We start from the raw sequence: 56,081 nt of genomic DNA on the forward strand, positions 1-56,081 counted from the left end.
TGGACAGCTCCAGGTTGTGCTTGGCCTGGTAGCGCTCCAGCAGCCGGTGCTTGATCGCCCAGTCGATCTCCCGGTCGATCTGGCCGAAGTCCTGGGCGTCCACCGCGTCCAGGGTGCGGCCCCACAGCTCGATCACCTTGTTCGCGGTCGGATCGGGCTGGCGCTGGGCCACGTGCTCCACCGCGCGCTGGTAGTACTCCCGCTGGATGTCCAGCGCGGATGCCTCGCGTCCGCCCGCCAGCCGCACCTGCCGCCGGCCGGTGAGGTCGTGGCTGATCTCGCGGATGGCCCTTATCGGGTTGTCCAGGGTGAAGTCGCGGAACTGCACGCCCGCCTCGATCATCTCCAGCACCAGGTTCGCGCTGCCCACCTTGAGCAGCGTGGTCACCTCGGACATGTTCGAGTCGCCGACGATCACGTGCAGCCTGCGGTAACGCTCGGCGTCGGCGTGCGGCTCGTCCCTGGTGTTGATGATCGGCCGGGACCGGGTGGTGGCGCTGGAGACGCCCTCCCAGATGTGCTCGGCGCGCTGGGACAGGCAGTACACCGCGCCGCGCGGGGTCTGCAGGACCTTGCCCGCGCCGCAGATCAGCTGCCGGGTGACCAGGAACGGGAGCAGCACATCGGCGATGCGGGAGAACTCCCCCGCCCGCGCGACCAGGTAGTTCTCGTGGCAACCGTAGGAGTTGCCCGCCGAGTCGGTGTTGTTCTTGAACAGGAAGATGTCGCCGCCGATGCCCTCATCGGCCAGCCTGCGCTCGGCGTCGACGAGCAGGTCCTCCAGGATCCGCTCGCCCGCCTTGTCGTGGGTCACCAGCTGGGTGAGGTCGTCGCACTCCGCGGTGGCGTACTCCGGGTGCGAGCCGACGTCCAGGTAGAGCCGGGAACCGTTGCGCAGGAACACGTTGGATGACCGGCCCCAGGACACCACGCGACGGAACAAGTACCGCGCCACCTCGTCAGGGGACAGGCGTCGCTGTCCGTGGAAGGTGCAGGTCACCCCGAATTCGGTCTCGATGCCGAAGATCCGCCGCTGCATGTGTCCACAGTAGGCGCTAGCGGCGCGTCTGACCGGACTCCATCCGGGCGCCAGTTAGCGTGTTGTTGTGTTCGAGTGGTTTCGCAGGGTGTTCGAAGGCGTCGACGAGACGGATCGTGACCTCGTTCGGCGTAGCGCCGACCTGCCCAGGAGTGCTGTTGACCCCACCTTGAAGGTGATCACCACGACCGCGAATCACAGCCTGCTGTGGTTTGGTGTGGCGGCGCTGCTGGCGAGTAAGAAGGGCCGGACCCGGCGGGCCGCGTTCCGTGGCGTGGTCGCCATCGCGGGCGCCAGCGCGACCGCGAACCTGATCGCCAAACCGCTGTTCCCGCGCCGCCGCCCGGCCGCGGAGCTGGTGCCGGCGCACCGGCGCATCCCCGATCCGCCGACCTCCTCCTCCTTCCCGTCCGGGCACGCCGCCTCGGCCGCCGCCTTCGCCACCGCGGTCACCATGGAGGCCCCGGTCGCCGCGGCCGTGGTCATCCCACTGGCCGCCACGGTCGCCTACTCCCGGGTGCACACCGGCGTGCACTGGCCCAGCGATGTGGCCGCGGGCGTGGTGCTGGGCGCGAGCATCGGCCTGGCCACCCGGCACTGGTGGCCGCTGCGCCGGGAGGCCCCGGCCGACACCCGGCACCCGGCCGAGGCCGCCGCGCTGCCCGAGGGCGAGGGCCTGCTGGTGGTGGTCAACCCGCATTCCGGCGACGACTCCTTCGACCAGAGCGAGGAGGTCGCCCGCAACTGGCCCAAGGCCGCGGTGATCGAACCGAGCAAGGACGAGGATCTGCTCGACCAGCTCCGCACCGCCCTGGATACGGCGGAGGAACCCATCCGGGCGCTGGGCGTGGCCGGTGGTGACGGCACGGTGGCCGCGGTCGCCTCGATCGCCGCCGAACGCCGCCTGCCCCTGGCCGTGCTGCCCGCGGGCACGCTCAACCACTTCGCCAGGGACGTCGGCGCGGAGGAGGCCGACAGCGTGGTTCGCGCGGTCGAGCGCGGCTCCGCGGTCGCGGTCGACCTCAGCTCGGTGCTGGTGGACGGAATGCCGCGGCGCTGGTTCGTCAACACCGCCAGCCTCGGCGGCTACCCCGACATGGTCCGGCTGCGGGAGAAGTGGCAGGGCCGCTGGGGCAAGTGGCCGGCCGCCGCGGCCGCGCTGGTCCGGGTGCTGCACGCCTCCCGCCCGCTCAAGGTCCGCATCGACGGCGAGACCCGCCAGGTCTGGCTGCTCTTCGTCGGCAACGGCTCCTACGAGCCCAAGGGCTTCGCCCCCACCAGCCGCCCGCGCCTGGACGACGGCCTCCTGGATGTGCGCTACGTGCGGGCTGATATGCGCTGGTCGCGGACCCGGTTCGTGCTGGCCGCGCTGACCGGGGCGCTGCACCGCAGCCGCACCTACTGCCAGCAGGACCGGGCCGAGGTGGACGTGGAGGTGCTCGGCAACAAGGTCGCCATCGCCACCGACGGCGAGGTCGGCCCGGACGGGCGCCGTTTCCGGTTCACCTCACACGTTGCGGCGCTGGGCGTGTACCGGGAGAGCGAAGGGGTCGCGCCCTGAGCCAAGGACTCGCCGACGTGAAAGTCTCGCCGGCGTGTTGGCCGTTGTCGTACCCAGTCTTGGCCGAACTGGTACCGCTTGGCCCAACTGGTACGTCCACTTGGGCCAAACTGGCGTACCAGTTTGGCCAACTCGCCGCCCACAACGGCCAACACTGTGGTGGGTGGGTTCAGTGGCTCAGCGCGGCGAGCAGGACCGGCAGGTAGGTCTGTTCCAGGTGCCCGGGGGCGAGGCGGTCCGGTTCGACCAGGCTTTGCGCCAGGCTGCCCTCGCGTAGCGCCACCACCAGGCGGGCCAGCTCGTCCAGGTCGACCGTGGCGGTCCGGCCGAGCCGGGCCAGGTGTCCGGCCAGGATCTCGGTGAGGGTGGCGCGCAGCCGGGCGTCGTGCTCGGCCAGTCTGCGCGCGGCCGCCGGATCGCGGATGGCGTGCAGGGTGAACTCGGTGGAGACCAGGTACCAGGTCACCTCGGCCTCGTCGACCGCCAGCAACGCCTCGAATCCCCCGGCCGCCAGGGATTCGCGCAGGCGGTCCAGCTGCTGATCGGCATGCCGGTCGAACAGCGCGAAGAACAACTCCTCCAGGCTGTCGAAGTTGGAGTAGAACGCGCCCCTGGTGTAGCCGGCCCGCTCGCAGACCTGGGCGATGGTGGCCCCGCGCAGTCCCTGTTCGGCGAAGACCCGCAACGCCGCGTCCAGCAGCCGGGTGATCGTCTCCGGCCTGCGCTTCGTTGACCCCTTCGGCATCCTCTGATAATACGTTGATGCATCCGATACATCCATGTATCCGTTTGGGGAGCCGTCATGGACGACGTCATGCGCGAGCTGTTCGGCCCGATGCCCGAGGGCGTCGCCCTGCCTGCCCCGCCGACCTTCGACACCGTCGAGGACGAGCGCCGCCACCGCAAAGAACAGCTGGCGGCCGGGTTCCGGCTGTTCGGCAAGTTCGGCTTCTCCGAGGGCGTCGCCGGGCACATCACCGTGCGCGACCCGGGCAGTCCGGACCGGTTCTGGGTCAACCCGTTCGGCATGAGCTTCCAGCAGATCAAGGCATCCGACCTGGTGCTGGTCGACCACACCGGCACGCTGGTGGAAGGCCGGCGGCCGGTCAACCGGGCTGCCTTCGTCATCCATTCCCAGGTGCACGCCGCCCGCCCGGACGCCGTGGCCGCCGCGCACTCGCACTCCCTGCACGGCAAGGCATTCGCCAGCCTCGGCATCCCCCTGGACCCGATCACCCAGGACGCCTGCGCCTTCTACCAGGACCACGCGATCTACCGGGACTACAACGGGATCGTCACCGCACTGGAAGAGGGCAAGAACATCGGCGCCGCGCTCGGCGACCACAAGGCGGTGATCCTGCAGAACCACGGACTGCTCACCGTCGGGCAGACGGTGGCCGAGGCGGTGTGGTGGTTCATCACCATGGAACGCTCCTGCCAGGCCCAGCTCCTCGCGATGGCCGCGGGCACACCCACCCTGATCGGCCGGGAGATCGCGCTGCAGACCCGCGACCAGCTCGGCTCGCCGCTGGCGGGCTGGTTCAACGCGCAGCCGCTGTTCGACCAGATCCAGGCCGAGCAGCCCGAGCTGTTCCAGTAACGCCTCGCTGGCGCAGTTGCGCCAGCTGCGCAGGTGCGCCAGGCAGAAGTGACCCGGGAACCGTTGCCCCACGGGAAGAATCAGCCTCGCCCGGGGGCCGTTCCCGGGTTCTTCCGCCACTTCCTGGGGGCACCGAACAATGTCCACGACGTCCAAGCTGACCCGGTTGGCGGTCACGCTGGTCACCGCCGCCGCGGTGGCCGGGCTGACCGCGCCCGCGGCCCTGGCCGACCCGCCCAAACACGCGGCCACCCAGGCCGCCATCGACACGCAGCGCAGTGCCAGGGCCGCCATCGGGGCTGGGGCCACCGTGCGCGACGGCGACACGATGTGGAGCGTGACCAGCGGGACCCGGATGCTGGGCCAGGCACTGCCGGTGGGGCCGGAGCACCGGGTGCGGGCGGGCAGCCTGACCAAGACCTTCACCGCGGCGATGATGTTGCAGCTGGCCGAGGAGGGCCTGGTCGACCTCAACGCGAGCGTGGAGACCTACCTGCCCGGCGTGGTGCAGGGCAACGGGTATGACGGGCGGAACATCACCGTCCGCCAGCTGCTCAACCACACCAGCGGCATCTTCGACTACGTCGACGTGGCGCTGCGCAACCCGCAGTTTCAGCTCCGCCAGTTCACCCTGGCCCAGGTCGCCGCGCTCGGACTGGCCAACCCGCCCTACTTCGCGCCCGGCCAGGGCTGGCGGTACTCCGGCACCAACTTCATCCTCGCTGGGATGATCATCGAGGCGGTGACCAAGCGCGGCTGGATCGAGGAGCTGACCACGCGGATCATCACCCCGCTCGGGCTGTCCACCACGATGGTGCCGGTGGGCACCAAGGCGCTGCCGCCCGGCCACGTCCGCGGCTACCTGGGCCGGGTGGTCTACCTCGACGTCACGCAGATGTTCGAGCCCAGCATCGGCGGGTCCAGCGGCGGCATCGTGACCAGCGGCCAGGACGCCACCAAGTTCCTGCAGGCCCTGCTCACCGGCAAGGTCCTCGCCCCGGCCCGGCTGGCCGAGATGCTCACCCCGTACACGGGGCCGGGCGCCCCGGAGATCGCCTACGGCCTGGGCATCAGCCGCTACCCGCTGCCCTGCGGCGGGGAAGCCTGGGGCCACAACGGACTCTGGCCCGGCTACGAGTCCAACGCGGTGGCCACCGCCGACGGCCGGGCCGCCTTCACCACGGTCAACGTGCTCGACCCCTTCGGCGGCGGCAGCGGCGGCAGTGCGCTGGCCAACGGCGGCGGCCCCGGCCTGCTGGCCAATGCCACCGTGACCGCGCTGTGCGACAAGAGCTGACCACCGCGTTCCGCGAAAGGACACCCCTGATGTCTCTGCTCACCCGTACCCGGCGCTGGGCCGTAGTGGCCACTGTCGCCGCCTCCGCCGCAGTGGCCGTGGCTCCCGGCGCGGTCGCCGCACCGCCCGCCTACGGCAAGGCGGCCGCGCAGGCCGCGGTCACCGCGCTGGTCTCCCAGCAGCGCGCGATGGGCTCCTCGGCCTTCCTCTTCGGCAGCGGCGCGGACTGGTCCGTGCACGCCGGCGCGGTCTCCGGGCAGGAGAACCGGCCGATCGGCGACCGGGACCACTTCCGGATCGGCAGCCTGACCAAGATGTACGTCTCCACCGTGGTGCTCCAGCTGGTCGGCGAGGGCAAACTCGCCCTGGACACCGGGTTCGGCGCCTACCTGCCCGGTCTGGCCACCGGCACCACCAACGACGACACGAAGATCACCGTGCGGCACCTGTTGCAGCACACCACCGGCATCGCCGAATACCTCAACGTGATGGTCGCGCTGCCCACCAACTGGTGGCGCACCTATGACGTGACCGCGCACGCCAAGTCCGGGCTCAGCCACGGCTCGCAGTTCGCGCCGGGCAGCAAGTACAGCTACTCCAACACCAACTACATCATCCTGGGCCTGATCATCGAGAAGCTCACCGGACGCCCGGTGGCCCAGGAGATCGCCGAACGGATCCTCATCCCGCACGGGCTGGCCGGCACCGGTCTGCAGAACGCGGGCCAGCAGCTGATGCCCGCGCCGTACGTGACCGGATACGTGGCGGTGCCGTTCGTGCCGGTGCGCATCGACTCCCGCTCGCAGGACCCGACCATGGCCTGGGCGGCCGGCGCGATGTACTCCACCGCCACCGACACGGCCAAGTTCCTGGACCTGCTGCTCGGCGGCAAACTGCTGCCGCCCGCGCTGCTGACCGAGATGAAGACGCCGCTGCCCGGCGGCTTCTACGGACTCGGGCTGTCCACCTACGAGCTGCCCTGCGGGGTGCGGGTGTACGGGCACAACGGGGCCATCCCTGGGTACCTGACCTTCGGGTTCCGCGCCGAGAACGGGCGCAAGGCGGTGGTGCTGACCAGCGTCACCCCGGCCGAGGAACCGCGGGTCAAACTGGCCTCGGACGCCGTGGCCGCGGTGGTGTGCAGCTGAACGATCCGCTGCGGCAGGCCCGTGGACCCCGGTCCGCGGGCCTGCCGCCCGCCCACCCCGGATTGACCGCCGGAGAGGCCGCCTCCTATGGTCGGGCGCGCAGGGCGAGCGCGCGGCGGGGGTGGATGGTGCTGGAGGCGCTGGACCCTGACACCGAGCACGGCCGGGTGTACCGGGCGCTGGTCTGCCTGCCCAGGGCCGGGGTGGCCGAACTGGCCGCGGAGACCGGGATCAAGCCCGACACGGTGCGACGCCTGTTGCACGAACTGGTCGAGCGCAACGTCGCGGTCGCCCTGGACGGCGGCGCCTGGGAGGCGCACTCCCCCGCCGAGATCACCGAATCGGCGCTGCGCCGGGACGCGGTGCGCCGGGCCGAGGCTCGCCAGTCCGGCAGCGAGCTGGAGCGGCTCTTCCGGTTCGTCCGGCGCGAGGAAGGGCACTACGGCGCCCTGGAGGTGCTCTCCGACACCGAGCGGATCCTGGCCACCATGCAGCGGATGCAGCGGGCGGCGAACCAGGAGATGCGGATCATCGACCGGCCGCCGTACTTCGCCCAGCCCTCCTACTACGCCAACCAGGAGACCCTCCAGTTCGACCGGATGGCGGCCGGGGTCGGCTACCGCACCATCTACTACGAGTCGGCGTACAACGACGGCACCGTCCCGGACATCCCGCGGATGATCGCCGCGGGCGAACAGGCCCGCACGCTCAAGGAACCACCGATGAAGCTGGTGATCGCCGACGACCAGCTGGCCGTGGTGACCTTGGAGGCCGAGGGCGGGCAGAGCGTGGTCGCGCTGCTGATCCGGCCATCGAGCCTGTTCACCGCGCTGTCCAACACCTTCGAGACGCTGTGGAAGCTCGCCGTGCCCATCTCCGCGGTCGGCGTGGACGCCCTGGACGACGAGCGGGACCGGGTCATCCTCACCCTGATGGCCAGCGGCGCCACCGACGAGGCCATCGCCCGGCGACTGGACCTGTCCCGGCGCACCGTGGTCCGCCGGGTGGCGATGCTGCTGGACCGCCTGGGCGCCACCACCCGGTTCCAGGCCGGGGTGCAGGCCGCCCGCCGCGGCTGGCTCTGAACACCCGCCGGGAAATGAACCCGGTTCGCCACGGCGGTAGCAGCACTCCATACATTTTCCGCTGGATAACGCACTGGTGTAGCCGAGTTCGGTAAGGGCCGTTCCGTTACCCGGCACGCCCTAGACTGCGGCCCGTGCACCGTGGACAGGTCATCGCGCAGCGCTATCAGCTCACCGATCAGATCGGGTCCGGCGGGATGGGGATCGTGTGGCGGGCCACCGACCTCGAACTGGGCCGGGTGGTCGCGCTCAAGCGGTCCCAGACCGGCGACAATGGGCAAATTCGCCGCGAGGCGCGAATTGGCGCCGGATTGCACCACCCGCACGTGGTGACCGTGTTCGACGTGGTGCTCGACGGCGAGCAGCGCTGGCTGGTCATGGAGTACCTGCCCTCCCGCAGCCTGGCCGCGATCGTGGCCGAGGACGGGCCGGTGGATCCCGTGACGGCGGCCCGCATCGGCGCGCAACTGGCCGGGGCTCTGGCCGTCATGCACCGGCACGGCATGGTGCACCGCGATGTCAAACCGGCCAACGTGCTGCTCACCGAGGACGGCACGGCCAAGCTCACCGACCTCGGCATCTCCCGGTGGTCCGAGGTCACCAGGACCAACAGCGAACAGGTCGGCGGCACCGTGGGCTACCTGGCCCCCGAGGTCGCCAACGGCGCGGAGGCCCTGGCGCCCTCGGACGTGTTCTCCCTCGGCGCCACGCTGTTCGCGGTGGTCGAGGGCATCGGCCCGTGGGGCGGCGACGAACTGGGGCCGTGGGCTCAGCTGCGACAGGCCGCCGCCGGGGACCTGCAACCGATCAGGCGCGCGGGGCCGCTGACCCCGGTGCTGACCGAACTACTCCAGACCGCGCCCGGCGAACGGCCCGCCGCCCAGCGCGCTCAGGAGCTGTGCGCGGCCGTGGTGGCCACCGCCGAGACCGGCGAGGCCGTGCTGGTGACGGCCGTCCCGTCGGCCGGCCGGAAACCCGCCTCGCGCCGGCGGCCGCTGCTGCTCGCGCTGCTCGCCCTGGTGGTCACCGCGGCCGTGGTGGTGGTTGCCACCCAATGGTCGGGTTTCTTCCCCGCGCCGGGCTCGCAGGCCACCACCGCGGCGGAGCGGTACGGGTGGGGAAACCCCAAGCAGCGCGCGGAGTTCAGCACCGGCCTGGACGACGGCTGGCAGGTCGCGGACGGCAGGCTGGGACGGGACGAGAAAGGGCGGCGGATGAAGGACCAGGTGACCGTGCGGGCGGACGCGCTCGTGCTCACCGGCCTGCCCAACGGCGACACCGGCTACCTCCGCGGCGGCCCCGGCCTGCTCAGGGGGCGGTGGGAGGCCCGGATCCGGCTGCCCAAGGGCTGCGCGTGCTATCGCGGCATTCTGACCCTGTGGCCCGCGGAGAATCCGGGCGTGGTCGGCGAAGAAATCGTCTTCATGGAAAACAAGAATGACGCGAATCGGCAGCACGTCCACTTTTTCCTCCAACCCCCTGGCGGAAAGGGACGCCTCGGCAGCGAACGCGATGTCGATCTCACCGAGTGGAACCACTTCGCGGTGGAGTGGTCGGAGTCCGGCGTCACCGGTTACCTCAACGGCGAACAGTGGTTCCACCACGACGACCAGGACAACATGCCGCGCAGGCCGATGGCGCCGACGATCAAACTGGACTTCGACCCCATCGCCACGCCCACGCCTGCCGAGGCGTCGATGGAGATCGACTGGATTCGCGAATACGGCCGGTAAGTCCGGGGCAGGATAGGCTTGCCTAAACCGCGCTCGAATTGCGGGCTCCTGATACCGGTGGCAGGGTCGAGTTCGCCGAACTGATTCCCACCACGGAACACAGGAGCGGATATGACCACGCTGGAGAACCCGGCCATGCCCGCGGTGCACTCGTGCACGGTGAGCGGCTGTTCCTACAACCATGACGGGTGCCACGCCTTCGCGATCACCGTGCGCGGCGACAACGGCGCCGCCGACTGCGGCACGTTCATCCCGTTGAGCACCAAGGGCGGCCTGGAGAAGGTCGTGGCCAAGGTGGGGGCGTGCTCCCGCGTCGACTGCATGCACAACACCTCGCTGGAGTGCTCCGCGCCGAGTGTCCGGATCGGGCCCGGCGTGGGTGAGCACGTGGCCAACTGCCTGACCTACCAGACGAGCTGAATAGGCCAACGCAAGTCTGGGCTCGTGCTGGCCGGTGCTCAGCCGGTCAGCACGAGCCGGAGCACGATCTCGTCCCCGTCGAGTTCGCCGGTGGGCTCGAAGCCCAGCCCCCGGTAGAACGGCCCCGGATTGCCCTCGCCCGGCTGGTGACTGGTCAGCAACTCGGTGCCGCCGTCCGCCCGCACCAGGTCGACGATCCGCGCGAGCACCGCCCGCCCGTAGCCGCGGCCCTGGTGTCCGGCGTCGATGAGCAGCCGCCACAGGAAGTACGGGCCGAGGATGCCGGGCCTGCCGGGCGGCACGTTCCAGCTCAGCATCACGAACCCGACCGGCTCATCGCCGGCGTAGACCGCCCGGTACCAGGGTTCCCCCTCAGGCGTGGCCGCGGCCTCCGCCAGCGAGGCGGCCACCGGGGCGACCAGGCGTTCCTGGGCGGGCAGCACGCGCAGGGCGCACACCGCGTCCCGGTTGTCCGCGGTGATCTCGACCAGGCGTACCCGGGCAGTCGTCATGGCGGCGCAGGCTAGCAGGACCGGGTGCGCCGCCGAAGGTAATAAGTGATCAGCAGCGCGATGCAGACCACCGAGACGCACCCGGCCGCGAGACTGGCGGCGAAGGGCACGCCGACCAGGAAGCCGAGAGAGTTGACCGCGGCGGTGAGCACGGCCAGCACCCACAGCAATGCGACGGAAACCGGGCTGCCCGGGCGGCGGATCTGGTTCACTTCGGTGTGGTCGCTCATGGGGATGAACCTACGAATTCCGGGCTCTCGGGCCGATCCCGCGCACTGCCGGATCCGGGGTGGAGCGGACTCCACCAAGACCAGCCGGTGCTGCGCGCCGCCGAACCAGGCGACCTGCCCGGCATCGCCACGCTCATGCGGACCTCGGTCCTCGACGTGTTCCCCCAGTTCCACGACCAGACCGAAACCGAGGCCGCGGCCCAGTACCTCACCGTGCCCGACCCGGTGCTGATCGAGGACGGGACCTACTTCGTGCACGAGGCCGCGGGCCAGGTCGTCGCCTGCGGCGGCTGGAGCAGGCGGGACAAGCTCTACACCGGCTCCGGCGCCGCCCCCACCGACGACCGCCTGCTGGACCCGGCCACCGAACCCGCCAGGGTGCGCGCCATGTTCGTGCACGGCGACTGGACCCGCCGGGGACTGGGCCGGGCGATCCTGGCCAGGTGCGTGACTGCGGCCCGGGAGGCGGGGTTCCGGGACCTGGTGCTGATGGCGACCCTGCCCGGGGAGCCGTTGTACCGGGCGTTCGGGTTTCGCGAGGTGGAGCGGACCCGGGTGCCGCTGCCCAACGGGGTGTTCCTGGGCGGGGTGTCGATGGCCTACCCGCTCTCCGGCTGACCTCAGATGCCGACCGGGACGGCGTCGATGGTGAAGGTCGTCTCGCGGAACCGGCCGTCGAGTTCACGCCGTCGCTGCTCGGCCTCCTCGCGGGTGAGGAACGCGCCGATGCTGTGCGGGTCGCCGGGCTCGTGGTCGAACCGCGCGATGAGGACGTAGAGGTAGCGGTAGCGAGTCCGGTCCTCGGCGGGCTGCTCGCCGGTGCGGACGGCGTGCAGCAGTTCCTCAACGGTGGCCAGCGGGGTGTCGAACCCGCCGTGCACGCCCTCGAGTTCGGTTCGCGCCCAGGGTGGCATCGGGGCGGGGTCGGCGAAGTGGCTGGGCTGACCGAGGTCCTGGTCCTCGTGCCAGCCCACGGCACCGGCCACGACGTGGTCGGCGATGCCCTCGGCTGCCAGCAGGAACCGCCGCCGGTCCGGGCCCTCGCACTCGGTGGCGCAGCGGATTCGCAGCCCGCCGACGTAGGCCGTACTCAGCCGCATCGAGCTGACCTCGGCGAACACCAGGTCGATGCGGGTCCGGTCGCCGTCGCCGGGGCTGCGCAACAGCAGCCGGCAGTGGCTGGCGGTGTAGTCCCACACCTGGAAGGTCCGGTCCGAACTGAACAGCTCGGCGCCGGGGGTCAGTTCGCGGTCGCGGTCGAGCCAGACGGTGGTGGGCACCGGCGGATCATCCGGCAGCGGCGGGCTCGCCGCGACCTGATTAGCGCTGTCCGCGCACCCCGGCCAGCGCCATCCGCCCCAGCCCCGCCAGCGCGGACCCCAGCAACGCCGCCTGGTCGTAGTAGTCCCGCCACAGCACAATCCGCCCGTCCCGCACCACGAACGTCCCGCACACCCAGAACCGCGCGCTCCAGTCGCCGCGGCGGATGACGTCGAAGCGTTCGGTCAGCACCACCTCGCCGTTGGTGGCGATGTTGGTGATCTCCACCTCGCACCCGGTGTACAGCCGGTGCAGCAGGCCGAACTGCCTGGCGACCGCCCGGGCGCCGCGGACGGTGGGCAGTGGCATGTTCTGGTAGCGGATGTCGGGGGCCAGGTGGCGCAGGATCTCCGCGACATCGCGGTGTTCGGTGGCCTTGAGCAGTGCGGTGACGACGTCGGCGGGGGCCTGCATGCGGGTCAGGTTATCCGGCGGGTTCAGCTGCCGGTGGCGCTGGGCAGCAGGGCCGGGCAGCCCGCGGTGACGTAATTCTGGTCGTACTCGAAGTGCCATTCCTCGTTCTGGTAGCGGCGGCACCAGCCCACGGCCCGGCCGTTGCGTTCCACCCAGGCGGCCGAGGCCAGTGGCTGGATGTCCACCGCGATTCCCTTGACGTGCATGGATTTCTCCGGGGTCAGCACGTACCGGCTGGCCAGCGCCGCGGTGCCGAAGCGGCGCACCGCCTCGGCGAACTCGCGTTCCTGCTGGCCCACGCTGCGCTTGCCGTCGTTGACGCACAGCTGCACCTTCGCCTCGGCCGCCTTGGCGCGCAGCCGCTGCCACGCCTGGGCCACGTCCTCGCGCAGGCCGGCGGGCGGCTCGTCCAGGTACCGCTTGTCCAGCGGGCAGGGCGGGCCGGTCTCCGGGCCGGGGATGCCCTCCACCAGCGCCAGGGGTTCGCCGGGGATGGGGTCGGGCACCAGGCGGGCCTGGCCGGTGGCGCCGAGTGTGCCCACCAGCGCGATGGCCAGCACCAGGGCCAGGAGCAGGCTGGTCAGGGTGCGGCGGCGGCCGGGTGCGGGTTCGGTGGACACCGGGTCGAAACTACCCATTCGGCGCAGCAGGCCACAGTTTTGGTGTCCTCAGCCACAGTTCGGCGGTGCGCTACCGTCCGGATGTGGTCGAGGATGCCAGGCAGATCGTCGCAGCGGGCTACGACGTGATCGCGCAGGAGTACCTGGACTGGAGCGCGCGCATCCAGGACGATCCGCGGTCGCGGTTCCTGGAGCTGTTGCTGGCGCGACTCTCCCCCGGTTCCGAGATCCTCGACCTCGGCTGCGGCGCGGGCACGGCGAGGCTGGCCGAGCGGCACCGGGTGTTCGGGGTGGACCTGTCGGCGAAGCAGGTCGAGCTGGCCCGGCTGGCCGTGCCCGGCGCCCGGTTCGCCCAGGCCGACATGACCGACCTGGACGTCCCACCCGCCAGCCTGGACGCGGTGACCGCGTTCTACTCGATCCTGCACGTGCCCAGGGCCGAGCAGCCCGCGCTGTTCGCCCGGATCGCCGGCTGGCTGCGGCCCGGCGGGCTGTTCCTGGCCGCGCTCGGCGCCGGCGGCAGCAACGGGGTGGATGCGGACTGGCTGGGCGCGCCGATGTTCTTCAGCAGCCATCCCCCGGCGGACAACCGGGTGCTGCTGCACGCGGCCGGGCTGCGGCTGCTGGTCGACGAACCGGTCACCATCCGCGAGCCGGAGGGCCCGGCCACCTTCCACTGGGTGCTGGCCACCCCCGCCGATCGCTGACCGGGACCTGTCCCGAACGGCCGACCTAGCGTCCGCGCCATGACCAAGAAAGCCTCCGCCGCACTCACCACCGGCGCCCTGCTGGCCGGCCTGTTGCTCACCGGCGCCCCCGACGCCACCGCCGCCGCCCAGCCCTGCACGGCCGGCTGCCTGTCCCGTCTGTCCCTGCCCGGCGGCGCCCAACTCCCTTACCACGCAACCTATCCGCTCACCGGCGCGCCAGAGGCCACCGGCGCGGTGGTGGTCGTGCACGGCACCGGCCGCAATGCCCAGGGCTACTTCGACGGGATGGTCCGAGCTGCCGGCCAGCTGACCCAGCGCACCGCGATCATCGCCCCGCACTTCCAGACCGCCGACGACAGTCCGGGCCGGCAGGACGCCTACTGGACCAACAGCGGCACGGGGTCCTGGAAGGACGGCGGCAACGCGGTCCGCCCGGCCGGTCTCAGCTCCTTCACCGCCGTGGACCACATCCTGCGCACCCTGGCCGACAAATCCCGCTTCCCGAACCTGACCAAGGTCACCCTGGCCGGGCACTCCGCGGGCGGGCAGTTCGTCCAGCGCTACGCCGCGGGCACCTCCGCCCCGGCCGGAATCACCGGCCTGGAGATCAGCTACGTCACGGCGAACCCGTCCAGCTACCTGTACCTGAACTCGCGCCGTCCGGCGCTGGGGTCCTGCTCGGGGTACGACAACTACAAATACGGTTTGCAGCAACGGAATCCGTACATGTCCGTACCCAGCGCCGAGCAGATCCGCAGCCGGTACAGCTCGCGCAAGGTGACCTATCTGCTGGGTGAGCGGGACACCGAGCGGGACAGCTCACTGGACACCACCTGCCCGGCGGAAGCCCAGGGGCGCAACAGGTTCGAGCGAGGCAAGGCATACGTCAACTCGGTCAGCGGCCAGTTCCCCGGGCTGCCGCACCGGATGGTGATGGTGCCCGGGGTGGGCCACGACGGGTCGGCGATGTTCGGTTCCAGTCAGGGCAAATCGGTGGTCTTCACCGGCTGGTGAGCGACTACGGCGTCAGGCCGTTGAGCAGCGCGGCGTGCGCGCGTTTGGGTTGCAGGCCGGTGGTCCAGGGCAGGGCGTTGCCGGGCAGGGGCGGGTAGCGGTTGCCGTCGGCGGTGGAGCCGTAGCGGTCGGTGAAGCCCCAGCTGGTGAAACCGGTGCAGTTGGGTTCCTGGCGGCACACCGCGATCCGCTCGCCGAACTGCCTGGCCTGCAACGCCTGGTCCGAAGTGGACACGTCCATTTCGGACACTCGCACCTTCAGGCCCAGCGCGGCCAGCGCGCGCACCTTCTTACGGAAGGTCTCCGCGGGCACCCGGTCCGCGGCATCGTACTCGTGACTCTGCAGGCCGACCCCGTCGATCGGCACCCCGGCCTGGCGCAGCTTCTTCACCAAGGCGTACAAGGCATTCCAGCGCCCGCCGTCCTGCTCGGCGCCGTACTCGTTGAGGTAGAGCACCGCGTTCGGGTCGGCCGCGCGGGCGGCGCGGAAGGACTCGGCGATGTAGTCCGCGCCCATGGCCTGGTACCACAGATTGTGCTCCAGGCCGTCCGGGTTGTCCTGGTTGATCGGCTCGTTGACCACGTCCCATTCGGTCACCCGGCCGGCGAAATGTGTTGCCACCGAACGGATGTGCTCCAGCAGCACCGCACGCTTGTCCGGCGCGGAACGCATCCAGGTGGGGAGCGCCTCGAACCAGACCAGGGTGTGCGCGTGCACCTTGATCCCGTTGGCGCGGGCGAAGTCCACCAGCGCGTCGGCCTCCGCGAAGGCGAAGGTCCCGCGAGTGGGCTGGACGAACTGGGGTTTCATGTCGTTCTCGGGGGTGATCAGGTCGAACTGCTCACCCGCGATCGCCCGGTACCGGTCATCGGCCACCAGTGGCGCGATGGCCAGTGCCGCGCCCACCCCGATTGGCCGGGCCAGTTTCTGTGCCCGGCCGCGCAGCGAATCGGCCACCGTGCCCTGTTTCCAGTCCGGGGCCTTGCGCACCTGCACCGCACCGCCGGCGGTGAGCGAGCGCAACGTCCAGCCGCCGCCGACCTGGGCGTCCGCGCCGAACCACACCTGCCCGCCGCCGAAGACCCCGCGTTCGGCCAGCGTGCCCACCTGCCTGCCGCCGACGGCGAAGGCCAGGGTGGATCCGGTGCGGCGCAGCGTGATCGCCACCTCGCCGGTCACCCCGGAGCCGAACTTCTTCACCTCCTTGGCCTTGTTGGCCTTGCCGTCCCACACCGCGACCTCCAGCTGCCCGCCGACCAGGCCCAGCCGGACGCTCGGCGGTTCCTGCCGCCACTCGTCATAGATGATCGGCGGCGCGCCGTAGAGCTGGAGGTAGGCGGATTTCCCGCCGGTGGCCGAGAATCCGGCGTCGAGCTGGAAGTCCCTGGAGACCTCCAGTCGCGGCCCGAGCAGGTTCACCGGCGGATTGGGCTGGAAGCGCTTTCCATCCGTGCCCACGATCCACCGGTCCAGCGCCGAGATCCGCACGCCCTGCCCGGTGACCTCGGCCCCGGCGAACCGCGTCCAGTCCTGTCCCGCGATCAGCTCGACCGGCGCCGCGGGTGCGGCGATGGCCGTCGCGCTGCTGCCGGCCAGGCCGGCGACCAGCAGGAGCGCGCCAACGATCCGTCTCATCGAACCTCCCATGTGGTGTGCGATGAACCAGTTCCGGGTCACTCCAGGGCGGCGACCCGCCTGGTGACCAGGTCGGTGCGCACCGAGCGCAGGCCGGTGGCGACCGCGCCGGTGAGGATGACGGCTTCGCCGAGCCGGGAGATCTCGACCTCGGGCGGGTAGGCGGTGAGCCCGGACAGCGCGGCCCGCACCGGCTCGGCCAGGAGGTCCCCGTTGAGCCCGATCCCGCCGCCCAGCACGATCAGCCCGACGTCGACCACAGTGGTCAGCCGCGCCGCGTGCTCGGCGATCCGGTCCGCCTCCCAGGCCACCAGGTCCAGCGCGCGCCGGTCCCCCGCGCGTGCCGCGGTCATCACGTCCTCGCAGTTGACGAAGTCCGAGCGCTGCCAGATCTGGGCCAGGAACGCGTCCGCGGCCGGACTGTCCGGCTGAAACCGTTGCCCCTCCGGCACAAAGTCGATTTCCCCGGCGGCCCCGTTCCGCCCCCGGTGCAGCTCCCCGCCGAGCACCAGTCCCGCCCCGACCCCGCTGCCGATGTGCAGGAAGGCGAAATCGCGCACCCCGGCCCCGGCCCCCCGCCAGCCCTCGCCGACCGCGGCCAGGTTGATGTCGTTCTCCACCAGCACCGGACAGCCCAGCGCCACACGCAGTTCGGCCGCGGCCGCGAACCCGTCCAGGTCCTGCTGGTTCGCCGAGTACACCACCCCGCTGCGCGGTTCGATCACCCCCGCGATCCCCATCGTGACCAGCTCCGGCTTCACCCCCGCCGCCGCCACCAGCTGATCGCGCAACCCGGCCGCGGCCGCCAGCACCTGGGCCGGCCGGTGCCCGTCCACCAGCACGTCGATCCGGGCCAGCTCGGCCCCGTCCAGATCGGCCACCATGCCACGCAGGTACCGGGTGCCCAGGTCCAGCGCGAGCACCGCGGCCGCCCCGGCGCGCGGCCCGAAGTACACCGCGCTGTACCCCGCGGCGTCCGCGGGCGCGGCCACCTCCTCGATCAGCCCCGCCGCCAGCAGCGCCTCGACGGCCCGCCCGATGGTCGGCTTCGAGGTCCGCAACTGCCGGGCCAGATCCGCCCTGGTCACCGGATACGCCTGCCACACCGCCTGATAGACGGCGTGCAGGTTCAACTCCCGGACCAGTGCTCCGGTCACCGCGCCGTTCGCCACACCGCACAAACTAGTAACGAAGCGTTACCGGTGTCCAGCATTACTTTGCCAAACGCCTCAGCCCGGCAGCACCACCAGGTCCCGGGGGAAGCGCGGATCGATCTCGTAGTGCGTGTCGTACTGGCTGCTGAACCCGCTCACCCGCACCCACTGCCCGACCCGCAACCGACTCAGGTCGATCCCGGTCTGGGTGTTCACGAAGATCGTCAATTCCCCGGACCCGTCATTCACGAAAACCTTCCGACCGTACGGTAGGTCGTCCAGCACCGGTTTGGTGATCCGCGCCAGCACCCGCACCAGGCGCCCCTCGGACGCCTCGCCCACCCCGCCGGTGGCCCGCCACTCCGGCCGGGGCGGGATGCCCGCCCGGCCCAGGGTGACCGCGGCCGGGGTGGCCGGGACGAGGGTGAGCAGGCCGGAGCTGTTGGTGAGTTTGCCGGTGATCCGGGTGTGCCTGCCGGGCGCGACCTTGAGGTCGGTGGCGAGCTTGAGGTAGATGCCCGCGGTCCGGTCCTGGATGGCGAAACCCTTGTCGTAGAAGCTGGACTCGAAGGCTCCGGACGGGGTAGTCGCCACGCCGGCGACGGTGACGGTGCTGCCCAGCGGCAGCGCGCGGGCGGCGGCGATGGACTGGGCCGGGACCTGGTCCGCGGCGGCGTGCGCGGGGGCGACGGCGAGTGTGGTGACGAGCAGGGCGGCGGTGAGCAGGGGGCGGACAATCCTCTTGCCGGTCAGGGCGACCATCTCCTCTCGGGAAACGAAACGCCGCTCATCTTGGCCGCCCCGCCACCCGGGCGGCCACTCGACCTGCCGGTGGTTTTCCGGTAACTCGGGAAATTTGCCGAGGCCCTTTTAACATGGCCCGCTGACCTGGCACTAAACGGCAAATTTTAGGCCAAACGGCCTATTGCTGACTACCCGAACAGGACGCACGCTTTCCCTGTTTACCCATTCGCGGGTTGTCGGGGCTCGCACCACCATTCTGGGGAGATTCCGTGCAGCGTCGAATACTGACGCGCCGTACGCGCACGCGTGCGTTCCGCGCCCTTGGCGTTTTCCTGCCCTTCCTCGCCGCGATCCTGGTGGCCACCGGACTGCCCGCCACCGCCGCGCCCAAGCCGGCCCCACCCGCCGCCAGTGGCCAGGAGGCCCAGGCCAGTGCGGCCGACCGGGCCGCTCGGACCCAGCGCGAGGCGGCCAGGACGCAGGCCGCCGCGGAGGACCCGAACGGGCTGGGCAACCTGGGCAAACCGCGGCCGCGGCTACCAGGGGATTCCCAGGCGGCCAAGGACGCCGCCGAAGGGGAACTGCGGGAGGCGTGCAACGGCATCGGCCGGACACAGGCCCTCACCCAGCAGGGCTGGACGCGCAACCGGTTCCAGCAGTGTTTCCTGGGGAGTCGCAAGGCCGAACTGTGGCGGCGGGGCGGCACGCCGCCGCCGACTTCTCCGCTGGCCACGATGGAATTCGACTACAGCCTGCTGGTGATCTCCTATGACAACAGCCGCGCCATCGACTTCATCTTTAACATGGACGATGTCGATCTCAAGGGCGGCACCATCCACGAGCAGACCGATTTCCGGGTCTGGATCGACGGCTGCAACACCGACACGGTCCAGTGCACGCCCAGTGAGATCCGGACCAACGTGGAGTGGCGGGACAACCCCAAGCACACCTTCCGGGTCACTTCCCCGGACACCGCGGGCGCCGGCGTGCACAAGATCCTCCGGCACGGCTTCGACCTGCGCATGCTCATGACCTCCCGGATGCCGGGGGTGGATCCGTGGGGCGAGGACGAGATGACCCGCTCGGTGCTGCGCTTCGACACCGCCGGGACGGCGCTGAACAAGTCCACCGGCACGGTGTTCCCGGACTTCACCCCGAGCTACGACCTGTTGCGCACCAGCGATCTGACCGTCACCGAGACCACTCGGCACATCCTGGACGCCCAGTTCCACCCGCGCCGGACCTATCCCAAGCACCCCGGCAACACCAAGAGCGTGCCCGGCTACGACCGGCCGTTGCACCGGCTGATGGACAGCACCAAACAGGGGCAGAACCGCAACGCCTCCAAGCTGATCTGCAACGAGCTGTGGGCGGGCCCGCGCAGTGAGAAGGACTGCGACGAGTACCCTTGGGCCTCCACCCAGGAGGGCGCCGCCACCGGTGTGACCGATCCGGACCAGCCCGCCTGGCACGGTTCGGCCCGGCTGATCACCAACAAGGACAACCAGGCCGCGGGCAACCACTGGAACATCCACCTGTACAACGCCAACCGGATCCTGGACGGCGACGAGTTCCGGGTGAAGCCGGTGGACGACTGCGAGACCTGCGGCCGTCAGTTCCCGCCGCCCTACCTGCCGCGTTCCAAGGAAACCGACCGCCGGATCAGCGGTTCGTTCATCCAGCCCGACCTCATCGACGACTGGACCGATCAGCAGCTCGCGGACGAGTTCGCGATGATGAAGCAGCTCAACATGACCCAGCTCGTGCTGCAGTGGACGGCGAACTCGCACGACAACCGGGAGAACGGCGCCAAGACCGCGATCTACCCGAACGCGCTCGGCGGCTACAAGCTGGTCACCAAGACCGATGTGGTGGCGCGGACCCTGCGCGCGGCCAACACGGCCGGCATCGACGTCTGGGTCGGCTTGCAGGTCAACGACTTCTGGTGGAAGACCTACGCGCGGGACCAGGGTTTCCTGGACAACGAGGCGACCATCGCCAGGGCATTGGCCAAGGAGTTGTGGAGCCGCTACGGCGACAACAAGTCCTTCCGCGGCTGGTACCTGTCCTTCGAGATGGACAACGTCAACTTCTCCGGGGCTGGCGACGAGGGCCGGATGATCGGCTTCTACCAAAAGGTGGTGCGGGAACTGCGTTTCCTCACCGGCAGCAAGCCGGTGGCGATCGCGCCGTTCTTCAACGCGGTCAACCGGGCGCTGCCGGGCTGGAAGAACCCGCAGCAGTGGGGTGAGATGTGGACCAGGATGCTGCGCGAGATCGACCTGGACATCATCGCGCTGCAGGACGGAATCGGGGCCGGACATGGTGATCCGACCACCATCCACCCCTGGTACGCCGAGCTGAACAAGGCGCTGGGCGCCGCCGACGCGCTGACCTACCTGATCTCCGACACCGAGACGTTCAAGATCGGCGCGTCCGGGCTGCAACCCACCTCCACCCAGGAGATCATGGAGGCGATCCGGGCGGTGCAGGACCAGACCGAGGTGTTCTGGTCGTTCTCCTTCAACCACTACCAGTCGCCGCGCGCGAGGTTCGGCTCGCAGGCCTACCTCAACGGCTACCGGCGCTGGGCCGCGCTGAGCGACCGGGACGCGCCGGGCCTGGACCCGGAGAACCCGTCCCGGCCGGGCACGCTCACCGCCAGGGCCGAAGGCTCCCAGACCATCCACCTGAGCTGGGGTGATTCCTCCGACGGCACCAGCGGGGTGGCCGGGTACTTCATCTACCGGGACGACGAGCTGGTGGCCACCAAGATCAGTCCGCAGGGCGGGTTCACCGACCGCCAGCTCAACCCGGGTTCGCTGAACAAGTACCAGGTCCGGGCCTTCGACGGCTCGGGGCGGACCTCGGAGCTGAGCAACTACGCGGAGGCCGCCACCGAGGGCCAGAAGGTCTCGCAGGTCAACTACGCTCGCTGCGGGGCGGCCGACGGTCAGCGCGGATGTCCTTATCTGACAGGGAAACCGGCGGACAGCAGCTATCCGGACGACGGTGGCTACGAGCTGACCGACGGCAAGCACGGCCCGGCGCTCTACACCCCGGACTGGCAGGGCCGCAACGCCGCGGGCATGTACTCCTTCATCATCAACCTCGGCCAGCAGCGCACCATCAACGAGATCACCAGCGGCTGGTTGCAGGTGCGGGAGGACTACGTGTTCCTGCCCGCCAAGGTGACCTACGCGGTGTCGTCCACAGTGGACGGTCCCTACACCGAGGTGCCGTCGATCGACCTGCCCGCGGTCAGTGCCCGGTTGCAGACCAAGACCTACCGGTCGGTGAACCTGAATCTGACCGGTCAGTTCGTGAAGGTCACCGTGGACGGGTCCACCGCGTGGACCATGCTCGACGAGGTCGAGATCCGGGGCGACTGAACGGATCCGGGGCCGTCGGCGATCGTCGGCGGCCCCGGTGTCAGCCCGGCCAGATCCGCAGCAGGTAGCCCTCGGTCCCGGCCAGCCGCGCCGCCAGGGCTTCCCATTCCGCCGTGCCGAGCCGGCTGAGCCGGTGCGCCAGGTCGGCCTGCTGTCCGGCCATCTCCGCCCGCCCGGCGTGCCAGAAATCGGCCCGGTACGCGCCAGGGCCTTGGGGCAGCTCGATGTGCTCGATCGCGTCGGGCATCGCGTGCTGCCTTACCGCCAGCACGCCCTGCCGGGACCGGAATTCCAGGGACACGGGGCCGGTCCACTCCCGATCCGCCGGGGTCACCGCCGGGGCGTGCGGCCACACCTCCACCCGCACCGCCACCTGGATCAGCGATTCCACGCACTGCACCACGATGATCCCGGTGTCCGCGCCCGCGATCCGCAGGTGCGATGCGTCCAGGGCGGGCAGCAGGTCCGCGGGCGGGTCGTCGGGGCGGTCGGTGACCAGGAACATCGAGTCCACCGCCCAGACCAGCGCGGTGTGCGCCCGGTTCACCCGGTCACCGCGATCGCGTCGACCTCGATCAGGTAGCCGGGCGCGGCCAGGGTGGCCACGCCGAGCAGCACGTCCGCCGGTTTGTGCGTGCCGAACAGCTCCACCCTGGCCGCCTCGATGATCGGCAGGTACTCCGCCCGGTGCCCTGCCACGTAGATGGTGATCTTGGTGACCTGGTCCGGCCGGGCGTTCGCCGCGGCCAGCGCGCGGCCTAGGTTGGCGAAGACCTGGCGGGCTTGGGCGGCCAGGTCGCCGGGGAAGACCAGGTTGCCCTCGGGGTCGTCGGAGAGCTGACCGGCGATGAAGACCAGCCGGGTGCCGGTGGCGATGACGACGTGCGAGTAGGTCTCCGGGCGGTCCAGGCCCTCGGGGTGGACGATCTCCAGCGCCATCAGATCCCTCCAGTGTGCGGGCGACCCGCCGAACTTACCCGTGCGCCGGGGTCCCCGGCCGGAGCTGCGGTAGAACCAGGGGCGTGGCCGACACCAGGAACGAGGTCAACGCGCCCGTGCACGGCAACGTCGTGCAGGCCCAGCGCATCGACCAGGTGGTGCTGCCCGGCCGCGCGCCCGAGGCGCTGGCCGGACTGCCCGCGGCCCCGGAACCGTTCACCGGGCGGGCGGCCGAGGTGGCGGCGGTGACCAAGGTGCTGATGCTGGGCCGGACCTCGGTCGCGGTGCTCGCCGGGCCACCGGGGGTGGGCAAGACGGCGGTGGCGCTGCGGGCGGCGCACCAGGCGATGGCGGACGGCGGGTTCCACGGCGCGCTGTACGTGGACCTGCGCGGCCATGACGACGGCGACCCGGTGACCGAACACGCCGCGCTCGGCGCGTTCCTGCGGGCGCTGGGCATCAGCCCGCCGGACATCCCGGCCGGTCTGACCGGTCGCCGGTTCCTCTACCGCAGCCGCGCCCGGCTGCTCGCCGGACCGTTGCTGGTGTTGCTGGACAACGCGGCCTCGGCCGAGCAGGTCCGCGGGCTGCTGCTCAGCGACAGCTGGCACCGCTGCCTGATCACCAGCAGGCAGACCCTGGCCACGCTGTCCGGAGCCCGGCAGTTCACCGTGGCCGAACTACCGACCGAGCAGTCGGTGGAGTTGCTGTCGGCCACTCTGCTGGCCGCCCGGCCCGGGGACAAGCGGGCCACCGAGCGGGCGGCCCTGGAAGAGATCGCGGTGGCCTGCGGGCACCTCCCGCTGGCGCTCACCGTGGCCGGGGCGATCCTGGTCGACGATCCGCATCGACTGGCCCAGGATCTGGCCGACCGGCTGAGCAGCGAGAACCGGTTGGCGCAGCTCACCTTTGGCGAACTCGACGTGCGGCTGGCGTTGCGGCACTCCTACCAGCGGCTGCCCGAACCCGAGCAGTACCTGTTCCGGGTGCTGGGCCTGCACCCGGGACCGGTGATCGCGCCCGAGGCCGCCGCCGTGCTGTGCGCGGGCACCGCCGCCGAGACCGAGACCTGGCTGGCCGGACTGCGACGGGCGCACCTGATCACCCCGGACGGCACCGGTTTCCGGCTGCCGCACCTGCTCCACGAATTCGCCGCCGAACTCCGGATCGCCGAGGACGCCGAGGACGTGGCCGAGGCCGCGGTGGCCCGGCTGGTCCGGCACTACCGGCTCGCCGCGCAGGCCGCCGACGCCACCACCCGCAACCGCGGCGGGCGGGCCAGTCCGGAGCAGGCGCTGCGCTGGCTGGACGAGCACCGCCTGGTGCTGACCGCGATCGTCGAACTGGCGCACGCGCACGAGCTGGACGAGGACACGGTCGCCCTGGCCCTGGCGCTGCGGCACGTCCTCGAATTGCGCGGCAGGCAGGACGACTGGGTGCAGACCCACCTGCTCGCCCGCACCGCCGCAGGTCGATCTACCGACCGGTCGGTAGCGGCGCGGGTGGCGATCAGCCTGGGTGACGCCTACCGGCTCGGCGGCCAAGCACACCGGGCCGCCGACAGCTACGGCGCGGCGGAGATCCTGCGCACCCTCCTCGGCGACACCAGCGGCGCGGACGAGGCGGTGGACCGGCTGATGAGCCTGACCAGCCAGGAGAGCAGCCGCACCGCCCTCGCGATCACGCACTTCCAGGCCGCGGTCACCGCCTACCGGGACCGTGGCGAACAACGCCAGCTGGCACACGCGTTGGAGCATCTGGGCCGGTTGTGGGGGCGCACCCACGCGAGCGAGGCCCTGGACTGCCACGAACAGGCCCTGGCGATCTTCACCGACCTCGGCGACCGGCTCGGCCAGGCCCGCTCCCGGCTGCACCAGGGGGTGTTGCGCCAGCAGTGCGCGGAAGGCGAGGCGGCCGCCGACTGCTACCGCGCGGTGCTGGACCTCATCGAGTCACCACACCGGTACCGCGCCCTGGCCTGGTTCAACCTCGGCCTGCTCGCCCTGGCGCGACACCGGCCCTGGCGGGCCCGGCGGTGCTGGCGGGCCGCCACCGCCGAACTGCCGCCCGGGAGCCGGGCCCTGCCCCGGATCCACCCGGTCCGCTGGTGGCGCAACCAGCGGCTGACCAGGCGGTTGCGGCCGCAGGTAGCCGAGTACGTGGCCGTGCCGGTGGCCCTGATCGCCGCGCGGGACCTGTGGCCCACCGTGCCCGCCGACCCCGGTGAGCAGACCCTCGCCGCGGACCTGTCCGGCACCGGCGGCGAACCGGAACGCCCGGAGCGGGAACAGGCTCCGGTCCGGCAACCGGTGTTCGACCTGGGCGGCCTGGACAGCGGCGACGACGGCGGTGGTGACGGTGGCGGCGAGGGCTGCGGCGGTGGTGGCTGCGGCTGCGCCCCGGCCGGGGACGACTATCGAGAGTTCAATTGATCACCACCCCAGGTCGCGGCACTCGATAAGATCCCGCGCGAGGGGGACCACGCTGTGCGGATCTACGGTCGGGACGAGTCGCTCCGCCTACTAACCGGGACGCGGAACGGCCTGGTCATGGTGCGGGCCGACCCCGGATTCGGCGTCAGCACCCTCCTGGAAGCCGCCCTGGCCGCGGCCCGCGCCGAGGGCCTGCCGGTCCGCCGGATCCCGGTGCTGCCCACCGGCCTGACCACCCTCTCGGCCGGTCTGCCCGACTGGCCGCACCCCGCCGTGGTCGTGGTCGACGACCTGCACCGGGCCGATGACGCCACCCTGCTCGCCCTGCACGAACTCGCCGACCGCGAACTCCGCGTCATCACCGGCCGGCACCGCGGCCACGACCCGGCCCGCTTCGCCGCCCTGGACCGGATCGCCCTGGTGCACGACCTGGAACCGCTGTCCAGGGACGCGGTCCGGGCCATCGCGGGCGAATCACCACTGGCCGAGGCCGCGGGCGGCAATCCACTACTTCTGTCCACAGTGGACAGTCCGGATCGGGCCACGCGGGTCGCCGCCTGGGCCACCGGACTGGCCGGACCGGACGCCACCCTGCTGCGCTGCGCCGCGCTGCTGCCCGCACCCGCCACCGTGGACGAACTGGGCGCCGTGAGCGCGCGCACCGCCGCCGAGGTCCTCTCCGGACTGGGCAGGCTGACCGCGCTCGGCCTGGTCCGGGAACACGCCGGCCAGGTCTGGCTGCGCTATCCGCTGGTCCGCGCCGACCTGGCCAGCACCTCGGTCGGCATGCGCGGCCAGGTCGCCAGGGCACTGGCCCGCCGGGGCAGCACGCCGACCGCGGTGGCCGAGCAGCTCGCCGGGCTGCCGATGACCGCCTGGACGGTGTCCTGGCTGGTCCGGCACGCCGACCGGCTCGCCGCGGCGCCCACCCCGGCCGCGGTCGAACTGCTCACCCAGGCCGTGCACTGGCTGCCGCCCGGCGCGGCCAAACTGCACCCGCTGCGCGCCGCGCTGGCCGAGGCACTGCTGTGGTCCGGACACCTGGAGCAGGCCCACCGGGTCGCCGCCGCCGGACTCGCCACCCGGGTCGCGTTGCCGCTGCGCCAACGGTTGCGGACCACCCTGGCCCGGGTCGGCCTGGCCCGGCTCGACCCGGACGCGGTGCTCGCCGCACTCGGCCCCGAACGCCGGGACGGGCCCCTGGCCGCGATCGAGGCGTTCGGCTGCCTGCTCGCCGGCGACCTGGCCGGCGCGATCGCCGCGGCCGGGCACGCCGAGGCCACCGCGGCCGACCACCCGGTAGTCGCGGTCGCGCTGCTCAACCTCAACGCCATCGGCAAACTGCTCGGCCGCGACCTGACCGGCGCCCTCGAACTCCTGGAACAGGCCGAGGCCAACCTGGACATCGAGGTGCTCGACCCGGCGCAATGGCTGCTCGGCAAGCTGATCCGGGGCACCGTGGAAGACCTGCGGCAGGACCCGGAAGCGCTGAAAACCCTGGCCGCCGCCCGACCGGTGGCCACCACCCTGGGCGCGGGCTACCTGGCCTGGCAGCGCACCGCCTGGGCACTGGCCGCGTTCAACCGCGGCCACTGGGACGAGGCCGTGGCCGAGGTCGACCAGGCCCTGACACCGCCCGGCGACGCCTACGGCATGGCCCGGCCACTGCACGGCCTGGCCGCGATCATGGCCATGCACCGCGGCAACCTGCCGGCCGCCCGCGAGCACGTCCGCCAGGCCGAAGCGACCGCCTGCCGCGGGGTGGCCGCCTTCTACGAGCACAACGTGCTCACCGCCCGCGCCATGCTCGCCGACCTGGAAGGCGATTCCGCGCTGGCCCTGGAACTGGTGCGCACCCTGGCCGACGGCGGAGCTGGCGTGCACCACGGGCACTCGGTCACCGGGGTCGGCGCCCGGGTGGTGCGGATCGCGGTCAACGCAGGGGACAAGGATCTGGCTGCCCGGATGGTGGCCACCATGCACCGCTGGACCAGCGACGACTCGGTCGGCCAGCGCGGCGCGCTGCTGTACTGCCAGGGCATGGTCGACGGCGATGTGGACCTGCTGCTGGCCGCGGCCAAGGAGTTCGCCGAGCACGGCTCGCCGATCGCGGCCGCCCGCGCGGGCGAGGACGCGGCCAGGGTGCTGGCCGCCTCCGGCGAACCCGAGGCCGCCCGCGCCGCCTACCAGCAGGCCATCGCCCACTACACCGGCCTGGCCGCCACCGGCGATATCGACCGGGCCACCGCCGCCCTGCGCGCGCACGGCGTCCGGCGCGGCGCCACCGGGCCCCGGCGCCGGCCCAAACACGGCTGGGCGGCGCTCACCGAGGCCGAGTACCGGGTGGCCGAACTGCTCGCCGAGGGTCGCAGCAACCGCGAGGTCGCCGACCGGTTGGTCGTTTCGGTGCGCACGGTTCACTCGCACGTGTCCCGGGTGCTCGCCAAGCTCGGTTATGCCACCCGCGTCGAGGTTGCTCTAGGTTTCCAGCGCCGCGACTGAGCGCCCGCCCGCCTGAACCGACTGATATCGGCACTCCTACCGATGTTTTCCCGCACCCGTGCTGGTGTGCTGTCCCCCTGTTTCAACCCAAGGGGAGAAAAACGCATGTCCCGCCTACGCAAGTCCGTCCTGCTGGTGGTGGTCGCACTGGTGGCGACCCTGGCCGGCGCGCCAGCCAGTGCGAGCCAGGCCTCGCGGCCGTGGTTCACCTCGGGTGACGGCATCGACGTGCTCAACGTCGCGCACACCACCGACCGCTCCACCGTGGTCAGCATCAACACCGGCGCGGTGGACAAGAACACCACGCACTTCCGCCAGTCGCACGACATCATCGTGACCCTGCCCGAGGGCCACAACCCCAACCTGGCCTACCCGGTGCTCTACCTGTACCACGGCCGCGGCCAGGGCCCCGGCAACTGGCACCGTGAGGCCAACGTCGAGGCGATCACCGCCGGATTCCCGTTCATCGTGGTCACCGCCGAGGCGGGCCGCGCGGGCTGGGCGACCAACTGGGTCAACCAGTCCGCGGGCGTCCAGCAGTGGGACACCTTCCACCTGGACCAGCTGATCCCGTTCATCGACCGCAACCTGCGCACCATCCGGGAACGCGAAGGCCGCGCCATCGCGGGCTTCTCCATGGGCGCCTTCACCGCGATCCGGCACGCCGTGCACCGCCCGCACCTGTTCCGCATGGTGGTCGGCTTCTCCGGCGGCTACAACCTGGAGGACCCGCGGATGCGGGCCGCGGTCACCGGCTCGCTGCCCCTGGAGGGCCTGCCCGCCGACGGACCGTTCGGCGGCCCGCTCGACGGTTCCTGGAACTTCAACAACCCCTGGCACCGGGTCGGCGCGCTGCGCGACATCCACACCGTGCTCTACGCGGGCACCCGCTGGGGCGGCGATCCCCTGGAACAGCAGGCGCACCGGCTGACGTATGAGTTCCACCAGCACCTGCTGGCCAACGGCATCCACAACAGCTGGATGGTCGAGATCGACTGCGGGCACAACATCGTCTGCGTCGGCGACCTCGGCCTGCGCCGCGAACTCCCCACCATGCGCAACGTGCTCTGGGGCCCCAGGTAACCACCGCCTGACCCTGCCCGGAATCGGGGTCAGTCACGAACCGGGCGTAGCCGCTGCCTCGGCTACGCCCGGTTCGGCGTTCACGCGGTTCCCGCCCAGTTGGGCCAACTGGTACGCCGACTTTGCCCAAGTTGGCGTACCAGTTGGGCCAAGTGGTACGGGAGTGCGGAGTAGCCGATCCAGCGCAAGCAACTTGGGTTGACTACGTTCGGATTAGTCAACTAGGGTTGCTTACATGCCCGATGCCCCGCTTCCGGCCTCCGCCGAGGCCGCCGACCGACTGGCGGCCGTGGTGGCCCTGCGCCGACTGGCCGATCAGCTGGAGGACGCCGCGGTCGAGGAGGCCATGCGGGCGGGCTGGGGCTGGCCCCAGGTCGCCGAGGCCCTCGGCATCACCCGGCAGGCCGTGCACAAGAAACACGCCCAGCGGCTCATCGCCGCCGGGGTCACGCTGAGGAGACGCTGATCATGAGCGCCATCGACCACTACCTGCAACGGATCATCCTGCGCGGCGCCGAGGAGGCCCAGGCCGAGGCGGGCAGCACCATCGAGGCCCAGCACCTGTTGCTGGCCATCGCCGCCGAACCCGATCCGGTGCTCGCCGCCGCCGGGCTGGACCGGGCCGCGATCCGGGCCGCCCTGGACACCGAGTTCGCGCACAGCCTGGCCGCCGCCGGGGTGGACCGCGCCGCCTTCGACCTGCGGTCCACGCCGAGCCCGGACCGGCCGAACAAGGTGGGCGCCTCGGCGAAACTGGCGCTGGAGCGGGGATTCGCCCAGGCCAAACGCAAGAAAGACCTGCGGCCCGCGCACATCACGCTCGGCGTGCTGCTCGCCGAGGTCGGCACCGTGCCCAGGGCGCTCGCGCTGGCCGGGATCGACCGCGCCGGACTGACCGAGCAGCTCAGTCGCCAGACCGCCTGAACCCGAGAGGACACCATGCAGCTCCAACCGGTCCTGGACCGTGCCATCACCGAGGGCGGAGTGCCCGGCATCCTGGCCGAGTCCCACTCCCCCGACGGCAGCCAGTTCGCCACCGCGGGCACCGCCGATACCAGCACTGGCGGTAAGCGCTTACCCACGCACCGCTTCCGCATCGGCAGCACCACCAAGACCTTCGTCGCCACCGTGCTGCTGCAACTCGCCGCGGAGAACCTGCTCACCCTGGCGGACACCGTCGAGCACTGGCTGCCGGGCCTGGTGCGCAACGGATCCGCGATCACCCTGCGCCAGTTGCTCAACCACACCAGCGGTTTGTTCAGCCACACCGACGACCAGGCCGCACTGAGCACCAAGGATCGTTACACCCCAACGGAACTCGTCGCGGTCGCGATGGCCCACGAACCGAACTTCGCCCCCGGTACCGGCTGGGGTTACTGCAACACCAACTACGTGCTCGCCGGACTCGTGATCGAGGCTGTCACCGGCGACACCCTGGCCGGGCAGCTCACCAAGCGCATCACCGAACCGCACGGGCTCACCGCCACCTACCAGCCCCAGCCCGAGGACGAGACCATCCGCGGACCGCATTCCCGGCACTACACCAAGCTGTTCCAGACCGATCCGGCCGCGCCGATCCACGACGCCACCGATCTCGGACACACCCCGTTCTGGGCTTCCGGGGACCTGATCTCCAGCGCGGGCGACCTGACCCGATTCTTCGGCGCGCTGCTCGCCGGTCAGCTGCTTCCCCTTGACCGGCAACGAGAAATGTTCGACACGGTGGCCGCGCCGGACTGGATCCCGGACGCCGAATACGGCCTCGGCATCTCCTCGATCCGGCTGCCCGGCGGCACGGTCTGGGGCATGGGTGGCGCGATTTTCGGTTCCTGGTCCTACACCTACGGCAGCCGGGACGGCTCGCGGGTGATCTCGACCAATGTCAACGGCGACTGGGCCGAGCACCCCACCGGTTCGCCGCTGGGCATCGTCACCGAAGTGATCTCCACTCAGCTCTGCCCCGTCACGCGCTGAACCGGTAGCCTCCCACTCCGCCCAGCGTGAAGGAGGCCCCATGGCCGTGCGATTCCGCGCGTGTTTGGCCGCAACCACCCTGTTGCTGACCGTGACCGCGCCGCCCGCCCTCGCCGGGCCCACCGCCACTGCCTTCTACCTCGACCCGGTGCACGGCTCCCCCACCAACCCCGGCACCTCCGCCGCGCCCTGGCGCACCCTGGAGGAGGTCCTCGCCTCGGGACGCGTCTTCGCCGCGGGCGACATCCTGTACCTGCGCACCGGAAACCACGGCACCCCGGTCGTCCACGGCGGCGTTCCCACGGGCGGTCGCACCATCCGGGCGCAGGCGGGGCACACCCCGCGGTTGCGCGGCCTGCGGTTCCAGTCGGGCGCCACCGGGTGGACGGTGTCGGGGGTGCTGGTGTCGCCTTCGGAGGCGGGTGGCGCGTTCGGCAATGGCAACCTGGTCCAGTTCGACAGTGGCGCCACCGGAAACACCCTGCGCGACTCCCAGCTGCGCGCGGCCCCGGACGCCGTGGCCGCGGAGTGGGGCAACAACGACTGGGTCGGCCGCAGTGGCACCGCGGTGCTGGTGTCGGGGGCGCGGAATCTGGTGCTGGACAACCGGATCCGCAATGTCCGCAATGGAGTGATGGTGGAGCGGACCTCCAAGGCCGGGGCGGGCGGGACCGGGACGGTGGTGCGCGGCAACCGGGTCGAGCATTTCTGGGAGGATGCCTTCCGCTGCAAGGTGAGCGGGTGCGTGGTCGAGTACAACCGGGCGGTGAACAGCTACGCGGTGGTGCCGCCCGGCATGGAGGACGATCCGCCGCACCGGGACATGTTCCAGAGCTATCGCGGGGACGGCAGCTTCACCGAGATCGCCGATGTGGTGTTGCGCGGCAACGTCTTCCTCAGCCGCCAGGGCACCCGCTACACCCGGATCCCGTTCCAGTACAACGGGAAGTACACCACCCAGGGCATCGGCTGTTTCGACGGACCGTACCGGAACTGGACCGTCGAGAACAACGTGGTCCTGGTCGAGGTCGGCCTCGCCCTTGCCCTGTATGGGATCGACGACAGCCGAATCGTCAACAACACCATCGTGCCCGGCCCGCTGGGCAACGCCAGCGAGTTGCGGATCATGCCGGAGAAGGGCGGGAACCCGGCCGAGCGCAACGTGATCCGCAACAACCTGGTGCATCAGCTCAACATCGGCGCTGCGGTGAACTCCAGGCAGAGCAACAACATCACCGTCGGCACGGCCTACGACCGCTACTTCGTCGACCAGGCCACGCACGACGTGCGGCTGAAGCCGGGCAGTCCGGCGATCGACGCGGGCACCGTGCTGGACGCGCCCGCGATCGACGCCGACCGGCAGTCCCGCACGCTGCCGTATGACGTTGGGGCCTATGAGTTCTGAGCTTCCAGGGCGCAGCGCAGGAAGTCCTGCACGACCGGGTTCGCCTCGGCCGCGGGCGTCCACGCGACGCCGACCACGGTGGGACTCACCCCGGTGACCGGCCGGTAGACCACGCCGGGCCGGGCGTAGAACCGGGCGCTGGATTCGGGGGCCAGGGCGATGCCGTAGCCGTTGGCGATCGCGCTGAGCCAGTCGTCGGGCTGGTCGGTGACCGCGCCGATCCGCACCGGGTGGCCCTCGCGTTCCTCGGCGGCCAGCCAATAATCGCGCCACTGCCCGGTTTCGGCGGGGGCGGCCACGAACGGCTCGTCCCACAGCTCGCGGAAGTCGATCTCGGCCCGGCCGGCCAGTGGATGTGTTGCGGCCAGGGCGATCCAGCGCGGTTCGGTGCACAACTCGGCCACCCTGAACACCTCCTGACCGGGAAAAGGCAGGCGTAGCAAGGCGATGTCCACCTCGCCGGTGGCCAGGCCCGCGGTCGGATTGGACCAGGATGCCTGGCGCATGTCCACCCGCCAGCCCGGCCGTAACGCGCTGAACCCGGCGATGATCCGCGGCGTGGCCTCGTTGGCCGCGCTGGCGATGAATCCCACCCGCAGCACCCTGGCCGCCCGGCCGGCCACGTCCCTGGTCTCGCGCAGCACCTCGTCCCACCCGGCGAGCAGGCCGGGCACCCGGTCGGCCAGGGCCTGGCCCGCCTCGGTGAGCGCCATCCCGGCCCGGGACCGGATGAACAGCGCGAGCCCGAGCTGGTCCTCCAGGCGCCGGATCTGCTTGGTCAGCGCGGGCTGGGACACATACAGCCGCTCGGCCGCCCGGCTGAGCGTGCCGTGCTCGGCCACGGCGGCGAAGTAGCGCAGCAACCGCAGGTCCACATCCATGCCACCAGGTTATGGACGCGGGTATTGGACGCGCACCCGGACTCGCCGGGAGGCTGGTCGCATGTCCACCGCCTACCTGTTGCTCGCCCTGGCCACCATCCTGGTCAACACCGCCGCCGCCATCGCCGACTTCGCCGGGGCCAAGTTCGTGCGGGCCAATTCCAGCGAGCTGAACCTGCCCACGTCCTGGATCCTGCCCCTGGGCCTGCTCAAGGCCGCGGGCGCGGCCGGGCTCGTGCTCGGCCTGCTCGGTTTCCGCCCGCTCGGCCTGGCCGCGGCGATCGGCCTGACGCTGTTCTTCCTGGGCGCCAGCCTGGTGCACCTGCGGGCCAGGGTGTTCCACAACATCGCCGCGCCACTGGCCTTCCTGGCCCTGGCGGTGGCCACGCTGGTGCTGGACCTGGCCCGCTGACTCAGCCGGGCGCGACGACCACCACCACGGTCCGGTTCCGGGCCGCCGCCTCCGGACCGTGGAACGGGGCCTCGGTCTGTTCGGCGGTGGCCACGGTGATGGCGCTCAACGGCAGCCCCGGCCCGGCCAGCACCGCGGCCGCCGCGCTCGCCCGGCCCAGCGCCACGGTGGACCCGCCACTGGCCGGTCCGCCGGGCAGCGCGACCCCGTGGCCCAGCACGGTGACCCGCACCGCCGTACCGCGCAACCGTTGTGCCCACTCGGCCAGGGCCCGGCGACCGGCGGCGGTGAACCGGTTGCCGCCCGGCTGGAACAGCCCATCCGCGAACACGATCCGCAGCTCCCGCCCGGCCCGGTGCACCTGGGTCCCGGGCGCGGCAAGGGTTTCGGCCAGTCCGGCCAGCCGAGGGTCAGTGGCGGCGGTGGGCGGCGCCGGGGTCGAGGAGACCGGCGGGCTGGACGTGGCGGTCGCCATCGGCGTCACCTCGGCCTGGCCGGACAGTCCGATCGGCAGCACCACCGCCGCGGCGACCACCAGCACGGCCGCCGCCGCCCCACCCAGCGCGAGCACCGGCACCGGTTTCCGCCGCCGCCTGCCCTCGCTGATCTCCGCGATCAACGCGCACCCGGCCAGTGCAGCCGGATCCTCGGGCCGCAGCTCCAGGACCCGTTTCCAGGCCCGGTCCGCGGCGGCCAGGTCGCCGAGCTGGGCGTGCACCCGAGCCTGGAGGTCCAGCACCACCGGCTGGTCATCCGCTTGGGCGGCAAGCACTGTCAGCGCCTCGGCGGGTTTGCCGGCGCGGGCCAGCGCGGCGGCTTCGGCGGCGGCCAGGGCGGCGGTCAGTTCGGTCAGCGCGGCGGTCATCGCTTGCCGCCCAGGCCGTTGCGGGCCTGCACGCCGCCGCGCGGGTCGGACATGGTGGCCGGCATCAGCCCGCGCAGGCGCTGGTTGACCCCGGGCAGCGCGCCGAGGTCGTTGCGGGCGATGGCCTGTTCGCCTTCCCTGATCAGCTCCCGCGCCCTGGTCCGGGAGGTGAGCTGGTGCGCGTTCTGCCGGAAGTAGTGGAACACCTGGATGTCCAGGGTGCCGTCCCGGCGCAGCAGCAGGATCTCCAGGTCGCCCAGGCGGCTCAGCAGTTCCTCGACCGCGCCGGGATCGCCGTCCCGGCGGGCGATTTCCGCGCGGCGTTCGATCTCGGCCAGTTCGGCGCGGTCCTCGGCGTCGCCGAGCTGGCGGACCATCTCGCGCAGCGCGCTGATCGCGGTGGTCAGCTCGGCGAGGAGGGCGGGCAGCCGGACGTCGGTCTCCACCTCGTCGAGCACCGCCTGGATCTCACGCAGTTTCTGATCGGCCGCCGCGGCACTGCCCGCGCTGGTGTGCGCGGCCCGGACCTCGCATCTGGCCTGTTCCAGTTGTCGCCCCTGTTCCAGTTCGGTCAACCGGGTGCGGGCGGCGGAGGAGCCCGCGCGGTCGGCGTCGGCCCGCAGTTCGGCCAGCCGGGTCTCGACCTCGGCCTGCGCGCGTTCCAGTTCGGCCACCTCGGGTGCGCGCACCGAGGACAGGTCGATCTGCGCCTCGAACTGCTCGTCCACCAGGGGGACCTCGGCGATCACACCGACCCTGCGGTTCTCGTCGACCTCGAAGGTGATCTCCACATCGGTGCCCATGGGCAGGTCCAGCCGCACGTCCCGGGGCCGGATCTCGATCATCCCGACCCGCATGTTCCGGTCCGCGCGGCCGCGTTCGCCCTCCACGATCGGGATCCGGATGAGTGCCTCGGCGTCGGTGCGGCGCAAGGCCACCGTGGTCTGGAAGGTCTCGTGCGCCACCGCGGGCAGCCGGGCGCCCTTGACCAGCATGGCGTGGAAGGTCCCGTCGGCCTGGCCGAGGCCGAGGGAGTTGGTGAGCACGGTGCCGCCGGGTTCGTTGAGCCAGTGCCGGATGCTGATCTCCTTTGGTGTCACCGTTTCCCGGTGGCCGGCCGGGTTGATCAGCGAGACGGTGAAGGTGGAGGTGGTCTGCTCGCCGAGCACAACCTCGGTGAGGAAGCCGCCGTTGCTGTCCAGCGCCAGGTTCGGGGTGCAGAACGGCGGCTGCCCGGCGGGGTTGTCCAGCACCACCTCGTACCCGTCCCAGTCCATTGTGGAGGGTGTGCGGAACCGTCCGGCGACGGCCACCTCGGTGAGGCCGGTGGTGCGCGGGTACTCGGCGTCCAGGATGAACTGCCCGGCCACCGGCACCGCGAGCGCCGGTTCCCCCGGGACCGTGCTGGCGAAGACCGCCGCCCCACGCGCGACCACGGTGGTGGGGTCCTGGCTGTGGTCCAGCTCGATGCCCAGGCCCAGGTCTGGATCGGCCAGCCGGGCCCGCAGGCCGGGCGCCAGGGTCGCGCCGCCGACCAGCAGCAGCCGGTCGATATCGTCGGTGTCCAGGTTGGCCTTGGCCAGCGCGCCCCGGCACAGGCTGATCGCGTTGACGTAGAAGGGCTCGGCGATCCGGTCCACCTCGTCCCGGCGCAGGGTGAACTCGAAGTTCCGCTCGCTGCCGTCGGCCAGTACCAGGTCGACTTCCAGGGTGGCCTTCTCCTCCCGGGACAGCGCGATCTTCGCTTCCTCCGCGACGTGCTTGAGCTTGGCGAAGTTGCCGAGCCACGCCTTGTTGTCCCTGGTGAAGCCGTCCAACCGGAACTCGCGGGCCACGGCGGGGGCGAGCACCTGATCCACGATGGCCCAGTCGATGAGCTTGCCGCCCAAATGCGGATCGCCCGCGTGGTCGAGCACCCGCAGCTCACCCTCGTAGGTGCTGACCACGGCGGCGTCGAAAGTGCCGCCGCCGAAGTCGAAGACCATCCAGTAGGCGTCCTCGCCCGCGTTCTGGAAGCCGTAGGCGAAGGCCGCCGCGGTCGGTTCCTGCACCAGCGGGCAGGCGCCGAACCCGGCCAGTGCCGCGGCCGCGCTGGTGGCCTCGTTCTGGTGCAACCGGAACGCGGCGGGCACGGTGATCACCGCGGCGGCCGGCGCGGCTCGCAACTGGTGCTCGGCGTCGGCGCGCAGCGAGCGCAGCACCCTGGCGGAGAGTTCTGGTGGGGTGAGGCTGACCCCGGCCGCCGGGAATTCCCGGCTGGTCTCGGCCAGGCCCATCTCCTGTTTGAACTCCAGGTGCACGTTGGCCCAGTCCTTGGCGTGTACCAGGCGTTCCTTGGCCCGCCTGCCCACCCGCACCTCGCCCGCCCGGCTCATCCACACCGCCGAGGGCGTGTAGTCCCAGCCTTCGTTGTTCTTGATCACCGTCACCTCGCCGTCGGCGAAGACCGCCATCGCGCTGTTGGTGGTGCCGAGGTCGATGCCGAAATCGATGGTGTCACTCATGATTGGCCTCCCCTGAGCCGTCTGCCGGGGGAAAGCCGACCAGGACCTGCCCCATCTGGATCCGTTTTTCGTTGACGTACACCGAGGGCCGGACCGTCTCGGTCACCACCTCGCCGGTGACCTCCGGGTTCTCCTCGTAGGCCAGCACTTCCAGGGACAGTCCGGCGTTGTAGCTCACGCCGGTGTGGTCCTGGATCCGCACGCCCGCCGCGTCCAGGGATTCCTGGACGGTGCGCAGGAAGCGGGCGATCTGGCGGCCCTCCCGCGAGGTGTCCGCCTCGGACCGGTAGATCTTGCGCCGGGCCTTCCATAGGTGGGTGGCGGCCACCGCCAGGTCCCGCTCGGCCAGCGGTGGTTGCTGCCGCGGCGGCGGCTGGGTGAGCACGGCGGTCAGTTCCGCGGCCAGCTCGGTCAGCCGGGTCCGATCGGCGGCGTCCCAGGCGGGTTCGGCTATGCGGAACGGCCGGTGCTGGCGGTGTTGCCGCAGTCCGGCGCGGAACCGGCGCCACCTCATGCTGACTCCTTCACTGTGGTTGCCGGGGCTCATCGCCGGATCACCCTGGCCAGGAACCGGCCGGCCGCCCTGGCCGGTTTGCCGATGACGGCGAACACGATGCAGGCGACCAGCACCGCGCCCCAGTCGATGAAGATCGCCACCAGCACCAGGGCGGCCAGCGCGAGGAAGTTGACCAGGCAGCCCCAGCCGACCTGCCATTGCACTGGGCCACCGAGGAACCAGCGGGTGTGCACCACGGTCATCAGCACCGGGGCGAGCAACACGGTCGGTAGGAACACCACCGGTCCGACCTCGCGGCCGGCGGGCAGGATCAGGTAGGCCACGGTGGGGATCAGAGCCAGGCACAACAGGATCAGCGCGCTGACCGACTGGACCCCGGCCCTGGCTGATTCGTCGTTGGGTCCGTTGGTGGACAGGAAGACCCGGTTGACCTCGTCCAGCAGCCCGTCGATCGCCGCGCGGTCAGCGGGTTCGGTGGTCACCGCGCGGAGCTGGAGCAGTTCGCGCACGGCGTCGGCGAAGCGGTTGGCGTTGAGCAGGGTGTGCACCTGCCGGAGCACCCCGGATTCGGCCAGGTTGGCCCGGTTCTGCTCGATGGCGGTCCTGGTGTCCTTGTCCACGGCCACTTCCACCGCCGCGGCCAGCAACTCCTCCGTCTGGGCCAGTTCGACGCCCTCGGCCATCGCGCAGTTGTTGAGCAGCACCGCGACCGAGTCCCGGAACCGGTCCGCCCGCCAGAACCGGCGCCGCGGCAACGCGATGTCCAGCCAGTCCAGCAACGGGATCAGCTCGGCCACCGCCCGCCGCCCGGCCTCGGCCGGTTCCTCCGCCCGCTGCAACGCGCCCAGTTCCTCGTGCAGCGCCTCTCCGCGGACCAGCTCCGCCTCGGCCGCCAGAACACGCGCCTGGTCGGCCAGTTCCGGTTCGACCGCCCAGACCTCCAGCAGCGCGATCAGCTCGGCGTCCCGGTTCGCGGCGGCGAGGGCGACCTGCGGCCCGAGCAGCGCGGCCGCGAACCCGTCCCGCAAACCGTCCACAGTGGACTCGTCAAGCCGCCGGTCCCGCAATGCCCGTACCCGGTACCCGACGTGCCCCCAGAAGTCCTGGTGCGCCAACGCCTCCGCCCAGGCCCGCGCGGCCTCGGTCCACCGGCGTGCCCGGTCCGGTCCACGCACCGCGTCCTGCTCTTCGAGGTCCAGGATCTCCGCGTGCGCCCGGATCGCCGCGTCGTGCAGCCGGTGCGCCTCGGCCGGGCAACCGCAGTCCCCCGGCTCGCCCCAGTGCCAGAACAGTTCGGCGACCAGGCGCTGCTCGGTCTGTTCCAGGAGGTCGAAAGCGGCCCGCAGCAACGGATCCGGCGCCGCGGTGAGGGCCTGCTGCCGTCGCTGCCGCACCAGCCGTCCTGGCGCGTCGGTCGGCACACCGGTACGGAGGAAGGGGTTCTGCCGGTAGAGGTCGGCGCGGGCCACCGCGTGCAGCCGGGCGGCCGCGGTCCCGGCCCGGTCCAGGCCGGTCATCAGTCCATCACCGACAGCACAATCTGACCCAGCGGCACGGTCGCCACCAGCGCGAGCAGGAACGCGCCCAGCGCGGTCAGCAACATCGCCGGTCCCTGGCCACCCCACAGCACCGCGAGGACCACCCCCACCGGGACCAGCCCGGTCACCACGGCGCCGACCCGGCTCCAGCTGGCCATCGGTCCGTACCGGAACCAGTCGGCCTGCACCACGGTCACCGGCAGTACCGACACCAGCGCGGTCGCGATCCCGAGGTCCCGGGAAGCCATGCCCAGGGCGGCCCCGATCCAGGTCAGCCCGGCGACGAACCAGAGGCACACCGCCGCCTGGGCCAGCCACCCGGCGGACCGCGGCGGACGGCGGACCGGCGCCGGGCCGGCAGTGAACCAGGACCGCCCGAGCTGGGCGAGCAAGCTCTCCAGCAGCGCGATGTCCCCGGGGGCGACGGCCTTCGCCCGCAGTTCCCGCAACCGCTTGACCGCCCCGAGGTGGTTGCCCACCTTGACCAGGGTGATCGCTGCCTCGATCTGCCCGTGCAGCGACTCGCTGACCTGTGCCTGTTGGTTCTCCTCAATGCGGCGCCGGGTATCCGGGTCGATGGCCAGCCGGATGGCGTGTTCCAGCAGTTGCCTGGCTTGCCGCTGGTTCCGATCGTCGTCCAGAGCGAGCGCGCTGTTGTTGAGCAGCACCGCGGCCTGATCGCGCACCCGGGCCGCCCGCCGGAACCGGTCGGCGGGCACCGCGCGTTCCAGCAGGTCCACCATGGGCACCAGTTCGTTGAGCGCGAGTTCGGCCGCCGCACCGCTGTGCCCGCGGTCCAGCTGCTCGCGCAGCGCACTGGTCAACGCCTTGGTCCGGTCCAGCACCGGCTCGGCCGCGCGCAGCCTGGCGTCGTAGACCAGGTCCCCGTCCAGATCCCACACCTCCAGCAGTTCCATCAGCACCGGCTCCTGCCTGGTGCGCGCCAAGGCCACCTGCGGCTCCAGCAGCGCCTGCCCGATCACCGCCCGCAGACCGTCCACAGTGGACTCGTCAAGCCGCCGGTCGCGCAGCGCCCGCATCCGGTGGGCGAGGTGCCGCCAGAACGCGTCCTGTTCCACCGCGTCCAGCCAGGCGTCGGCGGCGTCGGTCCACCGGTCCACCCGGTCCTCGCCGCGCACCGCCAGCGCCGCCTCCAGGTCCAGGATCTCGGCGTGCGCGCGGATCGCGTCGTCGTGCGCCTGATGGATCTCGACCGGGCAGCCGCACTCCCCCGGCTCGCCCCACCACCAGAACAGCTCGGCGATCAACCGCTGCTCCGGCTGCTCCAGCACCTCAAAAGCGGCCTTGACCTGTTGTGGCGTAGCGGTTTCCGGCAGCGGCAGCCGGGCGTCGGCGGCGCCGTCCGGCCGGAGCTGGAGCAGCTGACGTCGTTGCCGCAGCACCTTGGCCGCGGCGTCGGTGGGCAGGCCGGTGACCCGGAACGGGTTGCGCAGGTACACCTCGGGTCCGGCCGCGGCCAGTAGCCGCCTGCTCGCGCTGCCCGCGCGGTCGGGGGCGCTCACATCACCACCCCCCGCCGCCACAGCTCGACCCGGTAGCCGTGCCGCCTGCGCGCGCACGGGCAGCGGCGCACCGCCCGGTCCAGTTCGGCCGCCGCTTCGGCCAGCCCACCGGGTCGCCGGGCCAGCGCGAGCGCCCTGGTCGCCTGGGTCTGGGCGGCGGCGTGTTCGGGGCCGTGGTCGCACTCCGGCGGTCGCGGCGGGGGTTCGGGGCGGCGGGGCGGGGTGGCCGGGGCGTGCCGCGCGCGCAGGCGCTCGGCGAGTTCCATGGCGTGGCTGATCCGTTGCCGCGGGTCGAGTTCCAGGGTGGCGAGCACGATGCGGTCCAGTTCGGGGTCGACGGTGTCGTTGAAGTGGCTCGGCGGGCGGGCCGGGCGGTCGAAGCGGGACAGCGAGAAGGAGTCCAGCCTGCCGCCGTCGGAGTAGGGGAAGTGGTGGGTGAGCAGGACGTAGGCGATGGTGCCCAGCGACCACACGTCACTGGCCCGCGAGTAGCCCAGCAGCCGCTGCACCTCCGGGGCCATGAAGGCGAAGGTGCCCTGCGCGCTGGCCAGCTGGGTGACCGGATCGGCGTGCTTGGACAGGCCGAAATCACTGAGCAGCACCCGCCGCCTGCCCCGGCTGTCGAAGCCGATCAGCGCGTTGGCCAGGGTCAGATCCCGGTGCAGGACAGGGGGTTCCTGCTGGTGCGCGGCCACCATGCCCGCGGTCATCTGCTCGATCACGTCCACCGCGACATCCAGTGGCACCACGCCGTTGGTGTACTCGCCGAGCAGCCGGTGCAGGCTGCCGCCGGGCAGGTACTCCATGGTGAAGTAGCCGCGCACGCCCTCGGCGGTGCGGATCATGCCCGCGTCGAAGACCCGCACGATGTTGGGGTGCCCCAGCCGGGACAGCAGCTGGGCCTCGCCGAGCAGCTTGCGGGTCTCCGCGTCCGAGGCGAGGTGCTTGAACACCTTCATCGCCTGCCGCCCGAGCACCTCGTGCCACACCCGGTACACCTCGGCGTAGGCGCCCTGGCCCAGTGGCTGCTGCACCACCAGGCGGTCGCCGACCACATCGCCCGGCGCGAGCAGGCCCATCAGTCCGCGCCCCGGTCCGGCGAGACCCGCAGGCGGTAGCCGATCCGGGTCACCGTCTCCAGGATCCGCGGCCGCGCCCAGTCGTAGCGCAGGTAGGGCCCGGCGGTGGGCCCGGACAGCGGCGCGGGGCCGGTGACGTGCGGGTCGATGAAGGTCAGTTCCCAGTAGGAGGGTTCGCCTTCCGGGGTCATCTCGCCGAGGATCAGCAGCCGGTCGCCGTGCCGCAGCTGCCTGCGGCCGAGCAGCCTGCGGGTGCCGCCGTCCCGGCGCAGCAGGGTGCCGTTGACGCTGTCGTTGTCGGTGACCGACCACAATCCCAGCGCCAGGTCGAGCGTGCAGTGCAACCGCCCGACCCAGCGCTGCGGAGACCGGACCCGGAGCCTTGTTCCGCTCACCGCCGCGCCCCCTCCCGCATCGAGCCTCGGCCGATGTGACGGACTGCCGGAACCCGATGACACCGGGGACCAGGCGAGCCACATCGAATCCGCATCGACTTCAGTGCGGGCAGTCTGCCGCCGCACCGCCGGGAGCCTTCCCGGGACGGCGGCGCCGGGACAGGGGGTTGGCAGCTACGGGACAGCGGCCGGTGGCGGACTCACGGCTCGGTGCGCGGCCGCACTACGCAGTCCGGACCGGGCATCATGATCGACTCGTGGCCGTCCTCGGCGCGGACGCGGTAGGGCGGGGTGCCGTCGGCGCCGAGCACCTCGACCACTTCCAGGACCCGGTTGCTGGTGCCGACGATCCGGCCGTGCACGGTGAGCTGATCCCCAATGCTGGCGCGCATGCCTACTCCCTCGCGGTGGTTGATGTGGCGGTAGGTGACCTGGCGGTGGGTGACGTGCTTTCAGCATCGCCTGTGCCCCAGCGGCACCACAGGCCCTCATGGGGTGAACCAGCAGGTCAGAGTGGTTGCGTGCACACGCACGCTCAGCGCAGGGTGTCCCAGGAGCGGCGGAGCTGGGTGAGCCGCTCGTCGAGGTAGGCGGCGGTGGCGCGCGGGCCGGTGGGCAGCACCCGCCGGGTCAGTTCCAGTGCGGTGGACCAGAGTTGTTCGACCAGGTCCAGGTAGGGCAGCGCGGCCAGGTCGGCCGGGGTGAGGTGGCGGACCTCGTCGTAGCCCTGGTGGAAGTAGTCCCACAGGTCGCTGCGGCTGGACCGGTCGAAGCGGTACAGCCGGACGTGGTCCCAGGCCCGCCAGCCGGGGGCGGCCAGGTCGAAGTCGTAGAAGGCGAACTGGCCGTCCTGGTCCACCACCACGTTGTCGATGCTGACATCGCCGTGGCAGATGCCGAAGTCCAGGCCCTGCCCCGCCAACTCGGAGAGCCGGTTCCGGCAGGCGGCCGTGACCTGGGAGAGCAACGTCTTGTCCGCGCGCCGCGGGCGGTGGCCGCGGATCAGCGCGACCGGCTCCTCCAGGGTGCGGCGCAGGTCGTACGGGCGGGCGCCCTCGGTCCGGTCGAATCCGGCGGTGGCCTCGTGCAGCCAGGCCAGTGCCCGCCCGAAATCCCGGTAGTTGGTCGAGGTGAACGGCCGTCGTGGCTGCTCACCGGGCACGTACTCGGTGACCAGCACACAGCGTTGCCCGGCCGCGGTGCTGACCATCCCGCACGGCGCGCCGTCCAGGCGCGGCACCGGCCGGGACACCGCGGCGCCCCGGTCGGCCAGGTGCGCCAGCAGCGCGGCCTCCCAGGCGACCTCCGGCGCGGTGCGCCAGCTCGCCCCGTACACCTTGATCACATACCGCTGGCCGTGGTGGGTCAGCAGGAACACGTCGTTGGTGTGCGAGCGGACCAGCCGCGGCCGGGTGGCGCCCGGCAGGCCGTAGTCGTCCAGCAGCGCGGTGATCGCGGCGAGATCGACCCTGGCCATCGGGGCGCTCACACGGCTACTTGGAATCCTCGCCGTTGCCCTCGGCCGGTGTCTCGGCCTTGGGCTCGGCCGCCGGTTCCGCCGCGGGCGGCAGCAGCGCTTCCAGTGCCGCACCGGTGATCCGGCGGAACTTGCGCCGCGGCCGGGTGCGCTCCAGCACCGCGACCTCCAGCAGCTTCACACCCAGTTCCTTGGGCTTGTCACTGGCCGCGGCCGCGGAACCGACCCTGGCGGGCGCGGCGGCGGTGGCCTTGAGCGCGGTCACCGCGACCGGCACGGCCTCGGCCAGGGTCATGCCCTCGCGGTAGGCGTCCTTCATCGCGGTGCTGATCGCCTCGGCCTGCCCGCCCATCACCATGTAGTTGGGCTCATCGCTGATCGAGCCGTCGTAGGTGAGCCGGTAGAGCTGGTCGGTCTCGGCGGTCTCGCCGACCTCGGCCACGCAGATCTCCACCTCGAACGGCTTGAGCTGCTCGGTGAAGATGGTGCCCAGCTGGGAGGCGTAGGTGTTGGCCAGCGCCCGCGCGGTGACATCACGCCGGTCGTAGGCGTAGCCGCGCACGTCGGCGTAGCGGATGCCCAGCGTGCGCAGCGCCTCGAACTCGCTGTAGCGGCCGACCGCGGCGAAGCCGATCCGGTCGTAGATCTCGGAGACCTTGTGCAGGGTGGTCGAGGGGTTCTCCGCCACGAACAGCACACCGTCGGTGTAGGTCAGCACGACCACGCTGCGGCCGCGGGCGATGCCCTTGCGGGCCAGCTCCGACCGGTCCCGCATCACCTGCTCGGCGGAGGCGTACAACGGCATCGTCACGGTGGTAACTCCCGGCTTGAGTGTCGACGACTGGGCTGGTTACGGAGACGGCTCAGCCGCCGGGGTTGGCCATCCGGCCTTGCACGACCGCCTCGGCCACCGCCTTGGTGGCTTCCTCGGTCCACTTGGTGGCGCCCGCCTCGGCGGTGATGGTCACGACCATCGGGTAGATCCGCCTGGTCAGGTCGGGCCCGCCGGTGGCGGTGTCGTCGTCGGCGGCGTCGTAGAGCGCCTCGACCGCGGTGCGCACCGCGGTGTCCGCGTCGGCGGCCGGGTCGAACTTCTTCTTCAGCGCGGCCTTGGCGAACACCGAGCCGGAGCCGATGGCGTGATAGCCCTGATGCTCGTCGGCGCGGCTGCCGGTGATGTCGTAGGAGACGATCCGGGCGGCACGCTCGGGGTCGGCCGCGTCGGGGTCGAAGCCCACGAACAGCGGCAGCACGGCCAGGCCCATCATGGCCGCGTCCAGGTTGCCCCGGACCATGGTGCCCAGCTTGTTGGCCTTGCCGTCCAGGGACAGCGAGACGCCCTCGATCTTCTCGTAGTGCTCCAGCTCCACCGCGAAGAGCCGGACCAGCTCCACGGCCAGTCCGGCCACACCGGCGATGCCGACGGCCGAGTGGTCGTCGGTGACGAAGACCTTCTCGATGTCCCGCTGCGCGATGATGTTGCCCTGGGTGGCCCGGCGATCGCCGGCCAGCAGCACACCGCCCTTGAAGGTCGCGGCCACGATGGTGGTGCCATGCGTGACCGCGCCCGTCACCGGTGCCTCCGGCGGAAAACGCCGGCCCGGCAGCAGATCGGGCGCCGCCTGGCCAAGAAACTCACTGAAGGACACCGCCCCCGGCGCGAAGTAGGCAGGGTGCAGGGCCGCGCCCGGGTAGTTCCGGGCCGACGTGTTCTCCATCGGCTGTCTTCGTCTCCTGGTGCGGTGTGCGGCTGGGACAGAGGTGGACGAGCGGGGCTACTGCCCGCCCTTCTGCACGTAGGCGCGCACGAAGTCCTCGGCGTTCTCCTCCAGGACGTCGTCGATCTCGTCGAGGATCGCGTCTACATCCTCGCCGAGCTTCTCCCGACGTTCCTGACCAGCGCCGCCAGCCTCCGCCGACTCGTCGTCGCCGTCGCCGCCACCCTGCTTCTGGACCTGCTCCTGTGCCATTTCGCCTCCCCGTTGGTTGGCCTGCCCGCAACATTACCGACCATGACCGACAAGGTGGAGACACCGGTCAGGTCTGTAACCAAGAAGATCAACGGCGGGTGAGCTGCCGGACCAGTTCCTCGGCGGTGTCCGAGGCTTCCAGCAACGCTCCGACGTGCGCTTTTGTCCCGCGGAGGGGTTCGAGGGTGGGGATCCGGACCAGCGAGTCCCGGCCCAGGTCGAAGATCACCGAATCCCAGGACGCGGCCGCCACCTCGGTGGGGTAACGCTCCAGGCAGCGGCCCCGGAAGTAGGCCCGGGTGTCCTCCGGCGGCGCGGTGATGGCCGCGCGCACCTCCTCCTCGCTGACCAGCCGCTTCATCGAACCACGGGCGACCAGGCGGTTGTAGAGGCCCTTGCCCAGGCGGACGTCGGAGTACTGCAAGTCGACCAGCTGCAGCCGGGGCGAGCCCCACTGCAGGTTGTCCCGAGCCCGGTAGCCCTCCAGCAGCCGCAGCTTGGCAGGCCAGTCCAGCCGGTCCGCGCAGCTCATCGGGTCCCGCGCGAGGTCGTCGAGGATCTCGCCCCAGGTCTTGAGCACGTGCATGGACACCCGGTCCGCGCCGTTGCGCTCGGCGTGCTCGGCGGCCCGCTCGTGGTAGGCGTACTGCAGGTCCAGGCCGCTGAACTTGCGCCCGCCCGCCACCTCCACCTTGACCTTGAGCGTGGGGTCGTGGCTGATGGCGTGCACCGCGCGCACCGGATCGGTCAGCCGCAGGTCGTCGAAGCGGCGACCGGACTCGATCATGTCCAGCACCAGCGCGGTGCAGCCCACCTTGAGGTAGGTGGAGTACTCGGCCAGGTTGGCGTCGCCGATGATGACGTGCAGGCGGCGGTACTTGTCCGCGTCGGCGTGCGGCTCGTCCCGGGTGTTGATGATCCCGCGCTTGAGCGTGGTCTCCAGCCCGACCTCGACCTCGATGTAGTCCGAGCGCTGGGAGAGCTGGAACCCGGCCTCCTCGCTCGCCGCGCCGACGCCGACCCGCCCGGACCCGGTGATGACCTGCCGGGAGACGAAGAACGGGGTCAGCCCGGAGATCACCGCGGTGAACGGCGTGCTGCGCGCCATCAGGTAGTTCTCGTGGGTGCCGTAGCTGGCGCCCTTGCCGTCGATGTTGTTCTTGTACAGCTGGAGTCGCGGCTGGCCGGGCACGGTGGCCGCCTTCATGGCGGCCTCCTCCATGATCCGCTCGCCGGCCTTGTCCCAGATCACCACGTCCCTGGCGTTGGTCAGCTCGGGGGTGGAGTACTCCGGGTGCGCGTGGTCGACGTAGAGCCGGGCCCCGTTGGTGAGGATGACGTTGGCCGCGCCCAGATCCTCCACATCGTGGTCGGCCGGGGCGCCACCGGGCGGACCCAGGTCGAAGCCGCGGGCATCCCGCAGCGGTGACTCCACCTCGTAGTCCCAGCGCGCCCGCCGCGCGCGCGGGATGTCCGCCGCCGCCGCGTAGGCCAGTACCACCTGGGTGGAGGTGAGCACTGGGTTGGCCGAAGCGTCGCCGGGCACGGAGATGCCGTACTCGACCTCGGTTCCCATGATCCGCCGCATACCGGCAGCCTACGGGGTACGACTGTCAGTTACGTCAGTCTGCCGAGTAGATCGTGTCGATACTGCTGCCCAGCCTGCCGATGTCGGCCCCGTAGACGTGCACCGAGACCGCGAGGGTGGACCCGGCGTTGCGCACCAGGTGGATGTCGCGCTCCGGCGGCACCAGCGCGGACACGCTGCCGACCGGGTTGACCACCACGTCCCGCCGGTGCAGGCCCCGGCTCCTCGGGTCGAGGTCATAGCGAACCTCCTCCTCCTTGCCGCGCAGCACGCCCACCACGCACCAGCAGCGGTGGCTGTGGATCGGGGTCTGCTGGCCGGGCAGCCAGACCAGGGAAACCACCGAGTAGCGGCCGTTCGGGTCCACGTGCACCAGGTGCTGGCGGTAGCGGTCCGGGGCGGGCAGCAGATGCGCCGGGGCCAGCACCCGGGGCTGGGTGAGCAGTTCGCCGAGGCAGCCGGCGACCTCGCTGGCGATCCGCCGCGGGTGCGCGCCACTGCCGACGATCTTGTCGACCCGGCGGGTGAAGGCGCACATGGCCCTGGTCCGGAGCTGGCGGAGTTCGGCGGCGGAAGTCATACCGGAAAGTGTTTCCGGTATTTCACCGCACAGTCCAACAAGCATTCCGCACAGCACCCCAAAGCCAGGCTTATGTACCGCCGGTCCGCACCGTTGGGCGGCTTATTTCCGGCGGAAATCCATGATAGAGACAGTAAATGCTGGAGCTACGACACCTCCGAGTGCTGCGCGCGGTCGCCCGCACCGGGTCGTACTCGGCCGCCGCGGTGCGCCTGGGCTACACCCAGCCCGCGGTCAGCCAGCAGATGAAGGCCCTGGAACGGCTGTGCGGGACGCCGCTGGTGGTGCGCTGCGGACGCAAGATGCGGCTGACCGAGGCGGGCGTGGAACTGGTTCGCCGGGCCGGCCTGGTGCTGGCCGAGGTGGCCGCGGCCGAACGCGCCGTGGGCGAGCTGGCCGGGCGCCGGGCCGGGCAGGTGCGGCTGGTCGTCTTTCCCAGCGGCAGTGCCACCCTGGTGCCGCCGGTGGCCGCGCGGATCAGCCGGGACCACCCCGATATCCGGCTCTCGCTGACCGAGGCCGAACCGCCGGAGTCAGTGGAATTACTGCGCGCGGGGGAATGCGATCTGGCACTCGCCTTCACCTATCCCGGCGAACCGGAACCAGTCGAGACCCCCGGTTTGTTGACGGTGAAACTATTCACCGATCCGCTCGTGGTGTTGTTGCCGGCCGGGCACGCGCTGTGCGCCGCGCCGGGGGTGTCGCTGTCGGATCTGGCCACGGAGCACTGGATCGCGGGCTGCGCGCGCTGCCGGGAACACCTGGTGCACGCCTGCGCGGCGGCCGGATTCCAGCCGGACATCACCTTCGCCACCGACGACAACCTGGCGGTGCAGGGCCTGGTCGCGGCCGGGCTGGGGGTGGCGGTGGTGCCGGAGCTGATGCTCAGCGCGGTCCGGCGGCCGGATGTGTGCGTGCGCCCGCTGCGGCCGCCGCTGCGCCGCGAGGTCTACCTGTGCACCTGGCCGGACCTGGCCAGGGTGCCCGCGATCGGGCTGACGGTGGCCGCGCTGCGCCAGGCGTGTGCGAGTTCATAACTGCCGGTCGTGGCATCGCGGCGACCCGGCGATGAAGACTGTGCGGGTGGCTTCAGGCGATGAACTGGTGGCGATCTACGACGAGTCCGGCACGGTGACCGGCAGCGCGCCGCGGCGGGTGATGCGAGCCGAGGGGCTCTGGCACGCCAGCACCGCGATCCTGCTCCGCTCCACCGACGGCGACCGCGTCTATGTGCACAAACGCAGTGACAGCAAGGACATCAACCCCGGCTGTCACGACTGCTGGGCCGGTGGCGTGGTGGACGCGGGCGAGGACCCCGCGGGGTGCGCGGAACGCGAACTGGCCGAGGAGTTGGGCGTCTCCGGCGTGCCCCTGCGGCACCTGTTCACCCTGCCGTTCGTGGTGCCCCCGGTACGCGCGCACCAGTACGCCTACGAGGCGTTCTCCGACGGCCCGGTGATCCACCAGCCCGAGGAGGTGGTCTCCGGCGAGTGGATGACCTTCACCGAGCTGCGCAAGCGCCTGGACGATCCGGACTGGTTGTTCGTCGACGACGGCCGCGCGCTTATCCAGCACTGGTTCCGGACCGGGTCGGGTAATAATGGAGGGTAAGGTCATCTACCCGGGGAGCTGACCCGTTGCGCGAACTGGCCACCCAGCTGGGCGCCACCGACATCACCGTCGAAGCCCAGTCAGACTGGATTCTCACCAGCTGCACAGTGCCCACAGACTCCTACCCCCTCCGGCTGGACATCCTGTCCGACCCCACCGCTGCGCCGGAGCGCATCTCCTACCTGCTACCCGCCGGCGCCGCCAACTTCACCGGCAACTACTTCACCCCCCGCGAGCACAACCTGGCCCAGCACCTGCGTCAGCACGGCAGCCTGGTGATCGGCGTGACCCCACGCGAGGACGCCCTGCCCAGCAGCACCGACCCCGCCGCCGCGGCGATGGACCTGACCCAGCACAGCACCGACCTGGCCAAGGTCGTCGAAGCGGTAGACACGTTGCTACGCCTGCCCTTCGAGGTGATCGGCCACTCCGGCGGCGCCGCCACGGCGCTGGATTTCGCCGCCAGCAGCCCTCCGTCCAATCTGGACCGAATCGTGGTCCTGGACAACGTCGGCCCCTTCACCGACCCAACCCTGATCGCCGACGCGAAAACCTCCCTGGCCGCCTTCCAAGCCGCCCTGGCCGCGGGCCGCTACGCCCTGGACGGCACCAGCATGGTCCTGGACCTGCTGACCCGGCAGCCCAGCGAACCCACCCAAACCCCCCGCGCCGAAGGCCACCCCGGCAACTTCACCGCAGGCGGCCAACTCCACCACCACCTGATCCGCACCGCCCACCTCCCCCTGCCCTTCCGCCTCATCTACCACGAAAGCAACCTGGCAGGCCGCTACACCTTCGCCCCCACCCCCGCCGAAGACACCTGGGAACTCCACCACACTCCCCTGGAGCGCTACGCCCAATCCCTCCGCGCCTACGGCAGCGGCGTGGTCCCCCTGGCCTGGATCCGCGACGTAGCGGCGATCTGGTGCGGCGACACCTCGGTACACCATCTCGACTTCGCCAAAATCCGGGCAAAGGTGTTGTGGCTCAACATGTCCGCCGGCATGGGCAACCACCCCAACGGCCCCAACCTCATCCGCGCCGCAGGCAACCCCCACGTCACCTACCACCTGATCAACGGCTACGGCCACCACGACCTCACCCTGGGCACCAACGCCCCCACCGACATCTGGCCCCTAATCACCACCCCCTAACCCCCGTGTTGGCCGTTGTCGTACGGGGTCTTGGCCGTTGTGGACGGGCGAAGCCCAGGACAGGCGGCCGGGCTGGCTTTTCAAACCTCATCCGAGCGGTTCCCCATCCTTTGATTCCTGCCCGTCCGGCGAGGACGATCTTGATCTTCGGTTTTAAGATCAAAAAAGGATGGCCTCGCCGGCCGGGCAGACCACCGGGGGGGTGGGGCGGATCAAACCCCGGGATGAGCAGGTTGCGGGGCGGGGATTGGGCTGCCGGGGCCGGATCCAGCGTGGCTCCGAGGGCTCGTGTCTTCTCCGCACAGCCTTCCGCCAGCCAACCACACCCTTCACCGAGCGGCCCCCGTTACGTTGGGAGGCAAGGGTTACGCAGGTTGCAGGGGCCACTCGGCGAGGCGTGGTCTGCATGCTCCAGGCCGTACGGAGAAGACACGAGAACCCTCGTCGTGGGTTTTCACCCCCACCCCCGCCCCACAACAGCCAACCCGACGTCCACAACAGCCAACCCGACGTCCACAACAGCCAACTCGCCGTCCATAACGGCCAACTCGGCGTCCACAATGGCCAACTCGCCGTACGACAACGGCCAACACTCGCGCGCGGGGTTGGAGGGTCAGGCTCGGAGGCCGTTCAGGACTACCGCGAGGTAGCGTTCGCCGGCCGCGGCGGGGTTCGGGTTGTGGGTGGCTGCGTGTAGCACCCCGCACAGCAGCAGGCGCAGGTCCTCGGCGTTCACCTCAGCCTTGAGCTGGCCGTCCGCCCTGGCCCGGTCCAGCAGCGCCTCGGTGGCCTCATCCAGCCTGCGCTTGCGGTCGGCGGTGTCCGTCCCCGCGTCCGAACCGTTGGCCATCACCTCGGCCAACCCCGGTTCGGCCAACGACAACGCGACCATCGTCCCGGCCAACCGGGAAAGAGCGGCCCAGGCGTCGGCTTCCGCAACCGCCTGACCCACCTCAATCAGCAACTGCTCGAACCGATCGTCGGCCAGCGCCTCGATCAGCGCCTGCCGGGTCGGGAAGTTGCGGTAGACCGTGCCGACACCCACCCCCGCCTGCCGCGCCAGCTCGTTGAGCTGCAAGGACAGATCCCCGGCCGCCATCGCCGCGCGCGCGACGGCCAGCACGCGGTCGCGGTTGCGCACGGCGTCGGCGCGCTGTGGCTTCCGGTCGGTCACCTGGCCAGGCTAACTGATGGGCTATCCGGTTTGGCTCAGCCGCGCTGGTTGAGGGCGTACCGGGTGCCGTCCTGGTCCTCGAACATCGACCACCAGCCCCAGGGCTGCTTGCTCGGCGGCTCCGGGAAGTTCACCCCGCGCTCGACCAGTTCCGCATGCGTCTGCTCGATGTCCTCGCAGGTGAAGAAGACGTTGGAGTGCGGGAGTTCCGCCGGTGTGGACTTCTCGATCGGGTGGGTGCCCTTGCCGTCCAGGACCAGGGACACCGCGCCGTCGGGGGACATGACCTCCAGCCAGCGGGCGTCCTCGCCGTAGGCGGCGTCGATGGCGACCGTGAAGCCCATCCGGTCCACCCAGAACTCCTTGGCCGCGTCGCAGTCGCGCACGGTCAGCACGACCTTGTTCACCCCAGTGATCATCACGAACCCCTCTCATATATCCACGGTGGATACAACGAGGCTGGACTGTATCCTGTGTCGGTGAGTTCCGCAAAGGCGCTGCCGCCGCTGACCCCGGCGGCCTTCCAGGTGCTGCTCGCGCTGGCCAGTGGCGCGCGGCACGGCTACGGCGTGATGACCTTCGTCGAGGACACCACCGGCGGCACGGTCAAACTCGGCCCCGGCACCCTGTACCGGACCCTGGCCCGCCTGGTCGCCGACGACCTGGTCACCGAGACCGAGGCCGCCGACCCGGACGCCCCGCACGACGCCCGCCGCCGCTACTACGAACTCACCGCCCGCGGCCGCCAGGCCGTCCGACAGGAGGCCGAACTGCTCGCCGCCCTGGTCGAGGCCGCCCAGCGGGCCGGCCTGATCACCACCCGGCGGTGCGCGTGAGCACCCGGCCCACCGGCTTCGCCCCGCACCTGTTCGTCAAGGACACCGAAGCCGCGATCGCCTTCTACACCAAGGTTTTCAGCGTGCACGAACTCTGGCGCAACCGCCTGCCCGACGGCACCATCCTCTTCGTCGAACTCGCCCTGGGCGACTACCGCCTGCTCATCAGCGAGGAAACCCCGTCCCTGGACGCCCTGGCCCCACCCACCATCGGCGGCAGCCCGGTCCAGCTGCACGTGGAGGTCGAGGACGTGGACCGGGTGTACCGGCAGGCGCTCTGGGCGGGCGCGGCGGAGGAGATCCCGCTACAGGAAGCGTTCTGGGGCGAGCGGTTCGGCGCGTTCCGGGATCCGTTCGGGCACCGCTGGGCGGTTTCGACCGGACGGGAACACCTGAGCCCGGAGGAGATCTACGCGCGCACGCCGCCGGAGGTCTGACCCCTCGGGTACTCCCACGGTTGTACCCGCACTGTCCGCCACGGCCGGACGACACCCGCGCGCGAGCCGGACACGCTGTCCCCCATGGAATCCACCCGCGCCCGCCGCGCCGCGCCACTGCTGCCACTGGCTCTGTTCTTCGCCGCGATCAACGCCGGCGTCATCTTCCTGGTGCACGCCGAATACGCCTCCTGGCGCGGCCTGACCGCCGTGGCCCTCGACCCGGTGCACCGCGCCTGGTCCGGCACCGTCTTCACCCTGGTCATCCCCCTGGCCGTGGTCTCCACCGTGCTGGCACTGGTCATGATCTTCCTGCGGCACCCGCTGCTCCCGCGCTGGACGGTCTGGACCGGCGTCGCCGCGCAGGCGGTGATCATGGCGACCAGCATCCTGATGTGGCCGCGCTGGCAGCAGGAGATCGGGCAGACCAAGGCCCTCGGCGCCGCCTACGAGTCGATCATGGACACGCATTGGCTGCGGGTCGCGCTGATGACCGCCTACAGTGTGTTCGTGCTGGCCCAGACCCTCTACCTGCTGCATCAGCGCCGGTCGCCGGTCCCGGCATGACCGGCCGCGCCCGGACCGTCCTGCTCGAACTGGCGGTGACCGCGCTCGCCCTGGCCGTCGCCCTGCGCTGGCCGGGGCAGCGCCCCCTGGACGGCCTGGGCTGGCCGCTGCTGCTGGCCGGGTGCGCGCCGCTGCTGCTACGCACCCGGTTCCCGCTGCTCGCGCTGGCCGCGCACAGCGTGGTCGCGGTGCCCTACCACTGGCTGGACTACTCGCACGAAGCGCTGATCGTCCCGGCGCTGCTGCTGTTGTTCACCGCCGCCGAGCTGTCGGCCCGCCCCTGGTCCTGGCTGGCCCCGGCCGCGGTGCTGCTGATCACCTTGTCCGCCAGGGTGATCCAGGAGGGCGGCGTCACCCTGGGCACGGTCGGCACCCTGGGCTGGCTGGTGGCCGCGGCGGTGCTCGGCGCGGCCGTGCGCGCCACCAGGGCCGCCCGGCAGGCCCGGCGCGCCGAGGCCGGTCGCCGGGCCGCGGAACAACGCCTGCGCACCGCGCACGACCTGCACGACGTCCTCGCGCACAGCATCACCGTGATCGGCGTCCAGGCGGGAGTCGCCGCGCACCTGCTCGCTGATCCCGCCCCACTGAACCGCGCCGCGCTCACCGAGACCCTGGATGGCATCACCGAAGCCTGCGGGCGCGCCCGCGCCGAGGTCCGGGCCGCCCTGGACTCGCTGCGCGGACCGCTCGCCGAGGAACCCGCCGAGCGCCTGCCGGTGCCCGGCCTGGCCGGGCTGCCCGGACTGCTGAACCCGGTGCGCGCCACCGGAATCCAGGTCGACCTGCGGGCCGACGGGGTCGGCGAACTGCCGCCCGCGCTGGACGTGGTGGCCTACCGGATCGTCCAGGAAGCGCTGACCAACGTGGTCCGGCACGCCCAGGCCACCCAGGTCACGGTGGAGATCCACCGCGGCGCCACCCACCTGCTGCTCACCGTCACCGACAACGGGCGCGGCGCCCCCGCGGCCACCGGCGGTTTTGGCCTGACCGGCCTGGCCGAACGCGCCCGCGCCCTCGGCGGCACCCTCACCACGGGCTCGCCGACCGGCGGCGGTTTCCTTGTCCTGGCCGAACTCCCGCTTCCGGAGCCCACATGATCCGCGTGGTCCTGGCCGACGACCAGACCCTGGTCCGCCGCGCCTTCGCCCTACTGCTCGGCTCCGCGCCGGACCTGACCGTGGTCGCCGAGGCCGCCACCGGCGCCGAAGCGGTGCGCGCGGCCCGCGAACACCGGGCCGACGTGGTGGTGATGGACATCCGGATGCCCGAACTCGACGGCGTGGAGGCCACCCGCCAGATCGCCGCCGACGAGGACCTGGCCGGGGTGCGGGTACTGGTGCTGACCACCTACGACACTGGCGACAACGTGGTCGCCGCGCTGCGCGCCGGGGCCAGCGGGTTCCTGGTCAAGGACACCCAGCCCGCCGCGCTCCTGGACGCCATCCGCACCGTCGCCGCCGGCGAGTCGCTGCTGTCCCCCAGCGCCACCGCGACCCTGATCGCCCGCTTCCGGGAAACCCCGGAACCCGTTGTCCGGCAAGGAAATCTCTCGGTGCTGACGGCGCGGGAGACCGAGGTGCTCACCCTGGTCGCCCAGGGCCTGACCAACCACGAGATCGCCGCCCGCCTGGTGCTGAGCCCGCTGACGGTGAAGACCTACCTGAGCCGCCTGCTGACCAAACTGGACGCCAGGGACCGGGTGCAGCTGGTGATCTTGGCCTACCAGGCCGGTCTGGTGTGACCGGCCTGGTAGGCAACAACATCAGTCCGCGACGAGCGCCTCTAGGGGGCTGACCCGAGCCGAGCGCCGGGCCGGTCCGACCGCGGCGACCAGGGACAGCGCCACCAGGCCGAGGCCGACTGCGCCCAGTTGCAGCCAGGGCACGGTGACCGAGCCGAACAGTTCCAGGCTCTGCACCGCCAACCCGCCGTACAGACCGCCCAGCGCGAGCCCGACCACCGCCGCGCACGCCCCGAACACCACGGCCTCCCAGGCCAGCGCCGCGCGCAAGCCGCCGCGGCTGAGGCCCATCGCCCGCAGCAGACCGGACTCCTGGGTCCGCTCCACCACCGACAGCGACAGCGTCACCGCCACGCCGACCACCGCGACCAGCACGGTCATCCCGACCAGGCCGAGCGCCACGTAGGTCATGGTGTTCAGCGCGGAGGCCAGTTCCTTCTTCATGTCCTCCGGCACCACGACCCGGATGCCGCCCGCGGTGCCGGCCACCGTGCCGACGGCCTTGCGCAGCTTGTCCACATCGCTGCCCGCGACCGGGTCGATGAGCAGCTGGCTCACCTCGGCCTTGGGCGCGATCTGGGCCAGGTCACCCGGGAACAGCGAGACCCCGCCGAGGGTGGACGCGTCCCGGTAGACCACCGCCACCGGCAGCTCCAGCTTGCCGGCCGTGCCGGTCACGGTGATCTTGTCGCCGACCTTGACGCCGTACTTATCGGCCACCGCCAGCGACACCCCGGCCTTGCCCTTGCCCAGATCGGCGAGCTTGCCGCCCTCGACCCGGCCCTTGGTCAGCGCGGGGAACGCGGCGACGTCGGCGCCGACGGTGTAGATCCGGTCCACGCTGCCACCGGGGGCCTGCAGGGCGAGCTGGGTACTGCTCAGCTTGCCGATCGGCCCGGTCTCCGGCAGGTCGTCGAGGGCCTTGATGGTGGCCGCGTCGATGCCGTCGGAGTCGCTGGACTCCACGCTCAGCTTGGCCGGGTAGCGCGCGTCCAGGCGCTCGTTCGCCCCGGCCTGGGCCGAGCTGAGCCCGACCAGCACGGCCGCGATCAGGCCGACGCCCATGGTCAGCACCACCGTGGTGGCCGCGGTCCGCTTGGGCACCCGCAGCGCGTTGCCGACCGCGATCCGCCCCGGCACCCGGCCGATCTTGCGGATCGGCGCGCCGAAGAGCCTGGCCAGCAACGGCATCACCAGCGGTCCGCCCAGGATCAGCGCGCCGAAGGCGAAGATCCCGGAGCCGACCACGGTGAGCATGTTCAGTTCCG

At 71.3% G+C, this 56,081-nt stretch carries 57 protein-coding genes (2 of these 57 cut by a window edge); 27 read left to right on the forward strand and 30 right to left on the reverse strand.

Annotated elements, in window-relative coordinates; all coding sequences use genetic code 11:
• A protein-coding gene (gene pafA, locus MZC64_RS34320; RefSeq protein WP_247763733.1) for a Pup--protein ligase crosses the window boundary here: on the reverse strand, positions 1-1,039 show its 5' portion. The gene continues 320 nt to the left of window position 1, outside the view; 1,039 of the gene's 1,359 nt are visible here — the first part of the coding sequence; the start codon lies at positions 1,037-1,039; its stop codon lies off the left edge, out of view.
• Positions 1,040-1,106: 67 nt separating this feature from the next.
• Here pafA and MZC64_RS34325 point away from each other — a divergent pair, with 67 nt between their 5' ends.
• Complete coding sequence (locus MZC64_RS34325) at positions 1,107-2,600, forward strand: bifunctional phosphatase PAP2/diacylglycerol kinase family protein (protein ID WP_247763734.1); 1,494 nt, start codon at positions 1,107-1,109, stop codon at positions 2,598-2,600.
• A 169-nt stretch (positions 2,601-2,769) separates the two neighbouring features.
• On the opposite strand, the gene MZC64_RS34330 is transcribed toward MZC64_RS34325, so the two are convergent.
• Entirely contained in the window at positions 2,770-3,345 is a 576-nt protein-coding gene (locus MZC64_RS34330) for a TetR/AcrR family transcriptional regulator (RefSeq protein ID WP_247763735.1), read from the reverse strand.
• Positions 3,346-3,402: 57 nt separating this feature from the next.
• Between MZC64_RS34330 and MZC64_RS34335 the strand changes: the two genes are divergently transcribed.
• From MZC64_RS34335 to MZC64_RS34360, 6 genes are all read left to right on the forward strand, one after another.
• A complete protein-coding gene (locus MZC64_RS34335) occupies positions 3,403-4,200 on the forward strand; it encodes a class II aldolase/adducin family protein (protein ID WP_247763736.1) in 798 nt (265 codons plus the stop codon).
• Between the two features lie 139 nt (positions 4,201-4,339).
• Positions 4,340-5,497, forward strand: coding sequence for a serine hydrolase (locus MZC64_RS34340; RefSeq protein WP_247763738.1), 1,158 nt, complete (start codon positions 4,340-4,342; stop codon positions 5,495-5,497).
• Positions 5,498-5,526: 29 nt separating this feature from the next.
• A complete protein-coding gene (locus tag MZC64_RS34345) occupies positions 5,527-6,645 on the forward strand; it encodes a serine hydrolase (protein WP_247763740.1) in 1,119 nt (372 codons plus the stop codon).
• Positions 6,636-7,730 carry a LuxR C-terminal-related transcriptional regulator gene (locus MZC64_RS34350; protein ID WP_247763742.1) on the forward strand — a complete coding sequence of 365 codons (1,095 nt, stop codon included), beginning with the start codon at positions 6,636-6,638 and terminating at the stop codon, positions 7,728-7,730. Before MZC64_RS34345 ends, MZC64_RS34350 begins: the two co-directional genes overlap by 10 nt.
• Positions 7,731-7,864: 134 nt before the next feature.
• Positions 7,865-9,463: a protein kinase gene (locus tag MZC64_RS34355; protein WP_247763744.1), complete on the forward strand. Its 1,599-nt coding sequence runs from the start codon at positions 7,865-7,867 to the stop codon at positions 9,461-9,463.
• A 111-nt stretch (positions 9,464-9,574) separates the two neighbouring features.
• Complete coding sequence (locus MZC64_RS34360; protein WP_247763746.1) at positions 9,575-9,883, forward strand: DUF1540 domain-containing protein; 309 nt, start codon at positions 9,575-9,577, stop codon at positions 9,881-9,883.
• Between the two features lie 38 nt (positions 9,884-9,921).
• Here the strand turns inward: MZC64_RS34360 and MZC64_RS34365 are convergent, their stop codons facing one another.
• Positions 9,922-10,395: a GNAT family N-acetyltransferase gene (locus MZC64_RS34365; RefSeq protein WP_282106351.1), complete on the reverse strand. Its 474-nt coding sequence runs from the start codon at positions 10,393-10,395 to the stop codon at positions 9,922-9,924.
• Positions 10,396-10,406: 11 nt separating this feature from the next.
• On the reverse strand, positions 10,407-10,625 hold the full coding sequence (locus MZC64_RS34375; RefSeq protein WP_247763747.1) for a Rax2 family protein: 219 nt from the start codon (positions 10,623-10,625) through the stop codon (positions 10,407-10,409).
• A gap of 87 nt (positions 10,626-10,712) precedes the next feature.
• On the opposite strand from MZC64_RS34375, the gene MZC64_RS34380 reads away from it, so the two are divergent.
• Positions 10,713-11,243, forward strand: coding sequence for a GNAT family N-acetyltransferase (locus tag MZC64_RS34380; protein WP_247763749.1), 531 nt, complete (start codon positions 10,713-10,715; stop codon positions 11,241-11,243).
• A gap of 2 nt (positions 11,244-11,245) precedes the next feature.
• Here the strand turns inward: MZC64_RS34380 and MZC64_RS34385 are convergent, their stop codons facing one another.
• Genes MZC64_RS34385 through MZC64_RS34395 form a run of 3 tightly spaced genes read right to left on the reverse strand, consistent with a single transcriptional unit; the run spans position 11,246 to position 12,979 of the window.
• Entirely contained in the window at positions 11,246-11,905 is a 660-nt protein-coding gene (locus tag MZC64_RS34385) for a hypothetical protein (protein ID WP_247763751.1), read from the reverse strand.
• Between the two features lie 40 nt (positions 11,906-11,945).
• A complete protein-coding gene (locus MZC64_RS34390; protein ID WP_247763752.1) occupies positions 11,946-12,359 on the reverse strand; it encodes a limonene-1,2-epoxide hydrolase family protein in 414 nt (137 codons plus the stop codon).
• Between the two features lie 23 nt (positions 12,360-12,382).
• On the reverse strand, positions 12,383-12,979 hold the full coding sequence (locus MZC64_RS34395) for a D-alanyl-D-alanine carboxypeptidase family protein (protein WP_247763754.1): 597 nt from the start codon (positions 12,977-12,979) through the stop codon (positions 12,383-12,385).
• 65 nt (positions 12,980-13,044) lie between these two features.
• Between MZC64_RS34395 and MZC64_RS34400 the strand changes: the two genes are divergently transcribed.
• Together MZC64_RS34400 and MZC64_RS34405 are read left to right on the forward strand one after the other, a co-directional pair.
• Positions 13,045-13,686, forward strand: coding sequence for a class I SAM-dependent methyltransferase (locus MZC64_RS34400; protein WP_247763756.1), 642 nt, complete (start codon positions 13,045-13,047; stop codon positions 13,684-13,686).
• 39 nt (positions 13,687-13,725) lie between these two features.
• A complete protein-coding gene (locus MZC64_RS34405; protein ID WP_247763757.1) occupies positions 13,726-14,703 on the forward strand; it encodes a hypothetical protein in 978 nt (325 codons plus the stop codon).
• A 4-nt stretch (positions 14,704-14,707) separates the two neighbouring features.
• Here MZC64_RS34405 and MZC64_RS34410 read toward each other — a convergent pair whose 3' ends face one another.
• The 3 genes from MZC64_RS34410 to MZC64_RS34420 are packed head-to-tail and all read right to left on the reverse strand — an operon-like array spanning position 14,708 to position 18,255.
• Positions 14,708-16,339: an endo-1,4-beta-xylanase gene (locus tag MZC64_RS34410; protein ID WP_247763758.1), complete on the reverse strand. Its 1,632-nt coding sequence runs from the start codon at positions 16,337-16,339 to the stop codon at positions 14,708-14,710.
• Between the two features lie 38 nt (positions 16,340-16,377).
• Positions 16,378-17,511: an ROK family transcriptional regulator gene (locus MZC64_RS34415; protein ID WP_247763760.1), complete on the reverse strand. Its 1,134-nt coding sequence runs from the start codon at positions 17,509-17,511 to the stop codon at positions 16,378-16,380.
• A 57-nt stretch (positions 17,512-17,568) separates the two neighbouring features.
• Positions 17,569-18,255: a hypothetical protein gene (locus MZC64_RS34420; protein ID WP_247763761.1), complete on the reverse strand. Its 687-nt coding sequence runs from the start codon at positions 18,253-18,255 to the stop codon at positions 17,569-17,571.
• 251 nt (positions 18,256-18,506) lie between these two features.
• Between MZC64_RS34420 and MZC64_RS34425 the strand changes: the two genes are divergently transcribed.
• Positions 18,507-21,629 carry a DUF4434 domain-containing protein gene (locus MZC64_RS34425; protein ID WP_247763763.1) on the forward strand — a complete coding sequence of 1,041 codons (3,123 nt, stop codon included), beginning with the start codon at positions 18,507-18,509 and terminating at the stop codon, positions 21,627-21,629.
• Positions 21,630-21,669: 40 nt separating this feature from the next.
• On the opposite strand, the gene MZC64_RS34430 is transcribed toward MZC64_RS34425, so the two are convergent.
• On the reverse strand, positions 21,670-22,176 hold the full coding sequence (locus tag MZC64_RS34430) for a hypothetical protein (protein WP_247763764.1): 507 nt from the start codon (positions 22,174-22,176) through the stop codon (positions 21,670-21,672).
• Positions 22,173-22,568 (reverse strand): RidA family protein, encoded by a 396-nt coding sequence (locus MZC64_RS34435; protein ID WP_247763766.1) that lies wholly within the window; start codon positions 22,566-22,568, stop codon positions 22,173-22,175. Before MZC64_RS34435 ends, MZC64_RS34430 begins: the two co-directional genes overlap by 4 nt.
• A gap of 83 nt (positions 22,569-22,651) precedes the next feature.
• On the opposite strand from MZC64_RS34435, the gene MZC64_RS34440 reads away from it, so the two are divergent.
• The 7 genes from MZC64_RS34440 to MZC64_RS34470 all read left to right on the forward strand — a co-directional run bounded on the left by MZC64_RS34440 (position 22,652) and on the right by MZC64_RS34470 (position 31,964).
• Positions 22,652-25,000: an NB-ARC domain-containing protein gene (locus MZC64_RS34440; RefSeq protein WP_247763768.1), complete on the forward strand. Its 2,349-nt coding sequence runs from the start codon at positions 22,652-22,654 to the stop codon at positions 24,998-25,000.
• A gap of 54 nt (positions 25,001-25,054) precedes the next feature.
• Positions 25,055-27,502 (forward strand): LuxR C-terminal-related transcriptional regulator, encoded by a 2,448-nt coding sequence (locus MZC64_RS48940; RefSeq protein ID WP_247763769.1) that lies wholly within the window; start codon positions 25,055-25,057, stop codon positions 27,500-27,502.
• Between the two features lie 105 nt (positions 27,503-27,607).
• Entirely contained in the window at positions 27,608-28,585 is a 978-nt protein-coding gene (locus MZC64_RS34450; protein WP_247763770.1) for an alpha/beta hydrolase family protein, read from the forward strand.
• 235 nt (positions 28,586-28,820) lie between these two features.
• Positions 28,821-29,051 carry a helix-turn-helix domain-containing protein gene (locus MZC64_RS34455; protein ID WP_247763771.1) on the forward strand — a complete coding sequence of 77 codons (231 nt, stop codon included), beginning with the start codon at positions 28,821-28,823 and terminating at the stop codon, positions 29,049-29,051.
• Between the two features lie 2 nt (positions 29,052-29,053).
• Positions 29,054-29,509, forward strand: a complete 456-nt coding sequence (locus MZC64_RS34460; RefSeq protein WP_247763773.1) for a Clp protease N-terminal domain-containing protein — start codon at positions 29,054-29,056, stop codon at positions 29,507-29,509.
• Between the two features lie 15 nt (positions 29,510-29,524).
• Positions 29,525-30,559: a serine hydrolase gene (locus tag MZC64_RS34465; protein ID WP_247763775.1), complete on the forward strand. Its 1,035-nt coding sequence runs from the start codon at positions 29,525-29,527 to the stop codon at positions 30,557-30,559.
• A 40-nt stretch (positions 30,560-30,599) separates the two neighbouring features.
• On the forward strand, positions 30,600-31,964 hold the full coding sequence (locus MZC64_RS34470; RefSeq protein WP_247763777.1) for a choice-of-anchor Q domain-containing protein: 1,365 nt from the start codon (positions 30,600-30,602) through the stop codon (positions 31,962-31,964).
• Here MZC64_RS34470 and MZC64_RS34475 read toward each other — a convergent pair.
• On the reverse strand, positions 31,952-32,845 hold the full coding sequence (locus MZC64_RS34475) for a LysR family transcriptional regulator (protein WP_247763779.1): 894 nt from the start codon (positions 32,843-32,845) through the stop codon (positions 31,952-31,954). The two genes, MZC64_RS34470 and MZC64_RS34475, sit on opposite strands and share 13 nt — an antisense overlap.
• Before the next feature lie 61 nt (positions 32,846-32,906).
• Here MZC64_RS34475 and MZC64_RS34480 point away from each other — a divergent pair, with 61 nt between their 5' ends.
• A complete protein-coding gene (locus MZC64_RS34480) occupies positions 32,907-33,257 on the forward strand; it encodes a DoxX family protein (protein ID WP_247763781.1) in 351 nt (116 codons plus the stop codon).
• A 1-nt stretch (position 33,258) separates the two neighbouring features.
• On the opposite strand, the gene MZC64_RS34485 is transcribed toward MZC64_RS34480, so the two are convergent.
• The 14 genes from MZC64_RS34485 to MZC64_RS34550 all read right to left on the reverse strand — a co-directional run bounded on the left by MZC64_RS34485 (position 33,259) and on the right by MZC64_RS34550 (position 47,293).
• A complete protein-coding gene (locus MZC64_RS34485; RefSeq protein WP_247763783.1) occupies positions 33,259-34,122 on the reverse strand; it encodes a lipopolysaccharide assembly protein LapB in 864 nt (287 codons plus the stop codon).
• On the reverse strand, positions 34,119-36,626 hold the full coding sequence (locus MZC64_RS34490; RefSeq protein ID WP_247763785.1) for an Hsp70 family protein: 2,508 nt from the start codon (positions 36,624-36,626) through the stop codon (positions 34,119-34,121). The genes MZC64_RS34485 and MZC64_RS34490 overlap by 4 nt, the downstream gene beginning before the upstream one ends.
• A complete protein-coding gene (locus tag MZC64_RS34495; protein ID WP_247763787.1) occupies positions 36,619-37,140 on the reverse strand; it encodes a hypothetical protein in 522 nt (173 codons plus the stop codon). Before MZC64_RS34495 ends, MZC64_RS34490 begins: the two co-directional genes overlap by 8 nt.
• A 29-nt stretch (positions 37,141-37,169) precedes the next feature.
• Positions 37,170-38,660, reverse strand: a complete 1,491-nt coding sequence (locus MZC64_RS34500) for a hypothetical protein (protein WP_247763789.1) — start codon at positions 38,658-38,660, stop codon at positions 37,170-37,172.
• Entirely contained in the window at positions 38,660-40,204 is a 1,545-nt protein-coding gene (locus tag MZC64_RS34505; RefSeq protein ID WP_247763790.1) for a hypothetical protein, read from the reverse strand. Before MZC64_RS34505 ends, MZC64_RS34500 begins: the two co-directional genes overlap by 1 nt.
• Positions 40,201-41,283: a serine/threonine-protein kinase gene (locus MZC64_RS34510; protein WP_247763791.1), complete on the reverse strand. Its 1,083-nt coding sequence runs from the start codon at positions 41,281-41,283 to the stop codon at positions 40,201-40,203. Before MZC64_RS34510 ends, MZC64_RS34505 begins: the two co-directional genes overlap by 4 nt.
• On the reverse strand, positions 41,283-41,678 hold the full coding sequence (locus MZC64_RS34515) for an FHA domain-containing protein (RefSeq protein WP_247763792.1): 396 nt from the start codon (positions 41,676-41,678) through the stop codon (positions 41,283-41,285). Before MZC64_RS34515 ends, MZC64_RS34510 begins: the two co-directional genes overlap by 1 nt.
• A gap of 200 nt (positions 41,679-41,878) precedes the next feature.
• Positions 41,879-42,070 carry a DUF1918 domain-containing protein gene (locus MZC64_RS34520; protein ID WP_247763794.1) on the reverse strand — a complete coding sequence of 64 codons (192 nt, stop codon included), beginning with the start codon at positions 42,068-42,070 and terminating at the stop codon, positions 41,879-41,881.
• A 143-nt stretch (positions 42,071-42,213) separates the two neighbouring features.
• A complete protein-coding gene (locus MZC64_RS34525; RefSeq protein ID WP_247763796.1) occupies positions 42,214-43,167 on the reverse strand; it encodes a phosphotransferase in 954 nt (317 codons plus the stop codon).
• A 4-nt stretch (positions 43,168-43,171) separates the two neighbouring features.
• On the reverse strand, positions 43,172-43,966 hold the full coding sequence (gene prcA / locus MZC64_RS34530) for a proteasome subunit alpha (RefSeq protein ID WP_247763797.1): 795 nt from the start codon (positions 43,964-43,966) through the stop codon (positions 43,172-43,174).
• Between the two features lie 52 nt (positions 43,967-44,018).
• On the reverse strand, positions 44,019-44,873 hold the full coding sequence (gene prcB, locus MZC64_RS34535) for a proteasome subunit beta (RefSeq protein ID WP_247763799.1): 855 nt from the start codon (positions 44,871-44,873) through the stop codon (positions 44,019-44,021).
• Between the two features lie 57 nt (positions 44,874-44,930).
• Positions 44,931-45,125, reverse strand: a complete 195-nt coding sequence (locus MZC64_RS34540) for a ubiquitin-like protein Pup (protein ID WP_185006662.1) — start codon at positions 45,123-45,125, stop codon at positions 44,931-44,933.
• A gap of 88 nt (positions 45,126-45,213) precedes the next feature.
• Positions 45,214-46,713 carry a depupylase/deamidase Dop gene (gene dop, locus MZC64_RS34545; protein ID WP_247763801.1) on the reverse strand — a complete coding sequence of 500 codons (1,500 nt, stop codon included), beginning with the start codon at positions 46,711-46,713 and terminating at the stop codon, positions 45,214-45,216.
• 34 nt (positions 46,714-46,747) lie between these two features.
• The gene (locus tag MZC64_RS34550) at positions 46,748-47,293 is read right to left on the reverse strand and encodes a cysteine dioxygenase family protein (protein WP_247763803.1); all 546 of its coding nucleotides are present in this window, start codon (positions 47,291-47,293) and stop codon (positions 46,748-46,750) included.
• Positions 47,294-47,430: 137 nt separating this feature from the next.
• Between MZC64_RS34550 and MZC64_RS34555 the strand changes: the two genes are divergently transcribed.
• The 3 genes from MZC64_RS34555 to MZC64_RS34565 are packed head-to-tail and all read left to right on the forward strand — an operon-like array spanning position 47,431 to position 50,058.
• Positions 47,431-48,330: a LysR family transcriptional regulator gene (locus MZC64_RS34555; RefSeq protein ID WP_247763805.1), complete on the forward strand. Its 900-nt coding sequence runs from the start codon at positions 47,431-47,433 to the stop codon at positions 48,328-48,330.
• Between the two features lie 46 nt (positions 48,331-48,376).
• Positions 48,377-48,904 (forward strand): NUDIX hydrolase, encoded by a 528-nt coding sequence (locus MZC64_RS34560; protein ID WP_247763806.1) that lies wholly within the window; start codon positions 48,377-48,379, stop codon positions 48,902-48,904.
• Positions 48,905-48,930: 26 nt separating this feature from the next.
• Positions 48,931-50,058: a hypothetical protein gene (locus tag MZC64_RS34565; RefSeq protein ID WP_247763807.1), complete on the forward strand. Its 1,128-nt coding sequence runs from the start codon at positions 48,931-48,933 to the stop codon at positions 50,056-50,058.
• Between the two features lie 613 nt (positions 50,059-50,671).
• Here MZC64_RS34565 and MZC64_RS34570 read toward each other — a convergent pair.
• Both MZC64_RS34570 and MZC64_RS34575 read right to left on the reverse strand, forming a co-directional pair.
• On the reverse strand, positions 50,672-51,232 hold the full coding sequence (locus tag MZC64_RS34570) for a TetR/AcrR family transcriptional regulator (RefSeq protein WP_247763809.1): 561 nt from the start codon (positions 51,230-51,232) through the stop codon (positions 50,672-50,674).
• Positions 51,233-51,267: 35 nt separating this feature from the next.
• Complete coding sequence (locus MZC64_RS34575) at positions 51,268-51,651, reverse strand: VOC family protein (protein ID WP_247763811.1); 384 nt, start codon at positions 51,649-51,651, stop codon at positions 51,268-51,270.
• Positions 51,652-51,711: 60 nt separating this feature from the next.
• Between MZC64_RS34575 and MZC64_RS34580 the strand changes: the two genes are divergently transcribed.
• The 5 genes from MZC64_RS34580 (at position 51,712) to MZC64_RS34600 (ending at position 54,813) form a co-directional block, all read left to right on the forward strand.
• Positions 51,712-52,068 carry a PadR family transcriptional regulator gene (locus MZC64_RS34580; protein ID WP_247763812.1) on the forward strand — a complete coding sequence of 119 codons (357 nt, stop codon included), beginning with the start codon at positions 51,712-51,714 and terminating at the stop codon, positions 52,066-52,068.
• Positions 52,065-52,505, forward strand: coding sequence for a VOC family protein (locus tag MZC64_RS34585; RefSeq protein ID WP_247763814.1), 441 nt, complete (start codon positions 52,065-52,067; stop codon positions 52,503-52,505). The genes MZC64_RS34580 and MZC64_RS34585 overlap by 4 nt, the downstream gene beginning before the upstream one ends.
• Positions 52,506-52,589: 84 nt before the next feature.
• Positions 52,590-53,072, forward strand: a complete 483-nt coding sequence (locus MZC64_RS34590) for a hypothetical protein (RefSeq protein WP_247763815.1) — start codon at positions 52,590-52,592, stop codon at positions 53,070-53,072.
• A complete protein-coding gene (locus MZC64_RS34595; protein WP_247763816.1) occupies positions 53,069-54,169 on the forward strand; it encodes a sensor histidine kinase in 1,101 nt (366 codons plus the stop codon). Before MZC64_RS34590 ends, MZC64_RS34595 begins: the two co-directional genes overlap by 4 nt.
• Positions 54,166-54,813, forward strand: a complete 648-nt coding sequence (locus MZC64_RS34600; RefSeq protein WP_247763818.1) for a response regulator transcription factor — start codon at positions 54,166-54,168, stop codon at positions 54,811-54,813. The genes MZC64_RS34595 and MZC64_RS34600 overlap by 4 nt, the downstream gene beginning before the upstream one ends.
• Before the next feature lie 21 nt (positions 54,814-54,834).
• Here the strand turns inward: MZC64_RS34600 and MZC64_RS34605 are convergent, their stop codons facing one another.
• Positions 54,835-56,081: the 3' portion of an FtsX-like permease family protein gene (locus tag MZC64_RS34605; protein WP_247763819.1), read on the reverse strand. It continues 1,276 nt past the right edge of the window; the window shows 1,247 of its 2,523 coding nt (coding positions 1,277-2,523); its start codon lies off the right edge, out of view — the gene reads right to left on this strand; it ends in the stop codon at positions 54,835-54,837.

This window comes from Crossiella sp. S99.2 (assembly GCF_023094165.1).
GTDB lineage: Bacteria > Actinomycetota > Actinomycetes > Mycobacteriales > Pseudonocardiaceae > Crossiella.

Bases quoted from the DNA above. Each gene is read 5' to 3' on its own strand.
- MZC64_RS34330 (WP_247763735.1), bottom strand. From the start codon at position 3,345: ATGCCGAAGGGGTCAACGAAGCGCAGGCCGGAGACGATCACCCGGCTG.
- MZC64_RS34335 (WP_247763736.1), top strand. From the start codon at position 3,403: ATGGACGACGTCATGCGCGAGCTGTTCGGCCCGATGCCCGAGGGCGTC.
- MZC64_RS34340 (WP_247763738.1), top strand. From the start codon at position 4,340: ATGTCCACGACGTCCAAGCTGACCCGGTTGGCGGTCACGCTGGTCACC.
- MZC64_RS34345 (WP_247763740.1), top strand. From the start codon at position 5,527: ATGTCTCTGCTCACCCGTACCCGGCGCTGGGCCGTAGTGGCCACTGTC.
- MZC64_RS34360 (WP_247763746.1), top strand. From the start codon at position 9,575: ATGACCACGCTGGAGAACCCGGCCATGCCCGCGGTGCACTCGTGCACG.
- MZC64_RS34365 (WP_282106351.1), bottom strand. From the start codon at position 10,395: ATGACGACTGCCCGGGTACGCCTGGTCGAGATCACCGCGGACAACCGG.
- MZC64_RS34375 (WP_247763747.1), bottom strand. From the start codon at position 10,625: ATGAGCGACCACACCGAAGTGAACCAGATCCGCCGCCCGGGCAGCCCG.
- MZC64_RS34390 (WP_247763752.1), bottom strand. From the start codon at position 12,359: ATGCAGGCCCCCGCCGACGTCGTCACCGCACTGCTCAAGGCCACCGAA.
- MZC64_RS34405 (WP_247763757.1), top strand. From the start codon at position 13,726: ATGACCAAGAAAGCCTCCGCCGCACTCACCACCGGCGCCCTGCTGGCC.
- MZC64_RS34410 (WP_247763758.1), bottom strand. From the start codon at position 16,339: ATGAGACGGATCGTTGGCGCGCTCCTGCTGGTCGCCGGCCTGGCCGGC.
- MZC64_RS34420 (WP_247763761.1), bottom strand. From the start codon at position 18,255: ATGGTCGCCCTGACCGGCAAGAGGATTGTCCGCCCCCTGCTCACCGCC.
- MZC64_RS34435 (WP_247763766.1), bottom strand. From the start codon at position 22,568: ATGGCGCTGGAGATCGTCCACCCCGAGGGCCTGGACCGCCCGGAGACC.
- MZC64_RS34450 (WP_247763770.1), top strand. From the start codon at position 27,608: ATGTCCCGCCTACGCAAGTCCGTCCTGCTGGTGGTGGTCGCACTGGTG.
- MZC64_RS34455 (WP_247763771.1), top strand. From the start codon at position 28,821: ATGCCCGATGCCCCGCTTCCGGCCTCCGCCGAGGCCGCCGACCGACTG.
- MZC64_RS34460 (WP_247763773.1), top strand. From the start codon at position 29,054: ATGAGCGCCATCGACCACTACCTGCAACGGATCATCCTGCGCGGCGCC.
- MZC64_RS34465 (WP_247763775.1), top strand. From the start codon at position 29,525: ATGCAGCTCCAACCGGTCCTGGACCGTGCCATCACCGAGGGCGGAGTG.
- MZC64_RS34470 (WP_247763777.1), top strand. From the start codon at position 30,600: ATGGCCGTGCGATTCCGCGCGTGTTTGGCCGCAACCACCCTGTTGCTG.
- MZC64_RS34475 (WP_247763779.1), bottom strand. From the start codon at position 32,845: ATGGATGTGGACCTGCGGTTGCTGCGCTACTTCGCCGCCGTGGCCGAG.
- MZC64_RS34480 (WP_247763781.1), top strand. From the start codon at position 32,907: ATGTCCACCGCCTACCTGTTGCTCGCCCTGGCCACCATCCTGGTCAAC.
- MZC64_RS34485 (WP_247763783.1), bottom strand. From the start codon at position 34,122: ATGACCGCCGCGCTGACCGAACTGACCGCCGCCCTGGCCGCCGCCGAA.
- MZC64_RS34490 (WP_247763785.1), bottom strand. From the start codon at position 36,626: ATGAGTGACACCATCGATTTCGGCATCGACCTCGGCACCACCAACAGC.
- MZC64_RS34495 (WP_247763787.1), bottom strand. From the start codon at position 37,140: ATGAGGTGGCGCCGGTTCCGCGCCGGACTGCGGCAACACCGCCAGCAC.
- MZC64_RS34500 (WP_247763789.1), bottom strand. From the start codon at position 38,660: ATGACCGGCCTGGACCGGGCCGGGACCGCGGCCGCCCGGCTGCACGCG.
- MZC64_RS34510 (WP_247763791.1), bottom strand. From the start codon at position 41,283: ATGGGCCTGCTCGCGCCGGGCGATGTGGTCGGCGACCGCCTGGTGGTG.
- MZC64_RS34520 (WP_247763794.1), bottom strand. From the start codon at position 42,070: ATGCGCGCCAGCATTGGGGATCAGCTCACCGTGCACGGCCGGATCGTC.
- prcB (WP_247763799.1), bottom strand. From the start codon at position 44,873: ATGGAGAACACGTCGGCCCGGAACTACCCGGGCGCGGCCCTGCACCCT.
- MZC64_RS34540 (WP_185006662.1), bottom strand. From the start codon at position 45,125: ATGGCACAGGAGCAGGTCCAGAAGCAGGGTGGCGGCGACGGCGACGAC.
- dop (WP_247763801.1), bottom strand. From the start codon at position 46,713: ATGCGGCGGATCATGGGAACCGAGGTCGAGTACGGCATCTCCGTGCCC.
- MZC64_RS34550 (WP_247763803.1), bottom strand. From the start codon at position 47,293: ATGACTTCCGCCGCCGAACTCCGCCAGCTCCGGACCAGGGCCATGTGC.
- MZC64_RS34555 (WP_247763805.1), top strand. From the start codon at position 47,431: ATGCTGGAGCTACGACACCTCCGAGTGCTGCGCGCGGTCGCCCGCACC.
- MZC64_RS34575 (WP_247763811.1), bottom strand. From the start codon at position 51,651: ATGATCACTGGGGTGAACAAGGTCGTGCTGACCGTGCGCGACTGCGAC.
- MZC64_RS34590 (WP_247763815.1), top strand. From the start codon at position 52,590: ATGGAATCCACCCGCGCCCGCCGCGCCGCGCCACTGCTGCCACTGGCT.
- MZC64_RS34595 (WP_247763816.1), top strand. From the start codon at position 53,069: ATGACCGGCCGCGCCCGGACCGTCCTGCTCGAACTGGCGGTGACCGCG.
- MZC64_RS34600 (WP_247763818.1), top strand. From the start codon at position 54,166: ATGATCCGCGTGGTCCTGGCCGACGACCAGACCCTGGTCCGCCGCGCC.